The sequence below is a fragment of the Xanthomonas sp. BRIP62418 genome (assembly GCF_003993495.1).
Lineage (GTDB): Bacteria > Pseudomonadota > Gammaproteobacteria > Xanthomonadales > Xanthomonadaceae > Xanthomonas > Xanthomonas euroxanthea.
On the sequence record NZ_QEZG01000035.1, the window covers coordinates 57672 to 115167 of the forward strand.

Consider the following 57496-nt stretch of genomic DNA (forward strand, 5'->3'; position numbering starts at 1 on the left):
GGCAGCGCGCACCGGGCTGACCCTGCAACGCATGTTGCTGCCGATCGCCGCGGCCATCGTGATGGGCGGCGCGCTGACCATGGTGGGCAATTCGCCGCTGATCCTGCTCAACGACCTGCTGGTGTCGGCCAATAACAACCTGCCCTCGGGCATGGCCAGCATCGAGCCATTGACGATGTTCGCGCCATTGCCGATCGGCGTGGCCCTGCTGATCGCCGCATTGCTGTACTTCCGTTTCTACGGCGACCGCAAGCTGATCGAGGAAGAACGCCTGATCAACGAAGGCGTCACGCCCTCGCGCACCGAGAGCTATTTCGCCAAGACGTACGGCATCGACGGCGACGTGTTCGAGCTCACCGTCAGCGCCGAAAGCCCGCTGGTCGGCATGACCCTGGGCGAGGCCGAGGCGCTGCACGACGCGCCCTTGCTGCTCGCCTTGAAGACCGGCAACGACACCCGCCTGGCGCCGCCGGCGGACATGCGCATCTGGGTCGGCAGCGTGCTCGGGGCGATGGGGCCGCGCCAGGAAGTGACCGACTTTGCGCAGAACCAGTTCCTGCGCATGTCCTCGCGCCTGCGCAACCTGGGCGATCTGTTCAATCCCAGCCTGGCCGGCATTTCCGAAGCATTGATTCCGCCCAACTCGCGGCTGATCGGCAAGACCGCCGCCGAGTTGCGCCTGCGCAAGCAGAGCGGCATCAGCCTGCTGGCGATCAACCGCGACAAGCAGGTGATCCGCGAGGACGTGCGCAACGTGCCGCTGCGCGGCGGCGACATGCTGGTGTTCCACAGCATCTGGCAGGACCTGGCGCAGGCGGCGGAAAGCCGCGACTTCGTGCCGGTGACCGACTTCCCCAAGGGCGAACAGCGTCCGCACAAGTTCAAGATCGCCATGGCGATCTTCGCCTTCACCATCCTGATCGCGCTGACCTCGCGGCTGCCGGTGGCGCTGACCTTGATGACCGGCGTGGCCTGCATGCTGGTGAGCGGCGTGCTGCGCATGGACGAGGCCTACGCCTCGATCAACTGGAAGACCATCTTCATGATGGCCGGCCTGATTCCACTGGGCTGGGCAATGGACAGCAGCGGCACCGCGGCCTGGGTGGCCGGCCACACCATCGACCGCCTGCCCGAGGGCATTCCGGTGTGGGCGCTGGAAATCAGCCTGGCGCTGCTGACCACCGCGTTTTCGCTGGTGATCAGCCATGTCGGCGCCACCATCGTGATGGTGCCGATCGCGGTCAATCTGGCATTGGCGGCCAACGGCAATCCGACCGCGTTCGCACTGATCGTGGCGTTGTCGGCGTCCAACAATCTGATGACCGCCTCCAACCCGGTGATCTCGATGGTGGCCGGCCCGGCCAACTATCAGCCGCGCGAGCTGTGGCGCGTGGGCGCACCGCTGTCGCTGATCTACGTCGTGGTCATGGTCTCGATGATCAACCTGATGTTCTGGTGGGCAGCGCGCTGAATCGGCGTAGTGGCCGGCGACGGCGATCGCTGCAGATATGCGCGCAGATAGATCGATGATCGATGGTGCGCCGTTAGGCGCATTGCACGCCCGATCGCCAGACACGAGACATGGCGACGGCGCCACCTGCTGATTGAAGCTGGCCGACGACTGCTGGCGATGTCCTGCCAGCCGCGCTTTGCTCCGGACTCGGCACGCGGACGTTGTACTGGATCGGTGACGCGGCCTTAGAGCGGCAACCTAGCCAAGGACCACCTGCGTCCCCTCGATGCGTACCGGCACCGCCAGCAGCGATTGACCGCGGCACGGCCCGCTGATGCATTCGCCGCCACTGAGCTCGAACGCCGCGCCGTGTGCCGCGCAGACCAGGTGGCCTTCCTTGGTCTTGAGGAACTGGCCGGGTGCCCAATCCAGCCGCCTGCCGGCATGCGGACAGACGTTCAACCAGGCGCGCACCTGTGCACCATCGCGATACAGCACCAGCGACTCCGCGCCGCCGTCCCACACCGCTTCGACTTCCAGAAATCCGGCATCGGGAATCTGCGCCAGGTCGGCAAGCGTGGTGGGCGATGGCGAAGACATGCGGTCTGCTGTGGGAGAACGGACTGCGATTGTGGCACGCGCCTGCATCGCGCCGACGCCATGCGATGGGCACCACGCATGCGTCTACTGCGCTCACGAATGCGCGTTCCTGCCGACCGGACGCCCTGCTTCTAGCCCACTGGATGTGATGGACTTAACAAAACAGGCCATTGTTTAACGAAGTTTTCACTCAATGACATGAAACCGCAACGATACTGCGGGCCTGTTTCCTGCCCGGCAGCCCACCGCCATGCCTGCACGCCTCTTCCAATTCGGCAACCTCCACCACCTGTTTGCCCCGCGCAAGCCACGTCACCCGCTGGTGCGCGTTGCCGCCGGCCTGGCCGGTCTGGTCATCCTTGCCGTGCTGATCTTCTTCAGCGTGTTCGTGGGCGCGGCGATGATCCTGGGCGGCATCGCCTGGAAGCTGCTGAGCAAGTCGAACCGTCGCACGTCGCAACAGACACGCGTGGTCGAAGCCGAGTACCGCGTGGTGCGCAAGCCCGCGTTGCCGTTGTCGCACTGAAGCACCGCGCCACCGCCATCCGGCGCGGTGGGCATTGAATGCTGATATCACTGCGCGCATGAGCTGACCGGCATGCGCGCTTTCGCCTGCGCCGACGCAGACCGTGATCGCACGCACTGCCGGCCAGGCGGCGCGATGCACTCAACGCGCAGCACGGCGGTTCCGTCATGCACGGCCAAACGGCTAGACTCAGCTGCCCCGTTCCCCAAGGATGCGTGCATGACCCACGATGTGATTCCCGCCGCCGACGTCCCGCGCATTCCGGTGGTTGGTGGCGGCAACTTTCCGGTGCACCGTATCTACTGTGTCGGCCGCAACTTTGCCGATCACGCGCGCGAGATGGGCGCCGCAGCGCCTGCCTCCAGGGCCGAGCGTGGCCAGCCGACCTTTTTCATGAAGCCTGCCGATGCAATCGTGGTCGGCCATGGCGACCACATTCCGTACCCACCCGGCACCAAAGAACTGCACCACGAAGTGGAGCTGGTGGTGGCACTGGGCCGCGATGCGCCGGCCGGCGAGTTGCCGGTGGATCAGGCAGAGGCGCTGATCTATGGCTACGGCGTGGGCCTGGACCTGACCCGACGCGATCTGCAGGCCGCCGCCAAGGCCAAGGGCCTGCCGTGGGACATCGCCAAGGGCTTCGATCACTCCGCGCCGATCAGCGAGCTGGTGCATGCCGGCGAAGTGGGTGCGCTGGAGGCATTGAACCTGTCGCTGGAGGTCAACGGCCAGGTGCGTCAGCAGTCGTTGCTGGACCAGATGATCTGGAACGTGCCGGAAATCCTGCATGAGCTCTCCAAACTCTATGCGTTGCGCGCGGGCGATCTGATCTTCATGGGCACGCCGGCCGGTGTCGGCCCACTGCTGCCGGGCGATCAATTCAGTGCACGTCTGGAAAACGTCGCCGAGCGCCACGGCATCATCGCGGGCTGACACGCCGCCCGCTACGATCACGCCGCGGCAGTTGGTCCGCGACCGCATCTGGAGTGCGCTATGGGAATGGTCAGCGAATTCAAGCAATTCGCGATGCGTGGCAATGTCATCGACCTGGCGGTCGGTGTGGTTATCGGTGCAGCGTTCGGCAAGATCGTCACCGCGCTGGTGGAAAAGATCATCATGCCGCCGATCGGCTGGGCCATCGGCAATGTGGATTTCTCACGCCTGGCCTGGGTGCTCAAGCCTGCCGGCGTCGATGCCACCGGCAAGGAAATTCCGGCGGTGGCCATCGGCTACGGCGATTTCATCAACACCGTCGTGCAGTTCGTGATCATCGCCTTCGCGATCTTCATGGTGGTCAAGTTGATCAACCGCCTGACCCACCGCAAGCCGGACGCCCCCAAGGGCCCGAGCGAAGAAGTGCTGTTGCTGCGCGAGATTCGCGATTCGTTGAAGAACGACACGCTGAAGACACCAGGCGTGCCGTAAGCGGGCACATCCATTGCGCAACGTCGCGCAGGAGGATGACCTTTCGCACGCAGACGGGGGACCTCGCGCTGATAAGCTCGGGGTCCCCCTTGTCGTTGGAGCCGCCCTGCATGCGTCGCCTCGCTGTTGCCATCTCTGCCCTACTCGCTTGCGCACCCGCGCTCGCCGCACAGACCACCATCGCCGATAGCGCACTGCGCACCGCCGCGCAGCTGCGCGCGCAGGCCTTGGCCGACGACACCGGCTTTGCGGTGGTGGAATCGTTGACCACCGAAGTGGGCCCGCGCATCGCCGGTGGCGAGGCCGATCCGCGCGCGGTGGCCTGGGCCAAGGCCAAGTTCCAGTCACTGGGCTTCGACAAGGTGTGGACCGAGCCGGTGCGCTTTCCCAAGTGGCAGCGGCGCAGCGAACAGGCCGCGGTGATCGGTGCGCATGCGCAGCCCCTGCACATCACCGCCCTGGGCGGCAGCCCGGGTGGCACCGTCGAGGGCGAGGTGGTGCGCTTCGACAACCTGGCCGCACTGCAGGCCGCACCGGCCGGCTCGCTGGCCGGCAAGATCGCATTCGTCGATTACCAGATGACCAAGGCGCGCGACGGCAAGGATTACGGCAATGGCGGCGCGGTGCGCAGCAAGGGCCCGTCGGAAGCGATCCGCAAGGGCGCGATCGGCTTCGTGATGCGCTCGGCCGGCACCGACTCGCACCGCGTGCCGCATACCGGCATCACCCGTTTCGACGAAGGCCTGACGCCGGTGCCGGCAGCAGCGTTGTCGGTGCCCGATGCCAACCAGCTCGCGCGCCTGGCCGCGCTGGGCAGCACGCGTGTGCGGCTGGCACTGGATTGCGGCTGGGATGGCACGGCGACTTCGTACAACGTGATCGGCGAAATCACCGGACGCAGCAAGCCCAAGGAAGTGGTGGTGATCGGCGGGCACCTGGATTCCTGGGATCTGGGCACCGGCGCGATCGACGATGGCGCCGGCGTGGCGATCACCATGGCCGCGGGCCACCTGATCGGCCAGCTCAAGCAGGCGCCCAAGCGCACGATTCGCGTGGTGGCCTTCGCCAACGAGGAGCAGGGCCTGTACGGCGGCAAGGCGTATGCGGCCGCGCATGGCAAGGATGCCAAGGACATGGCGCTGCATCAGATCGGCGCAGAGAGCGACTTCGGGGCCGGGCGCATCTATGCGTTCAACACCGGCTCGGCCGCACCGGAAGACTCGCGCGCCGCGACCAGGCAGATCGCCGAGGTGCTCGCGCCGTTGGGCATCGCATATGCGCCGGACAAGGGCGGCCCCGGCCCGGATGTCGGGCCGATCTCCGCCAAGGGCGGCGCATGGGCATGGCTGGCGCAGGACGGCACCGACTACTTCGACCTGCACCACACCGCCGACGACACCCTGGACAAGATCGACCCCAAGGCGCTGGCGCAGAACGTGGCGGCCTACACGGTATTTGCATACCTGGCAGCCGAGGCCGATGGCGATTTCGGCAGTCGCGCGAAAAGCGTGCAACCGCCGAGCGAATAACTGCGACGGAAGGCGTCGCAGGCGCCCTTGTTGAGGGCGAGCGGCACGGATGACGCGCACGCGGCGCGTCGTCCGTGCCGATACCACCATCGACAGCGAATGCCAGCGGCCAGGCACGTCGCGGTACTGCAGGCCTCGAGCGTACCTGCTGCCCTTTTCGCCTCCACTCCAGGACGAGCACCCACAATGGCGGCCAAGCGCCAACGCAGTGCCAACAACGCAGCAACCTTGCTGGATGTCGCCAAGCACGCCGGCGTCTCGCCGATGACGGCCTCGCGCGTCATCAACCGTCACCCGCATGTCGGCGAGGACATGCGCGTGCGCGTGGAAGCCTCGGTGCAGGCATTGGGGTACCGGCCCAATCTGGCAGGCCGTTCGTTGCGCACCAGCGGCCTGTTGCGCATCGGCGTGCTGTACAGCAATCCCAGCGCGGCCTACCTCAATCAATTCATGCTCGGCCTGCTCGAGCAAAGCAGCCTCAATGGCAGCCAGGTGCTGGTGGAAAAATGCGGTGCCATCCGCAGCCAGCGTGCCGCCACCGAACGCTTGCTGGCAGCCGGCGTGGACGGCGTGATCCTGCCGCCCCCGTTATGCGATTCGCGCCAGACCATCGCCGAACTCGATGCACGCGGCATCCCGGTCGTGGCGGTGGCGAGCGGCGCACCGATGGCGCAGATCAGCTCGGTGCGCATCGACGATTACCAGGCCGCGCGCGCCATCGTCGACCACCTGATTGAACTGGGCCATCGCCGCATCGCATTGATCAAGGGCGACCCCAAGCACACGCCAAGCGCGTTGCGTGCCAATGGCTATCTCGACAGCCTGCAGGCCGCTGGCCTGCCCGTGGCCGAGGAATTGATGGCAGAGGGTCTGTTCACCTATCACTCCGGCCTGCTCGCCGCGCGCAGCCTGCTCGCACAGGCGCAACCGCCCACCGCCATCTTCTGCAGCAACGACGATATGGCGGCTGCGGCCGTTGCGGTCGCACACGGCCTGGGCTTGCGCGTACCCGAGGATGTCTCGGTCGCCGGCTTCGACGACACCCCGGTGGCCACCACCATCTGGCCCGAGCTCACCACCGTGCATCAACCGGTCACCGCGATGGGCCGCGCCGCGGTGTCGCTGCTGGCCGATGCGATCCGCCAGCGACGCAAGGGCGATCCCGCGCAGGGCGTGCACCAGGTGATGAAGTACACCGTGGTCAAGCGCGGCTCGACGGCCGGGCCGCCGGCGCGGTAAGCGCTGCATCGATCGGCATCGGGTAACGCCTGCGCCATCACACACAAAAAACGGCCACATCGCTTCCCGACGATGCGGCCGAATGGGAGGGTGCCTGACGTTGCCGTCAGGCGTACTGCAGCGCCGCAATCAACGGCGACGGGAAGAAAGCGCAATGACCGCCTGGAGAGTGACAACAGCGAAACATGTGCGACACGGCGCGGGGGTGCGCCATGTCGCACAACGCACAGCCGGATCAGAAGCGCAGACGCAGGCCGGCGTAGTAACGACGCTCGAAGATGTTCTGGTCGTAGTAGTGGTTGGTCCACTGCGCGTAGCGCCGCTCGCTTTCGCCGGTCAGGTTGGTTGCCTGGGCGTACAGGGTCAGGTGGTCGTTGACGTCGTAGCTGAAGGACGCATCGAGATAGCCAACGTCGTCGTTCCAGATCGCCAGCTCGTCGCCCCACGCACCGCTGTTGACCTGGCTGAAGCGCTTGCTGCGCCAGTTGTAGGCCACGCGTGCCTGCAACTTGTCCTTCTGGTACCACAGCACCGCGTTGGCCTGGTGCTTGGAATTGTCGCCGATCGGCAACGTATTGCCTTGGATATCGGTGTTGTCGGTGTCGGCATCGGAGAAGGTGTAGTTGATGTTGGTACCGAAGCCACTCAACCAGCCGGGCAGGAAGTCGAAGGCCTGTTGATAGCCGACTTCAAAGCCCTTGATCTTGCCGCCGCCGCCATTGACGATGCGCTCCACAGGGCCGCCCAGCCGCGCCACGCCATCGGCGTCGGGCAACAGTTCGATGTTGGTCACCGTGGTGGGGAACGACTTCACGTCGATCAGGAACGCACCCACGCTGACCAGCGACGCATCGGAGAAATACCATTCCCACGAGGCGTTGTAGTTGGTGGCGCGATACGGATCGAGATCCGGGTTACCGGAGCGGCCATTGAGGAACAGCACCGCGTCCGAGGGCAACGCAGGGTTGCGCGGCGGCGTGCCATTGACCGCGTAGAAGCTCACCAACCCGCGCCCGAGATCGGGCAGGTCCTGGCGCGCCACCGCCTTGTTGTAGGCAAAGCGCAGCTTCTGCGCGTCGGTGATGTCCAGCGACAGGTTGGCGGTGGGCAGCACGTCGGTGTACTGACGGTTCAGGCGATTGGTGCCGATCGCCGGGCTGACGCCATTCCATTCGACGTTGCCGATGAACACGTTGCCGCTGCTCAGGTACTGATCGATCGCCAGCTTGGTCTGCACGATGCGCGCGCCGATGTTGGCCGTCCACGGCACCGCGCTGCCGGTGCCGCCTTCCAGGTTCGCCAGGAAGTACGCCGCGGTGCTCTTTTCGGTGACCTTGTAGGAATCGGCGGCCTGCTGGTAGGCCACGTTGCCCGGGTACAGGCTGTTGAGGTAGCCCACCGGGTCCTTCATGACCTGCGGGTTGATCGCCGGCAGCCCCTGGCTGCCCAGGCCGGTGACCCTGAGCGGATCGAAGTCGTTGAAGTAGGCCCAGTAACCGGGGATCGAATTGAACGGCAGCAGGCGCGCCTCGGAGACACCGCTGCAGGTATCCACGATCAGCGGATCCTTGAAGTAGTACAGCGAGCGGTTCGGGTCGGTGCAGCTGGTGGACACCGGCGACAAGTAGCGATAGGTGTCCAGCTTGACCTCGCGCTCGCCATAGCGGATGCCGAACTGGAAGCCGCGCACCACGCCCTCATCAAACTCGAAGGTGCCGTCGGCGCGGAACGCGTCCATCGTCGCTTCGATCTTGTTGCCCTGCGCCCAGGTCGACATCAGCTGCCAGTTGTCCGGGTTGGACACGTCGGTACCGAGGTTGACTGCCGGATAGGTGCCGCGGAAATCCACCGAGGCATCCACCGTCGGCAGTCCGTTGGCATTGGCCCATTGCGTGACGCCGCCGGCGCGCGTGATCTGGTCGCCGCGTGTCACCACCGCATCGGCGCGCGCTTCGTCGTAGGTACGCTGCGCATCGCCATGCACCCAACGGAACGAGGCACGGAACGGACCGCCGTCGTCGAAGCGCAGCTCCAGGTTGGTGTTGAGCGAATCCGAATCGGCCACGCCGGCCATCGAATGCGCCTGGAAGCGGTTGTAGCGGAACTGGCCGTATTCCAGCACGCCATTGGAATCGACCACCGATCCGGGCTGCAACTGGTTGGTGGCCCAGCCGGTGTGCAGCTGTGCGGCCACCGAGGTGTCCTGGTCTTCGAGCTTGGTATAGGCCGCATCGGCCAGCACCGTCCACGAATCGTTGATGTTGAACTGGAACGAGCCGTTGACGCCGGTGCGCTGGCGGTCGGTGCTGCGGTTATCCAGCTCGGTGGCGACCCAGTTGTAGAAATAGTCGCGTGGCAGGTTGGACGGATCGGTATTGCTGCCGATGCGGCCATCGCCGTTGAAATCGAAGCCCACGTTCTGCTCGGTGGATTTCTGCGCGCCGTTGGAATACACGCTGGGGTGCTTGTTTTCCAGCGTGGCATCGGAGTACGACACCGCCAGCAACGCGCCCCAGCGCTCGGTGCGGAAACTGGCCAGGCCCGAGTACAGCTCGTTGAGTTCCTGCACGCGGTCGCCGTAGGAACCTTCGGCCTGGCCGCTGAAGGTCCAGCCTTCGGGCAGGTCGAACGGGCGCCGTGTCTTCAGCGACACCGTGCCGCTGATGCCGCCATCCAGGTCCGCGGCGGTCGGCGACTTGATCACGTCCACGCCGCTGAACAGCGTCGGCGGAATGTCGACGAAGTCCGGCTGCGCACGTCCGATGTTGGGTTGGCCGAACTGATCGCCGCCACCGGCGCTCAGGTACAACTCGCCATTCATCGTGGTCTGCACCTGCGGCATGCCGCGGATATTGAGCTGCGAGCCCTCGCCGGCCGAGCGCCGGATCTGCACGCCGGGCACGCGCTGCAGCGAATCGGTGATGGTGACGTCGGGCAGCTTGCCGATGTCTTCTGCAGAGATCGAGTCGATGATCTGCGCGGCGGTGCGCTTGTTCTCGATGGCCTCGGCCTGCGCGCCGCGCACGCCCTTGACCATGACCTTGTCCAGCTCGGTGACGCCGGCCGTACTGCCGGCTTCCTGCGCTGCGGCAGTTGCCGCGACCAGTGTGAGTGCAGCCGCCAGCGCGGCGGCCAGCGGGGTGTGACGCGTACTGCGATGCAACTTGTTCATGGTCCCCTCCCAGGGATGACGACAATCCACGACCGTTTCGAATGGCATTGCAGCAACGGCAATGCGGTATTGGCTGACGCGCAATCGGCGCGGCAGTGCGAACGCCGTGCAGGGGCACGGCGTGGCAACTCGTCGGCGCCGTTACGGAAGTCCGTTGGCAACGCCTGTTGATGGCTCGACATTCCAGCCGCGCACCTGCAGCGTGGCGTTGCGCAGGCTCGCCGCGGACGGGCCGCGGATCTCGACCTCGCGCTGCTCGCCCGGCACCAGGCTGAGATAGTTGTCGCTGTAGTAGGCCGGCAGGATGCGTTGGCCCTGCGCGTCCACCAGGGTCAGCTTGGTATTGAGCGCCACCTGCTGCGAGGCATTGCGCACGGTGGCGCGCAGCACCGGCTCGGCCCCCTCCTGCAGCTGCGTGCTGAGCTGCACCGGCACTGCCGCCAGCGCATCCAGGCCACGCATGGCCGCCGCATCGCGCGCCACCCAGTAGAAATTGCGCGAACGCACGACCGCATCGCGATCGAGCAATTGCAGCCGCACAAACCCCAGCCCGTTGGTGTCCTTGAGCAACGGCGCCAGTTGCAGCACCGGTGCCGAGACCGCAACGGGCGCGGCGTCCACGGCCTGTTCGCGCTGCTGCAGCAATGCGCCATTGCTGCTGTAGACCTCTGCACGCACACGCAGGCCACGTACCGGGTCGCTGGCATTGTTGACCACCACCACCTCGTGGCCGGGCAGGTTCATCTGCACATGCAGCATCTCCGCCGCATTGCGCACGCCGTAGTAGGCCGCGTGGGTGTCGTAGTCGTGGCTGTAGATCTGCCACATGTTGCTGGGCCAGGCCGGATGGCTCATCCACAGCAGGCGCCCGCTGTTCTTGGTCCACAGCTGCGCGTTGAAGCCTTCGAAGATGGCGCGATGGGTGTCGTAGTTGAGCAACTGCGCCTTGCGCTCAAAATCTTCCAGGCTGGTGGGCGCACCCAGCTTGTCGGTGAGCGAACGCATGAAGCTGGCGGTGTCGCCGTTACCGGACTGGTGCCAGTCGTGATAGGCCCAGGCATCGCTGATCGGCCACTGGTCCTGCGCCGCCGGGACGGAGGCCTTGAACGACTCCAGGGTGGAGAACGAGGGCGTGCCCACTTCCACCGAAAAGCCCTGTGCCAGGGCGTTGAAGTACCCCACCGGCTCGCGGTAGTTGTACGGGCCGCTGCCCTGCAGATTGACCTGGTTGGAACTGCCGGTGTACCAGCGCGTGCCATCGAGCTCGGCCACCAGCGCATCCAGCCCTTCGTTGAGGATGGGTGCGGGCACGCCCTCGTTGCGGCCGAACCACAGCACGATGGAGGGATGGTTGCGGAAGCGCTTGATCACCTCGGCGGCATTGTCCAGGAACAGCGCCGCATCGGCCGGTTCCATGTTGTAGTTCTGGGTGGACTGCCAGAAGTCGTTGAGCACCAGCATGCCGTATTCGTCGGCCAGCTCGAAGAAGCTGGCTTCGGTGTTCTGCCCCACCCAGTTACGCACCACGTTGAAATGCGCATCGCGCTGCAGGCGGAAGTACGGCTCCAGCCGCTCGCGCGAGACACGCTTGCGCCAGTCGTCCATGCCCCAGTTGCCGCCCTTGACGGCAATGCGCACGCCATTGATGCGGATGGCCAGGTACGGCGCCAGCGCGTCATCGCTCAGCGGCGTGACTGCCGGCGATGCCTGCGCGCCGGGATAGAACGATTGCGCATCGCCGCCGGGCACGGGGCGGATCGCACTGTGGCGGGCATCGACGATGCGTTCGCCACGCTGACGTGCCTTGTTGAAATCCACCAGCACGCGGCGCAGCGCACCGTCCTGGTCGAACAGCGACAGCTCGTAGCCGACCTCGCGAATGCCGAAGCGCAGCTGCTGCGTGTCCGATGGCGTACCGGCCACCTCGACGCTGGCCTGCAAGGTATATAACGCAGGCTCGCCATAACCGTTGGGCCACCACAGGCGCGGATTGGCGATCACCAGTTCCGGCGTATCGGCGGCGCTGAGCGTGAGCGTGGTACCACCGGCCGGCACGTTGACCTGCCGCTGGATGCGCACATCGCCGATGGCCAGTTGCAGGGTGCCCTGCACCCCCGCGGCACTGTCGTTGCGCAATGGCACGCTGATTTCAAGCTCGGCACGCCGGTGATCCGGGGCCAGCCGCGTCGTCACCACCCGGGTGTCGCCGAGCGCCAGCGGCCCGGTGGCGTGCAACTGCACGTCCTGCCACAGCCCGGCGTTGCGATCGCGCACCGCCGGAATCCAGTCCCAGCCTTCGCTGGCGATGAAGGTCGGCCCGTCCAGTGCCTGCACACCGCCGTTCTCGCCCACGCCCGCGGTCATCGACTGCTCATGCGCGATGCCCGGATGCGGCGGCGGCGAGACGCGCACGGCAATGATGTTGCGGCCAGCCTTGAGCTGCTTGCTGACATCGAAGCGGCCGCGTGCGAACGCACCGCGCGTACGCCCGACCTGGGTGCCGTTGACCCAGACCTCGCCCGCGTAGTTGATGCCGTTGAACAGCAGTTCCAGCCGCTTGCCCTGCGCTGCAGCGGGCAGATCGAAACGGCTGCGGTACCACCAGTCCTGCCGGCTCAGCGATTCGGGAATGGCCATGTTGTTGAGACCGATATCCGGGTCCGGATACACGCCCCGATCGACCAGCGTGGTGAGCACGGTGCCCGGTACGGTGGCCACGCGCCAGGCCGCAGCGCCGCCGCTGTCATCACCGCGCGACAGGCTGGCGCCGGTGGCCTGCCCAAGCTCCGGCGCCGCAGCCAGTTCCCACGCGCCGACCCGCCATGCCGCTGCATCCAGCGGCTGCAACGCGGGCGTCGGCTGTACCGGCTTGGCGACCGGCGCAGAGAAGGCCGCCGCGCTGCGCGGCAGCGTTGCGGGCGGCTGCGGTGCGACCTGGCCAGCCATCTGCCTGACCTGGACCTGCCAGGCCGGCGAGGCGTCTTCGAAACGCTGCAAGGCCGGGTCCGGCGCCTTGGCCGCAAGCTGCGCGATGGCCGGCGCATCCAGTGCAGCGGAGTGCGCAAGGAAACCGGCGATCTCGCCACCCAAGTGCTGCGTATAGACGGCGGGCTGCTCGCGTGGACCGAACATCAGCACGGGCGCGACCGCGCCCTGGCGGACCGCACCGCTGGCGACCTGGCGGCCATTGGCGTACAGCGCCAACCGCCCGCCCTGCGCCACCGCAGCCACCTGCGTCCAGGCCCCCGCAGGCAGCGCCTGCTTGCTGCGCAGCACAGTATCGGCACCCTGCACGAAGGCGAGCCGGCCGTTGTCGATCGCGAAATAACGCCCGGCCGACTTCGGATCGCCCATCCCGGCGATCAATGCCGGGCCGGCAGTCGCACGCGAGGGACGCACCCAGCCGGACATGCTCCAGTCTGCGTCGGCAGCCAGCCATGGCGCATCGGCGGCAAGCTTCTTTGCCAGCCCCATCCCGCCCGCCAGCACGCGGACATCGTATGGACCGGGCGACTGCACATCGGCGGGCGCAGCCTCCACTGCAGCCCAGGCCATGCAACCACACAACACCCACAGCGCTCCACGGCGGAACGCCTTGCGAACCAATAGCATTAGAGGCCTCTCCCAAGCTCTACTGCCAAGCAACGGTGCACACCGCGGCGACGCAACCGCCAAAGCAACCCATCGTCGCCTTGCCGTTTGCATCTCCCGTGATGCCGCCCGTGGCTGCCGCCCCTGTTTCAGCGGCCATGGTGCGAGGTAACGTTACCCCAAGGTGGATATCGACGACAACCGTTCTGCGTTAGGGTTGGCGCTCCCAGGAGGAGGGACTCATGCGAAACCTGATCCAGTCGGCATTACCGGCGGCGTGCGTACTGCTGTCTTCGATCGCGCTACCTGCAGCTGCGCAGCGTTTGCAGGTGCAATCGCCGGACGCACGTACGCAGGTGGAATTCACCCTGCGCGAGGGTGGCGTGCCAAGCTATCGCGTGCTGTATCGCAACAATGTCGTACTCGACGACGCGCCGCTCGGACTGGACCTGGGCCGCGCCAACATCCTCGGCAAGGCGATGACGCTGCAGGGCAGCACGACCGAAACGCATGATGGCCGGTTCGACTTGGCCGTGGGCAAGACGCGTCAGGCGCGCGATCACTACCGCCAGTTGCGCGTGCAGTTGTCAGACCCCAGACAGCGACGCCTGACGGTGGAATTGCGTGCCTACGACGACGGCGTTGCGCTGCGCTACGTGCTGCCCGACGCCGGTGAGGTGCGGATTCGCAATGAGCTCACCGGCTTCGCCTTTCCCAGCGATTACCCATGCTGGACCTTGAACCTGGGGCGCTTTGGAACCAGCCACGAGGGCGAATACGATGCGATCGCCGCATCCAGATTGCGCCCGCACCATCTGCTGGAACTGCCGCTGGTCTGCCAGACCGATGCCGGCGGCACCACGCTGGCGATTGCCGAGGCCAACCTGCGCGATTATGCCGGCCTGTATCTCACCGGCCGCGAGGATGGCAGCCTGGGCGTCGCGGCGAAATTATCGCCACGCCTGGACGACCCCACGCTGGCGGTCAGCGTCGATGCCAACGGCCAGGACTTCGCCACGCCCTGGCGGGTGATCATGCTGGGCGACAGCCCGGCCAGCCTGATCGAATCCAACCTGATTTCTGCGCTCAACCCGCCGCCCGCCTTCGATGCGAGCTGGGTGCGCGCGGGCAAATCGGCATGGGACTGGTGGTCGGGCAGTCTGGCCAGCGGGGTGGCCACTCCGGGCATGAATACCGCCACGATCGAGCGCTATATCGATCACGCGCAGCAATTGAAGCTGCAGTACATGTTGATCGACGACGGCTGGTATGTCGGCAGCACCGGCGATGGCCAGTACAACGTCGATGCCGATATCCGCCGGCCGGTGGAGCAGCTCGACCTGCCGGGCCTGGTGGCCTACGCACGGCAGCGTGATGTCGGGCTGTGGCTATGGGCGCATTGGCGCGCGCTCGATGCGCACATGGACGAAGCACTCGCCTGGTATCAGCAGCTCGGCATCAAGGGTATCAAGGTCGACTTCATGGACCGCGACGACCAGCAGATGGTGGACTTCTACCATCGCCTGCTAGGCAAGGCTGCCGAACACAAACTGCTGGTGGACCTGCATGGCGCCTATCACCCGACCGGCCTGACCCGCACCTACCCCAATTACCTCACGCAGGAAGGCGTGCTCGGCGCCGAATACAACAAGTGGACCACGCGCATCACCGCAACCCACAACCTCACGCTGCCATTCACGCGCATGTTGCTCGGCCCGATGGACTACACCCCGGGCGGCTTTCGCAATGTGCGCCCGGCCGAATTCACGATGCAGCACATCGCGCCGCAGGTGATGACCACCCGCGCGCAGCAACTGGCGATGTATGTGGTCTACGAAAGCCCATTCGCGGTGGTCGCCGACAGCCCGGAGCAGTACGAAAACGTGCCGGCCGCGCAGTTCCTGCGCGATGTGCCGGCAAGCTGGGATGAGACACGCGCACTCGACGGCGCCATCGGCGAGCACATCGCATTGGCGCGGCGCAGCGGCAAGGACTGGTACGTGGGCGCGATGACCAACGAGCAGGCGCGCACGCTGACGGTGCCGTTGGCGTTCCTGGGCAAGGGCCGCTGGACCGCCACCATCTACGCCGATGGCCAGGCCCCGACGGACGTACGCATCGACACGCGCCAGCTCACCTCTACCGACAGCCTGCAGCTGCCATTGGCTGCAAACGGCGGGGCTGCCGTGCGACTGCAGAAAAAGTAAGAACAGCCATGCTGATCGCCCAGGCAAGCGGATGCCACCCGGTCGCGGCGTCGGTGACGCATGGGTACTCCATCCCGTGCAGCGGCTGTCGTCGGTGAGCGTGGCGCAGCCGTGCTGCCATACGTTGGCGATGGCCGGTTACGGGTATCCGTATGCATTGACTCCGGCGTCACCTGCACCGGCCTGTCGGCGAAATTGCGCGACGGCGGTTTCTACTTCTGCGGGCCGGGCAGCGCACGTTGAGCTGAGTTGAGTTGGCTTGAGTCGATCGCGCGCACCGTTTCGGTGCGCGCGATCGATTACGGCAGGTCCACGCCTGCGCACACGTCCAGGCGCGCGTCCTTGAGCGGGTGCACGCCACTGGCGTCGAACTGCAACGCCGCATGCCCGGGTGCGAACGCAGGCCAGGCCGGCAAGCCCGTGGCATTCGGATTGCCACGCTGCACGAACGCGGCCCAATAGCGTTGCAGGCTCACCGGCGGCTGGCCGATCGGCAGGTCCTTGAACAGGAACGGCAGCTCGGCGCTGTGCGTCACCTGCCCGCCCGGTGCGGCGGTATCGAACACGTAATGCCACACCGGCACGCCGAGTGCAGCCTGATGCTGGGCGACGGTTACCGCCGGGCAGCGGAAGGTCAGGTCGGTGGACAGCTGCATCGCCGCATCGCCCTGACGCGCGGCACGCAGCGCGGCCTGCGTGCGCTGCGCCTGCAGCACCGCATCGGCCTGCGCCGGATAGTCGCGGCGCAACCGCGCCTGCGCGCCCTGTTTGCCGCCGTACTCCAGCTCCTGCACCACGTAGCCGATCAACAGCGGCACCTTGGCCTGTGCCCCTTCGGCCAGCAACGCGACCGGCGCACGTGGCAGCACGCGTCCATCGACGACCGCCTGCAGCCAGATGTAGCCATCGTCATCCAGTGCCGACACGTCGACGCCCTGCCCGGCCTTGATCACCTGCTCCACCGGCAACGCGCGCAACTGCTCCAGGCGTGTCGCAGCATCGTCGATGCCTGCGCGCCTGGCGATTTCCACACCCAGCGCGCGATTGTCCTCCAGCGAACGCGCCGGCAAACCGAAGCCGGCGGTGCCGCTCTGCTCGATCGCCGCCGAGAACAGCCCGCGTGCCAGCGGGCTGAGCATCAGCAAGCCCACGTCCTGGCCGCCGGCCGACTGCCCGGCGATGGTCACCCGCGCAGGATCGCCACCAAACTGCGCGATGTTGTCGCGCACCCACTGCAGTGCGGCGATCTGATCGAGCAAGGCGTAGTTGCCGGCGGCTTGGTTGTCGCCATCGCGCAGCTCCGGCAGCGACAGGAAGCCGAGCGCGCCGAGCCGGTACTGCAGCGTCACCACCAGCATGCCCTGCGCGGCCAGGTTGGTCGGCAGGTGGCCATCGGCGCCGCCGGCCACATTGGCGCCGCCATGAATCCACACGAACACCGGCAGCGGCTTGGCCGGCTGCAGCGCTGGCGTCTGCACCTCGACGTACAGACAGTCTTCGCTGCCGCGCCTGGCCATTGCATTGTTCCAGCCCAGCGCCGGTTGCACGCAGGGGGTGGCGGCCTGGGTGGCATCGCGCACCTCCGACCAGGCCGCAGCCGGTTGCGGCGGCTGCCAGCGCAACGCGCCCAGCGGCGGGGCGGCAAACGGAATCGCGCGAAACACCGCACTGCCGTCGTCCTGCCACTGCCCGCGCACCACACCGTGATCGGTGCGCACCTGAGGCGGTGCGGCAGGCGTGGACGCGGCTTCAGCATTCGCGCCAGCGCTCGCTGCGCAGGCAGCGGCAAGCAGCCAGGCAGACAGGCGCATCACGGCGTTCCGCCCAGTGCACGGGCACGCCAGGCGGCCTGGAACACCGCGGTGGCCGAGGCCACGTTGAGGCTTTCGACCTTGCCGCTGCCGCGGATCGACAACTGCAGGTCGCAATCGCGCGCGAACTGGCGGTCCATGCCCTCGCTCTCGGCGCCCATCACATACACCAGCCGCTGCGGTAGCGCAGCGGCGAACACGTCCTGGCCGCCTTCCACCAGCGTGGCGGCCACCGCAAAACCGGCCTGGCGCAGCTGCGCCATCGCCGTTGCCGTCTCGGGCAGCTGCACCAGCGGCACCGCTTCGGCGCCACCTTCGGCCACGCGCGCGGCTGCACCGGACAGCCCCAGCGTGGCGCCGGCAGGCAGCAGCAGGCCGGCCACCCCGAAGTGTGCGGACGAACGCAAAATCGCGCCGAAGTTGTGCGGGTTGCCCACCCCATCCAGCCACAGTGCCAGCACCGGCCCGGCCGGCAACGCGGCCAGCCAGTCCTGCAACGGCTGCGGGGCGACGCGCAGCACATCGGCCACCACGCCTTCGTGGTGCGTGCTGGCGGCGAGCTTGCTGAGATCGGCCTCCTCGACCACGCGGTAACCGATGCGCTGGGCCACGCACCAGGCCAGCAAGGCCTTGAACTGCGGGATGCGCGCCTGGCTCAGATACAACTTGCGCACCGCCTGCGGGCGCGCCTTGAAGACGGCCTGCACGGCATTGATGCCATACAGCCGCAGTTCGCGCGCATTGCCGCCGGACGACGAAGCCGCGGACTGCGGGGCAGTAAGTGGGTCAGCCGTTGGCGCCTGCTGTGCCGGCGGGCGCGCTGCCGGTGCGCGCGGCGCGGCCCGGCCCCAGGGATTGTGCGAGGCGCCGGAACTGCCGCCATCGCGCGGCGGGCGTGCGCCCCGTCCATCATGCTGTGTCATCGTCGTGTCCAAGGTTCGTGTTGCTTGCCGGGTCTGCAGGGACCGTCTCGCCCCTTTCCGCCACCAGCGGTGTTCGTCATCCTGCACGCCGGCATCGCCGGCGGTGCAGACGCATTGGCGACGATGGTAAGCCACTGGCGCAACGAGCCGTACACGAGACAGCCGACGCGCGTCCTTCGGGGCCCTGCAGCCCACAGGACTCAGTTTGACGTTGACGCCATGCGGGACACGCGGGATCGGCGCCGATGCCGGTGATGGATCTGCGTCAACCCGCAGCGCGCAGACGCGCCTGGCCAACGCGTTCGCCAACGCACATGGCCGGGATCAGTGCAGATCGGCCGGCAACTCCACCCGCGCGAACACGCGCAGATCGTGCAATCCATCCGGCTTCATGACCGCGCAGCGGCTGACGCCTTCTTCGACAAAGCCGTTGCGCAGCAGCACCCTGGCCGATGCCGGGTTGGTGTCGAGCACGGTGGCCTGGACGCGATAGAGGGGAAAGGTCTGCAGTGCCCAGTCCACATAAGTGGCCACGATGCGCGTCATCCAGCCACGGCCCCAGTACGCGCTGCCGATCCAGTAGCCCAGCTCGGCCGAAAAGCGTCGCTCGCCCTGCCCCGGACGCACCGCGATCGTGCCGCAGGCCTGGCCGTCGATCTCGATGGCCAGCACCGGGTGTTGCAGGTCGACCACGCGTCCGGCCAGGAAAGCCTCGCCGTCGGCGCGCGTATACGGATGCGGAAAGCGCTCACTCAACCCACGCGGCACCAGCGGGTCGTTGGCGTGCAGCAGCAAGGCACCCAGATCGTCCTGGCGCCAGCGGCGCAGCACGAAGCCATCTCCATGCAGCATCAATATTCGTCCATCGCTTCGTCCCTGCAGTGGCTGACAAAACGTAACGGGCAGTCGCCAGGTGGATACGGAAGGCGCGCCCGGAACCGGAGTGTACGCGTGGCACATGCCGATTCCAGGCACCGGCTGCGCGCCTGACGGTGAGCGCAGTCGTTTCGTTCGCCGCTCCGGATCGCGCAGCATCGACACCGTCGATACCGCGCACCCCGGCCGCAAGCCGGCGACTCAGCGCCTGGCGGTCTGCGCCTGCTTGAGCGCGGCGCACAGGCGGATGGTCTCGCCGGTCTGGGCCATGCCACGGTCGGCACCGCTGAGCGTGGCCAGGCGCGGTTTGAAGAACGCATCCAGGCGGTCGGCTTCTTCCACGCTGCAGCCACCGGACGCACCCAGCGCCGGCAACCCGCCGCCATCGAACGAGCCGCTGCGCTGCACGATGCGGTCGAAGTTGGCGGTAAACCACGGCCACATCGAATCGTGCGAGGTCTCGTAACTGTGGCCGCGCGTCAGCAGGCTCTTCATCTCGCCCACCTTGATCGCATCGGTCAGCGCGAAATCACGCACCTGGGTGAGCAGCGCCGGGTCCTGCACCGCGCCCAGGGCGGCGATCATGGCGTTGCGCTGCGCCGGGTCGGCGTGCGTGCGCAGCGCAGCGATCAAGGCCTGCACCGCCGGTGCGCCGCGCTCCTGCGCGGTCACTGCCAGCGCAGTGCCGAGCAGATCCGGATTGGCCTTGGAGAAGTCCAGTGCGCCGTTGCCGCCGGCCAGTACCGCATCGCCCTGCGCGAGCAGTGCCTTGCGCACCTCCGCGTTCTGCAGGCGCAGCGCGAACAGGCCGGCCAGCGCCGAACGCAAGCTGGTGTCGTCGATCGATTCGCCGCTACGCCGCGTGTAACCCAGCTGACGCAGACGCGGCAGATAGGCCTGTTCGGCCACCTTGCGCAATGCGCCGCGCTGGGCCTCGCTGGTGGCCTGGTAGCGCCAGATCCACACGAAGCGGTTCAGCAGCGCGGTGGACACATCGGCCGACGCGGACGGCGCCAATTGCCTGAGCGCTGCCAGCACCGCGTCGCTGTCGGCATCGCCATGGCGGTAGGCCGCATCGATCGCATCGGCATAGGCCAGCTGTTCGTTGTCGTCGAGCTGGCCGACCTGCTTGCCCAGTGCGGCCAGCTGCTTCTTCGGCAGGCTGAAGCGGTAATAGCCGGCGCCACGCGCATTCGGGAACACCCAGGTGTTCTTGCCGGCGCCGTCCAGCACGATGCTGCCGCTGGCGCCGTCGAGCATCTGGCAGGCGGTGCCGACCTGGTCCTTGCCCTTGCCGTACTTGACGCACACCGGCACGCCCCATTGCTGCGCGGCCGCGCCGGTGGAGCCCAGCGGCAGGTAGCGCTGCTGCTGCAGCCTGACCACGGTCTTGCCGCCTTCACTGGCGAGCTGGGTCTGCAGGTACGGCACGCCCGGCTGATTGAGGAAGCTGCGGAATGCGGCCTTGAACTCTTCGCCCTTGCCGGCGGCGGCGGCGATCGCATCGACCAGATCGTCGGCGGTGGCGTTGCCGAATTTATGCTTGGCGATGTAGGCGCGCATGCCCTCGCGGAACACATCTTCGCCGACGAAGGCTTCGAACATCGCCAGCACCGCCGCACCCTTCTGGTAGGTGATGCCGTCGAAGGCGGTTTCGATATCGCCGTTGCCGGTGATCGGCTGGCGGATCTTGCGTGCGCTGACCAGGCTGTCGTTGTCCATCGCATGCTGGGCACCGGCGATGCGGTCCAGATTGGCGCGGTACTCCGGGTGCAGCTGCATGGTGATCTTCTGCTGCATCCAGGTGGCAAACGCCTCGTTCAACCACAGGTCGTCCCACCATTCCATGGTGACGGCGTCGCCGGTCCACTGGTGGGCCAGCTCATGGGCATTGGTGTTGAAGGAGCGCTGCACGTTCTCTGCCGGCGAGTCCTTGTCCAGCAGCAGCAGCCAGTCGCGGAAGGTGACAAACCCGGGGTTTTCCATCGCGCCGGCGCTGAAGTCCGGGGCGGCGACCAGATCGAGCTTGTCGAACGGATAACCGAAGGCGTAATAGTCCTCCAGCGCGGCGATGATCGCCGGGGTCTGGTCCAGCGCCGGGGTGATGCGCGGGCCCTGGCCCTTGGCGGCAATGCCGCGCAACGGGGTCGGATTGGGGCGCTGCGTGGTGGCCGGCATGGCCGGCACGTCCACCACGTCCCAGGGGCCGGCGGCGTAGGCGACCAGGTAGGTCGGCAGCGGCACGGTCGGGGCGAAGCTCACCGTCTTCCAGCCTTTGCCGGCCGGCTTGGTCGAGGTGGCGATGGTGTTGGCCAGCGCCTGGTCGTCGGTGGGCACAGTCAGGCTGAGGTCGAACGGGGTCTTGAACGCCGGCTCGTCGAACCCGGGGAACGCATAGCGCGCGCTGATCGGCTCCATCTGCGTCATCGCATAGGCCTGGCCCTGGTACTTCACCTGATACAGGCCCTGCAGCTGCTGGTTGAGCGGCGCGCTGTAGACGATGTCCACGGTAAGCGTCTGCGGCTGCAGCGTGCGGCCGAAATCCAGGCGCACCACGCCGGTCTGCGCATCGGCTTGCACGTAGCGGGCGGTCAGCGCCTTGCCCTTGGCCGGCTGGACCGTGGCCTTGCTGACCTTCAACTCCTTGCCGTGCAGCCACAGATGGTCGGAGGCCCGCTTGAGCTGCACGCGGATGCTGCTGCGGCCGCTGAACTCGGCCTGGTCCGGGTCGATCTTGAACGCCAGGCTGTAGCGCTCGGGCACCGCCCAGGTCGGCAGGCGGCCATTGGGGACCGGCTCGCCGGAGGACTGCGCCAGCGCGGTGCCGCAGCACAGCGCAAGGAGAGAGGGAGCAAGCAGGCAGGCAAGACGACGCATTGGCGATTCCGGTCAGGATAACCGCAGGAGTCGACCATAGCCGGGCATGACTGTCATGTGACCTTAGTCATTGCGCAACTGATGCGGCGGCTGCGCAGACACCCACACGGCAGGCACGGGCATGGCACTGCGGCCCGTCAGCAGCCTGCCGTGCTCAGGCGTGCCCGCCTACCGACGGCGTCTGCGCCTCCAGGGTTTCCAGCTCGCGCGCCACCGCTTCGGGCGACTTGGTGAATGGCGCGATCAGGCTGTAGAACGCCGGCACCACGTACAGCGACAGCAGCGTGGACAGCGACACGCCGAAGATCACCACCACGCCGATCGTGGCGCGGCTGGCCGAGCCGGGCCCACCGGCCACCACCAGCGGAATCGCGCCGACCACGGTGGCGATCGAGGTCATCAGGATCGGACGCAGGCGCACCGATGCCGATTCCACGATCGCCGCGTGCACGCTGCGGCCTTCGTCGCGCAACTGATTGGCGAACTCCACGATCAGGATGCCGTTCTTGGCCGCCAGGCCCACCAGCATCACGATGCCGATCTGACTGAACAGGTTGAGCGTGCCGCCGGTGAGCCACAGGCCGACCAGCGCGCCGAGCACCGCCAGCGGCACGGTGAGCATGATCACCAGTGGATGGGCGAAGCTCTCGAACTGCGCGGCCAGCACCAGGTACACCACCAGCAGGGCCATGCCGAAGGTCAGCAATACCGCGCTGCCGGATTGCTGGTACTCGCGCGATTCGCCCTTCCAGTCCACCTGCGCATACTCGGGCAGTTCCTCGCGCGCGGCCTGCTGCGCCCAGGCAATGGCCTCGCCGAGCGGGTAGCCCGGCGCCAGGCCGGCACTGATGGTGATCGCACGCAGGCGGTTGAAGCGGTTCAGGGTACCGGCCTCGGCCACTTCGCTGAGCGTGACCAGGTTGGACAGCGGAATCAGCTCGCCACGCGTGGAGCGCACGCGGATGGCGGTGAGGTCTTCCGGCGCCATGCGGCCTTCGCGCCCGGCCTGCAGCATCACGTCGTACTCCTCGCCGTTGTCCACGAACGTGGTGACGCGGCGCGAGCCCATCATCGCTTCCAGCGCGCCCCCGATCGCGGTGACCGGCACGCCCAGGTCGGCCGCACGCAGGCGGTCGATGTTCACGCGCATCTGCGGGCGGGTTTCCTTGTAGTCCGAGTCCGGGCCGACCAGGCCGGGATTGGCTTCCATGCGCCGCAGGATGCGGTCGCGCCACTGCGCGATCTCCGCATAATCCGGCCCGCCCAGCACCAGCTGGAACGGCTGCCCGCGGCTGCGCACCAGGCCGCCGCTCACCTGCGTGCGTGCACGCACGCCGCTGAGCACGTTGAGTTTCTGCTGCAGTTCGTCGGCCACTTCGGTGGTCGGGCGCGTGCGTTGCTCCCAGTCCTGCAGGAACACGCTGACCCGGCCGGTATGCATCTCCTCGCTGCTGCCGAAGCCGCCGGGCACGCGCGGATTGGCGCGCACGATCGGCTTGTCCGGCCCCACGTAGGGGCCGAGGATCGTCTCGACCTGATGCATCTGCCCCACGGTGTAATCGAAGCCCGCGCCCTCGGGCCCGTCGATCATGATCTGGAAGTTGCCGCGGTCTTCGGCCGGGGCCAGCTCGGAGGGAATCCGGCCCATCAACCACGCGCTGGCGCCCAGCGCCAACAGCATCAGCAGCGCGAAGATCCAGGTGCGATGCACATGCCGCTCCAGCGAGCGTCCGTACGCGCCGGACACCGCCTGCATGCGGCCATCGAACCAGCGATGGAAGCGATTGGGTTTGGCCTGCCCATGCGCGCGCAACAGCTTGGACGACATCATCGGCGTCAGCGTCAGCGCCACGAAGGCCGAGATCGCCACCGCCGCTGCCAATGCCACCGCCAGCTCGCGGAACAGGCGCCCGGTATTGCCTTCCAGAAAGCCCACCGGCAGGAACACCGCCACCAGCACCGCGGTGGTGGCAATCACCGCGAAGGCAACCTGCCCGGTACCGCGCCTGGCGGCCACCAGCGGCGGCTCGCCCAGGTCAATGCGGCGCTGGATGTTTTCCACCACCACGATCGCATCGTCCACCACCAGGCCGATACACAGCACCAGCGCGAGCAAGGTCAGCAGGTTGATCGAAAAATCGAACGCGTACAGCGCGATGAATGCGGCGATCAGACACACCGGCACCGTCACCGCCGGAATCAGCGCCGCGCGTGCGCTGCCCAGGAACACCCAGATCACCACCAGCACCAGCACCACCGCTTCGATCAGCGTGTGGTACACGCGCTCCACCGCCGCATCGATAAACGTCGTGGTGTCGAAGGCGACGAAGATGTTGGTGCCCTGCGGCAGCGACTTCTGTACCTCTTCGGCCTGCGCGCGTGCCTCGCGTGCAACGTCCAGCGCGTTGGCGGTGGAGTTGCGCACGATGCCCAGGCCCACATTGGGCACGCCGTTGCTCTGGAAGTAGGCGCGGCGCTCGGCCGAGGTCAGCTCGACCCTGGCCACGTCGCCCAGGCGCACCACATAGCCGCCCTCGCCCTTGCTGAGCGGCAGCTTGGCAAAGTCCTCGGGCTTGAGATAGCTGCGCTCCACGCGCAGGGTGAAATCGCGCTGCGCCGATTCGATGCTGCCGGCCGGCAGCTCCACGTTCTCGTTCTGCAGCGCCGCTTCCACATCGGCCACGGTGAGTTCGCGCGCGGCCAGTTGATCGCGGTCCAGCCAGATGCGCATCGCATAGCGCTGGCGCCCGCCGATACGCACCTGCGCCACGCCGTCCAGGCTGGAGAAGCGGTCCACTACGTAGCGCTCGGCGTAGTCGGACAGCTGCAGCGTGTCCATCGTGCTGGAGCTCATGTTGAGCCACAGGATGGGGTCGGCGTCGGCCTCGACCTTGGAAATCTCCGGCGGGCGCGCCTGGTCGGGCATGCGGTCGGAGACACGGCTGACCGCATCGCGCACGTCGTTGGCGGCCGCTTCCACATCGCGCGACTGCACGAATTCGATACTGATGTCGGACGAGCCATTGCGGCTGCGCGCCTCGATGGTCTCGATGCCTTCGATGCCGGCCAGTGCGTCTTCCAATACCTGGGTGATGCGGCTTTCCACCACCGCCGCCGACGCGCCGGTGTATTCCACATCCACCGACACGATCGGCGGGTCGATCGCCGGCAACTCGCGCAAGGTCAGCCGGGTGAACGACATCACCCCCAGCACGATCAGCAGCAGGCTCATCACCACCGCCATCACCGGGCGGGTAATGGACAGGTCGGAGAGTTTCATCGGGCTGCCTGCGGGCGCGCCGCTGCCGGCGCAGGTGCGGCCTGATCGACCACCTTCAGCCCCGGACGCAGCTTGCCGGTGCCGTCCACCACGATGCGCTCACCGGCCTTGACGCCGTCTAGAATTTCCACCTTGCCGTCGCGGCGCTCGCCCAGGCGCACGTCGGCGCGCTCCACGCTGCTGTCGGGCTTGACCCGGAACACGTAGGACTCGCGCCCCACCTGCACCACCGCGATCTCCGGGATCACGACCGCCTGCCGCGCCGGCTGGAACAGCCGCACATCCAGCAACATGCCCGGGCGCAGCCGGCGATCGCCGTTGGGGAAATCCGCCCGCACCGTCACCGAGCGGGTGGTCTCGTCGATACGCGAATCGATCGCCGCCACCACGCCCTCGAACTGCTGGCCCGGGTACGCCGCCGCTGTGCCGTTGACGGTATTGCCGAGCTGCACCAGCCCGAACTGCGATTCCGGCACCTGGAAGTCCACGTACATGCGCGCCACATCGTCCAGCGTGGCGATCACCGTGCTGGAAGTGATCAACGAGCCCGGGCTGATCTGGCGGATGCCGAGCACGCCGGAGAACGGCGCACGCACCTCGCGGTCGGTGATCTCCGCGCGCATCTGCTGCACGCGCGCCTGCGCCGCGTCGCGCAGCGCGCGTTGCGTATCGACGGTGGACTTGGCCACCAGTTGCTGGCCAACCAGGCTCAACTGGCGCCGGTACAGCTGGTCGGTTTCCTCGAAGGTGGCCTGGGCCGCGGTCAGCGCCGCCTGCTGCGAGTTGCCGCGCAGCCGCAGCAGCAGCTGCCCGGCCTTGACCTCGTCGCCACTGTCGAAGTTGACCTGCTCCACCACATCGCTCACTGCCGCGGTCAGCGCCACGGATTCGCGCGCGCGCACGGTGGCGATCGACTGCACGGTCGAGTTCCAGGGCTGGGTGGTCACCGCCTGCACAGAGACCGGGATGGGTTTGGCGGCGGCCGGCGCGGCGGCCTGACGGCTGCAACCGGCCAGCGTGACGGCCAACAAGAGCGCTGCGCCGAAACGCGCGCTGGGTCGAACAAGCATCAGAACATCCTGGCGGGGTACGTCGAAAGTTTAACGACCTAGCCGCCATGGAGTTGACAGAAAGGGCGTGCTTTGCACCATGACCAAAGACCCTTGCTGTCGTCGGCGCGATGCGCTGGTCAGCACAGCCACGGACACGGCGGCGAGGCTGTCGGAAGGGCGCGGCCGCCGCGCGGCCTCTGCATGTACGCATTCATGCATTGCGGCTTCGCGTTGCCCCCCACCCACCTGCCGCCTGCCGCTATGTCCTGTCAGCCAAGCTCAGCGTTCCAGCCCGAGAAACTCGAGCACATGACGCGCCAGCGCCTCTACGTTCTCACCATCGGCGTGAAGATGGACCTCCGGCGCTTCCGGCGCCTCGTAGGGCGAATCGATACCGGTGAAGTTGGGGATCTGCCCGGCCCGCGCCTTGCGGTACAGCCCCTTCACATCGCGCGCCTCGGCGACCGCCAGCGGCACGTCCACGAATACTTCGACAAATTCCCCGTCGTCGAAGCGCTCGCGCGCCAGTTGCCGTTCGGCACGGAACGGCGAGATGAAGCTCACCAGCACGATCAGGCCGGCATCGGCCATCAGCCGCGCCACCTCGGCCACGCGGCGGATGTTTTCCACCCGGTCTTCGTCGGTGAAACCCAGATCGCGGTTGAGCCCGTGGCGCACGTTGTCGCCGTCCAGGATGAAGGTGTGATAGCCCAGCGCATGCAGGCGCTTGTCGACCAGGTTGGCGACCGTGGATTTGCCCGCGCCCGAGAGGCCGGTGAACCACAGCACGCGCGGGCTCTGGCCCTTGATGCGCGCACGCGCGGCGCGATCCACATCCAGATGCTGCCAGTGCACGTTGCCGGCGCGGCGTAGCGCGAACTCCAGCGTGCCGGCGGCCACCGTGGCATTGCTCTGCCGGTCGATCAGGATGAAACCGCCCAGCACGCGATTGCGCGCATACGGCGAGAACGCGATCGGCTCGTCCAACGCCAGATTGCAGTAGCCCACCTCATTGAGCTCCAGCCGCTTGGCGGCCAGGCGCTCCTGCGTGTTCACATCGACCTTGTGCTTGATCTCGCTGATGCTCACGGTGACCGTGCGGGTACCGATCTTGAGCCAGTACGGGCGCCCCGGCAGCAAGGCGGCATCGTCCATCCACAGCAGATGCGCGGCGAACTGGTCGGCCACTTCCGGCGGGTCGTCGACGGCGGCGATGATGTCGCCACGGCTGATATCGATTTCCTCGCGCAAGGTCAGCGTGACCGCCTGGCCGGCGCGTGCGCTGTCGACCTCGCCGTTGGCATCCAGCACCGATGCCACCTGCGTACGGCGCCCGGACGGCACCACCACCACCGCATCGCCAACACGCACCTGCCCGGCCGCGATGGTGCCGGCGTAGCCACGGAAGTGCTGATGCGGGCGATTGACCCACTGCACCGGCAGCCGGAAGCCGCTGCCGGCTTCCGGCGTCTCCACTTGCACGGTTTCAAGATGCTGCAACAGATGCGGGCCGCCATACCACGGCATCCGCATCGAGGCGCTGGACAGATTTTCGCCCTCCAGTGCCGATAGCGGAATGCACTGCACATCGGCAATACCCAACTGCGCGGCCAGCGCGCGATAGCCCTCGGCGATGTCGGCGAACACCTGCGCGTCGTAGTCCACCAGGTCCATCTTGTTGACCGCCAGCACCACGTGGCCGATGCCCAGCAACGACACGATGTAACTGTGCCGGCGCGTCTGCGCCAACAGTCCCTTGCGCGCATCCACCAGCACCACCGCAACATCGGCGGTGGATGCGCCGGTGGCCATGTTGCGCGTGTACTGCTCGTGCCCGGGGCAATCGGCGACGATGAACTTGCGCTGGTCGGTATCGAAATAGCGGTACGCCACATCGATGGTGATGCCCTGCTCGCGCTCGGCGGCCAGCCCATCCATCAACAACGCATAGTCGATGCCCTCGCCCTGCGTGCCATGCCGGCGGCTATCGCTCTGCAGCGCGGCAAGCTGGTCGTCGAACAGGCGCTTGCTGTCGTACAGCAAGCGCCCGATCAAGGTGCTCTTGCCATCGTCCACGCTGCCGCAGGTGATGAAGCGCAGCAGCGGCTTGGCTTCGTGCTGGTGCAGGTAGGCGCCGATGGCGCCGGGAATCGGGAATCGGGAATCGGGAATCGCAAAGGCAGCCTCCTCCCTCATCTGGTTCGCGGCGAACTGCTGTTCCGATTCCCCATTCCCGATTCCCAATTCCCGGCCCATCAGAAATACCCCTCGAGCTTCTTCTGCTCCATCGACGCACCCGGCGCATGATCGATCATGCGGCCCTGGCGCTCGGAGCTGGTGCTGACCAGCATTTCGGCGATCACCGCCTCCAGCGTGTCTGCCGTCGATTCAATCGCGCCGGTCAGCGGATAGCAGCCCAGCGTACGGAAACGCACCGAGCGCAGCTGCGGCGTCTCGCCGTCGTGCAGCGGCAGGCGGTCGTCGTCGACCATGATCCAGGCGCCGTCGCGCTCCACCACCGGGCGCGGCGCGGCAAAGTAAAGCGGTACCACCGGTATCCGTTCGCGGTAGATGTACAGCCAGATATCCAGCTCGGTCCAGTTGGAGAGCGGAAACACGCGCACGCTTTCGCCGGGCTTGGTGCGCGCGTTGTAGAGATTCCACAGCTCCGGGCGCTGATTCTTGGGATCCCAGCGATGACGCGCATTGCGGAACGAGAACACGCGCTCCTTGGCACGCGATTTCTCCTCGTCGCGGCGCGCCCCGCCGATCGCCGCATCGAAACCGCCCTGCTCCAGCGCCTGCTTCAGGCCCTGGGTCTTCATGATGTCGGTATGCACCGCCGCACCGTGGCTGATCGGGCCGACGTCCTGGGCGATGCCGTCGGGGTTGATGTGCACGCGCAGGTCCACGCCGGTCTCGGCCGCACGGCGGTCGCGGAAGGCGATCATCTCGCCGAACTTCCAGCGCGTGTCCACATGCAGCAACGGAATCGGTGGCGGCGACGGTGCGAAGGCCTTGAGCAGCAGGTGCAGCAGCACCGAGCTGTCCTTGCCCACCGAATACAGCATCACCGGGGCCCGGAATTCGGCGGCGACCTCGCGCAGGATGTGGATGCTTTCGGCCTCGAGCCGATCCAGGTGTGACAGGGGCAACAGGGTCATCGGGGTGTCGTGGGCGTCGGCGGGGCAGACCAGCCGATGGTAGGGCAAGGCGTCGCAGTGTGTAGCGCAGGCCGCCCGCACCCAAATAAGCGGCCGGCATAACGCGATAACGGCTCATCCTTTCTGGCCGCGGCAACGCATCCCTAACATCGCCGGTCTCATCAACCGCCCTGGATCCGAATGACCGCCGCCAGTTCCGCGCTACCGCCCAGCCCCTTGCCCGACGAGCGCAAGGCGCTGCTGGACCGGTTGGTCGACGGCCTGGATGCCGCGTCGCTGTGGTGGCTGTCCGGCTACACCGCCGGCCTGGCCCAGGGCCAGCCACCGCGCTCGCTGGCGGTGCTGCCGGGCGGCCAGCCGCACGCGCCGGCGCAGGAGAGCCAGCGCCTGACCGTGCTGTACGGCAGCCAGACCGGCAATGCCCGCCGCGAAGCCGAGCAGCTGGCGAGCGAGGCCGAGGCCGCCGGCCTGAGCGTGCGCCTGCTGCGCGCCGACCAGTACCCCACCCGTGAGCTGGCCAGCGAACGGCTGCTCTACGTGGTCATCAGCACCCAGGGCGAAGGCGACCCGCCGGACGATGCGATCGGGCTGGTGGAGTTCCTGGCCAGCCGCCGCGCGCCCAAGCTGCCCGAGCTCAAGTACGCAGTGCTGGGCCTGGGCGATTCCAGTTACGCGGAATTCTGCGGCATCGCCCGCCGTATCGACGACCGCCTGGCCGAACTCGGCGGCAGCCGCGTGCAGCCGCGCGGCGAAGCCGACCTGGATATCGACAGCGTCGCTGCGCCGTGGCGCGCGCAAGCGCTCAGGCACGCGCGCGAACAGCTCAAGAGCGGCCCGCCCTCGGCCACCATCACGCCGTTGCGCAGCGGTGCGGCCGCGCCGGTGTGGTCGCATCAGCACCCCTTCGCTGCCGAAGTACTGGCCAACCAGGTCGTCAGCGGGCGCGACTTCAAGGGCCCGCAGTTCCGCGTGTACGCCTTGCCGAGCAAGCGCGTGCGCCATCTGGAATTGTCGCTGGAAGGCAGCGGGCTGGCCTACGAGCCCGGCGATGCGCTGGGCGTCCGTCATCGCAATCCGCCCGCGCTGGTGGATGCGGTGCTGCAGACGCTGCGCCTGGACAGTCATGCCACGGTCACCGTCGGCGAAGAGACCCTGGCCCTGCACGAGTGGCTGGCCACCCGGCGCGAACTGACCAAGTTGTCGCGGCCGCTGCTGGCCGCACATGCCGAGCGTGCGGGCGCCGACGAGCTGCAGGCGCTGCTCACCCCGACCCAGACCGCCGGCCTGGCGTCGTTGCTTGCCGATCACCAGCTGATCGACGTGCTGCGACGCTGGCCGGCGGATTGGGACCATGCCGGCCTGCTGGCCGCCCTGCGTCCGCTCACCCCGCGCCTGTACTCGATCGCCTCCAGCCGCAAGCGCGTGGGCGAGGAAGTGCACCTGGTGGTGGACGAGCTCACCTACCAGGCACACGGGCATGCGCACCTGGGCTCGGCCAGCGGCTTTCTCGCCGCGCTGCGCGAAGGCGACACCGCCCCGGTCTACATCGAGCCAAACGCGCGCTTCCGGGTGCCGGCCGATACCGATCGCGACATCCTGATGATCGGCCCGGGCACCGGCGTGGCGCCGTTCCGCGGCTTCGTGCAGGAGCGCGCCGAAACCGGCGCCAAGGGCCGCAACTGGCTGTTCTTCGGCGCCCAGCATTTCAATACCGATTTCCTCTATCAGGCCGAATGGCAGCAGGCCTTGCAACGCGGCGAACTGCACGCGCTGGACCTGGCGTTCTCGCGCGACCAGTCCGAAAAGATCTACGTGCAGCATCGCCTGCGCGCGCGCGGCGCCGAGGTCTATGCCTGGCTGCAGGACGGCGCGCACCTGTACGTCTGCGGTGCCATCGGCATGGGCAAGGACGTGCACGCCGCCCTGCTCGACATCGTCGCCACCCACGGCGCCCTGGATGCGGAAGCCGCCGCGGCATATCTCACCCAGCTGCAGGTGGAGGGGCGGTATGCGCGCGATGTCTACTAGCGCCGGGAATCGGGAGTGGGGATTGGGGATTCGTAACGGCGGGCTCCGTGGGTCTGAGTGTTGTCGTAGTGCTGCTTGTTGTGTGTTTTTGCCAATCCCCAATCACGAATGCCGAATCCCGTCATGACTCACTCCGTCGAAGACATCAAATCCGAAAGTCGCCGTCTGCGCGGGTCGCTGGAACAGAGCCTGGCCGATGCGGTGACCGGGGCGTTGCGTGAGGACGATCAGACCCTGATCAAGTACCACGGCAGCTACCAGCAGGACGATCGCGATATCCGCGATGAACGGCGTCGGCAGAAGCTCGAACCGGCGTATCAGTTCATGATCCGCACGCGTACGCCGGGCGGGGTGATCTCGCCCACGCAATGGCTGGCGCTGGATGACATCGCCACGCGGTACGCCAATCATTCGCTGCGCATCACCACGCGCCAGGCGTTCCAGTTCCATGGCGTGATCAAGCGCGAACTCAAGGCGACCATGCAGGCGATCAATGCCACCTTGATCGACACGCTGGCCGCCTGCGGCGATGTCAATCGCAACGTGCAGGTCGCCGCCAATCCACTGCTGTCGCAGGCGCATGCCACGCTGTATGCCGATGCCGCGCGGGTGTCCGAGCATCTGTTGCCCAATACCCGGGCGTATTACGAGATCTGGCTGGACGAAGAGCGCGTGTCCGGCTCCGGCAGCGAAGAAGAGCCGATCTACGGCGACCGTTATCTGCCGCGCAAGTTCAAGATCGGTTTCGCCGCGCCGCCGCTCAACGATGTGGACGTGTTCGCCAACGATCTGGGCTTCATCGCGATCCTGCGCGAGGGCGAGTTGCTCGGCTACAACGTCAGCATCGGCGGCGGCATGGGCGCCAGCCACGGCGATGCGGAAACCTGGCCGCGCGTGGCCAATGTCATCGGGTTTGTCACCCGCGACCAGTTGCTGGAGGTGGCCACCGCCGTGGTCACCACCCAGCGCGACTTCGGCAACCGTGCGGTGCGCAAGCGCGCTCGCTTCAAGTACACCATCGACGATCATGGCCTGGACATCATCGTGGCCGAGATCGAACGCCGTGCCGGCGTTGCGCTGCAACCTGCCAGGCCGTTCGCGTTCGAGCACAACGGTGACCGCTACGGCTGGGTCGAAGGCGATGATGGCCTGTCGCATCTGACCCTGGCCCTGCCGGCCGGGCGCATCGCCGATACCGACACCGCCGCGCATCTGAGCGGCCTGCGGGCGATTGCGCAATTGAACGTCGGCCAGTTCCGCATGACGCCCAACCAGAACCTGGTCATCGCCGGGGTGCTGGCCAGCGAGCGCGCACGCATCGATGCCCTGGTCGCCCAGTACGGCCTGGATGCCGGCAATCGCGCGCCCACCGCGCTGGCACGTGGCGCAATGGCCTGCGTGGCGCTGCCGACCTGCGGCCTGGCGATGGCCGAGGCCGAACGCTACCTGCCCGACTTCAGCGCGGCGTTGCAGCCGGTGCTGGAACAGCACGGACTGGCCGACACCCCGATCGTGCTGCGCCTGTCCGGCTGCCCGAATGGCTGCTCGCGCCCGTATCTGGCCGAGATCGCGCTGGTGGGCAAGGCACCGGGCCGCTACAACCTGATGCTGGGCGGCGATCGCCGCGGCCAGCGCCTGAACACGCTGTACCGCGAAAACATCACCGAAGCGGACATCCTCGCCGCGCTCGAGCCGCTGCTGGCGCGTTATGCGGCCGAACGCGACCAGGCCGGCGACGAAGGCTTCGGCGACTTCCTGCACCGCAGCGGCCTGATCGCGCTGCCGCCCTACCCCACACACCGTCACCTCGACCTGGAACTGCTCGCATGACCGCGCTGCCCGCTGCATCGATCACTGCATCCGCGCTGGACGACCTGGACGCGCTCAACGCGCAGCTGGAGGGCCTGCACGCCGACGAGCGCGTGGCCTGGGCACTGCAGCACGGCCCCCAGGAGGCGGCGCTGTCGTCCAGTTTTGGCGCCCAGTCGGCGGTCACCTTGCACCTGCTCACCCGGCAGCGCCCGGACATTCCGGTGATCCTGGTCGATACCGGCTACCTGTTCCCGGAAACCTACCGGTTTGCCGACGCGCTGGCCGACCGGCTCAACCTCAACCTCAAGGTCTATCGCCCGCTGGTCAGCCGTGCCTGGATGGAGGCGCGCCACGGCCGCCTGTGGGAACAGGGCATGGTCGGCATCGACCAGTACAACAACCTGCGCAAGGTCGAGCCGATGCGCCGCGCCTTGGACGAGCTCAACGTGGGCACCTGGTTCACCGGCCTGCGCCGCAGCCAGTCCGGCGGACGTGCACAGACGCCGATCGTGCAAAAGCGCGGCGAGCGCTACAAGGTCAGCCCGATTGCCGACTGGACCGACCGCGACGTGTGGCAGTACCTGCAGGCGCACGACCTGCCGTATCACCCGCTGTGGGAACAAGGCTACGTGTCCATCGGCGACTTCCACACCACGCGCCGCTGGGAACCGGGCATGCGCGAAGAAGAGACGCGCTTCTTCGGGCTGAAGCGCGAGTGCGGCATCCACGAGGACATCTGAGCACCACGCATCGCGCGCTCGTTACGAAGCTTGCATGCACCACCATGCGTCGAGTTTGCCGATGCACCCACCGCCGAGCGCGTCCCTGCCTCGGCGAGTCCACAGCGCATCGAGGTGACGCACACGTGCTCATGGCACGGGAACACGCGCCTGGTTGCGCTGCATCCAGTAGCGATCCAGCAACCACATCAGCACCAACGACACCCCGACCAGCGGGAAGATCAGCCCGCAGATCGCCAGCAGCACCAGCAGACCGCGCAGCGTGCGCGGATCTGCCGGCAACGGCGGCACGCCCAGGCCGCCGACCGGGCGACGTTTCCACCACATCACCGCCGCGCTCACGCACAGCAGCACGATCGCCGCGCACGCCAGCAACAGGATCAGCTGATTGGCCGTGCCGTATTGCTGGCCCAGATGCACGTTGATGCCCCATTCCAGCGCGCGTCCGACCGGCCCGTAATCGCGATAGCGCATGTCCAGCAGCACCGCGCCGCTGTACTGATCCAGATGGATCACGCGCTGGTGCTGCAGGTCAGCCGGATACACCGAAGCGGTGTACACGCCGGTGGCACCATGCGGCGGCGAGACGCTGTAGCCCGGCACGATGCCGAGTGCGTCGAAGCGCGCCATCGCCGCATCCAGCCCGATTGCACCGTGCCCCGGCGCTGCGACATGGCCGGTGCCACCGTGGGCGGCATGTTCCGACTGCACCGCGTGTTCTGACGGGCTTGGCTGTTCCGAGTGTTCCGAGTGTTCCGCATCCGCCAGCGTCACACCCGCCCGCCCGTCATGCAACCCCTCATCCACCCCCACGGCTCCACGCCCAGGCACCACAGATTCCGGCACGCGCGCCTGCCGCAACGACCACGCCGGATCGGTCGTCTCGGACAAGCGCTGTTGCGACATCGGCTGCTGCACCCGCAGACCGGCCGGGTAGCCGAAGTCCTGCCCGTTGACCCAGCGATTGACCTGCGCGCCCCACAGCCACGACCACGGCATCCCGGTCAGTGCCAGGAACAGCAACACCGCACCGACGCCCGCGCCGGTGACCGCATGCAGATCGCGCCAGAACAGCCGTTGCGCGGGCTTGCCGCGTACGCTGACCACCCCACCGCGGCGCCCGCGCGGCCACCACAGATACACGCCGGTGAGCACCAGCACGATCGCCCAGCCGGCTGCCATTTCGATCAACCCGCGCGCGAACGGCCCGACCAGGGCGAGACTGTGCAGCCGGCGAATCGTCCAGGCCAGGGTGCCATGCTCGGGCAGCGTGCCAAGCACGCGCGCGCGGTAGGGGTCGACATACACCACCTGCCGCGCACCGTGCGTATCGACCAGTCCGATCTCGGCGCTGGCATCGGCGCGGCTGGGCGTCGTGTAACGAAACAGGATGCCGCCATACCTGCGCTGCGCCGCATCGACTAGGCGTTGCGCAGGCGCCCGCACCTCGCCTACCGGCACGACCTTCAAGCCGTGGTGCACGCTGCGGTCGATCGCATCCTGGTACAGAAACGCCGCACCGGTCAGCGCCAGCCAGACGATGAAGGGCAACACCAGCAAGCCGGCATAGAAATGCCAGCGCCACACCGCGCGATAGAAGCGCCAGCGGCCATCCCGGCGCGGTTCGGTGACGCTGTCATCGACCATGATCGCGCGCATCAGAAGCTCCAGTCCCACGACAGCGACAGCGCACGTCCATCACCAGGCGAATAGCCGGAACTGCCAGTGTCGTACCACGCGTAGACGTAGGCGCGATCGGTGACATTGCGCAGCTGCAGGCTGAGCGCATTGCGCGCATCCACATTCCAGCGCGCGCCCAGATTGAGCAGGGCGTAACCACCGGTGCGGCCCAGCGTATTGCTGCGCTCCAGATAATAATCGCCTTGCGCAGTGCCCCAGGCGCTCAGCTGCACGGCCGCAGTGAGTTGCCACTCCAGCCCGGCGGTGGCCAGCCAGTGCGGCACGTTCTCGATCTCCTTGCCGCGCGTGGCCGGCGCACTCGGGTCGGGCGTGGCGATGCTGGCCTTTTGCCGCGCATACGACATCCAGGCCCGCCAGTGTTCGGCCGGCTGCAGGTTCAGTTGCGCATCCCAGCCGCGGCGCAGCGTGCGCCCGACATTGGCCACATCGCCGGCACCGGCCACGCCATTGACACCCAGAATGGTGGCCACTTCGCCGGAGGCGCGTTGCTCCCAATACGCCAGGCGGCCGTCCATCACCGCCGATGGCGCGAACTTGAAGCCGGCTTCCCAACCGTCGTTGATCGACGGGCCCAGATTGCCGGGCTGACGCCGGTACGCACCATCGCCGCTGCCGATCTGGAACGTCCGCCCCCAGTTGGCGTACGCACTGCTCTGCCCGGCCAACCGGTAGCTGGCACTGAACTTGGGCTGCTTGATGGTGCCGTAGTCGTAAGTCGGTGCGTAAATACCGGCACGCACGTCGTGCAGCTGCCCATCGACGCGGTCGATGCGATAGCCGGGCACCAGCTGCAGCCGCTCGATCGGCGTCAGCACCGCCTGCACATAGGCGCCGCGCGTGCGCAGGGTGTACTCCCAGTCACGCAGTTGCGCACCCCGCACCCGTGCCACGGTGCGGTAACGCTGCGACTGATTGTCCTGCCATTGCGCGTCCACGCCGGCTTCGAGATTGGCCGCCAGCGCGCCCCAATCCGGCTGCCAGTTGCCGCGCAACAGCAGGCCGCGGTGGGTTTCGTCGGTATCGCGTTCCTGCTGGAGGCCGGCGGCGGAAAAGCGCACCCAACGCCGATTGCGGTAGTCGTTCTGGTAGGCCTTGGCGCTCCACTGCGCAGCGGCACCCAGTGTGCCGTCCGCATGCAACGCGGTCTGCCGCAGCTGGCGTTCGCTGCGGTCGTCCTGCGCATAGCCCGGCGAACTGCGTGGCGCCGCACGCGCAGTGGCTGCATCCAGATAACCCGCCTCCAGCGCATGATTGTCGTAGTACCGCGTGGTGAGCCCGGCACGGAATGCGCCACCGGGGTCGGTGTAGAACCACTTGCCGGCCACGCTGCGTTTGCGCGCGTCGGCATGCTCGCGATAGCCATCGGAGTCGCGCCAGGCCAGCACATAGTTCTGGCTCCACGCGCCCTGTTCGAAACCCTTGCCCAGCTGCACCTCGCGCGCACCGAAACTGCCGGCCGTCACGCTCAGCCGGCCATCGTTGCCGCCGGTACGGGTCAGCACATCCACACTGCCGGCGATCGCATGCAGACCGTAGCGCGCATCGTTGGTACCGCGCACGATCTCGATCGCGCTGATGTCCTGCGGAAATACGGCATCCAGATACGGCATGCCGCCGGCGTTGTCGTTGCTGGGGATGCCGTCGATCAGCAACTTCACCGCATTGATCCGCCCCTCGCCATTGAAGCCGCGGAACGAGAACCGCCCCGCGTCGGTGCCCATGCGGAACTGGGTGACCTGCACGCCGGGCGCGCGCATCAGCAGCTCCCAGCTGTAGTCGACGTGTTGATCATGCAGCAGCTCGCCTCCGATCACATCCACCGAACTCAGCACGCGTGCCGCGCTCGGGCTGCGCTGCGGCTGCGCGTTCACCTGCACCTTGCCCAGGGTCAATGCCGCATCCTGCGCCTGCGCATCGCAGGCAGACCCACACACCAGCGCCAGCGATGGCGCGCACCACAGCGTTTTCAATAATCGCAACCACATGACCACCCCTTTGCCGTGCCGGCACGGCAACACCGCCGTGCGCCGCGGCATGACAGCGGGCACAGGCATCACTTCAGGAAGACGGGGCGTCCGTGCAACTGCGTGCAGGCGTGCCAGACGATCGGGCACGCAATCGCCACACCGCAGCGGACGCCCGCAATGGGGCCAGACTCACGCGTGCAGCGGCGGCCCACGTGCCCCGAGTGCGGCCCAACGCACCATCGCTACTGCGCGCGCGGGCCGGTGCACCGGCGCCGGCGCCGGCAGCCGGTGCAGCAGGCACAACACCAACAGCGCCAGCCACGGCAGCAGGCGCGCGGCCAGCACGCAGTAATCGCAGGCTTCGCCGTGGGTGGTGGCGTGTTCGCCGGTGTGCGACTTGTCTGGCGATGCAGCGAGGTGATGCTGATGCGCGGCTGCCTGTGCCGGCAGGGCGTGATGATCCGCATGCAGCGAACCGCCCGCGTCCAGCACCGGCCCGCTCATGCACATCGGCTCGACCGACGGCGCCTGGCTCCAGCGGCTGATCAGCGGCGCCACCAGCATCAGCAGCACTGCCAGACAGGCAAGCAGATGCAGGCAGGGGTGGCGACGGAGCGAGGGCATTGCGCGAGTGTAAGCCGCCACATGCCGCGGGGGCGATGGTGGCGGCCGGTGCGCGACCGCATGTCGCACCCGTCGGCACCGCTCACCCTGCCCACCACAAGGGCCGGTGGCGGAGTCCACACCCGCCCCCGAACCGCGCCGACACACAGGGGCAACCGTGGAAGGCCATGCACGGCGGTTGTCGAGGCCGGTAGTCACAGTTCCGGCAGTGGACATGACAGCGCCTACGTGGCCGGCCCTGGCATGCCCTATGCTTGTACATCACTCCAGTCATCCTGCGCGCGCATGAGCACCGTCCTGTCCGATCAAGCGGCCGAGCCCCTTCCCTGCGCTGCCAAGCCGCCGAGCGAGGCATTGCGCCTGCAGGCGCTGCGCAGCTACGGCATTCTCGACACGCCGCGCGAGGCCGCGTTCGAAGACATCACCAGGCTGGCCTCGATCATCTGCCAGACCCCGATCGCGCTGATCAGCCTGGTGGATGCCGACCGGCAGTGGTTCAAGAGCGAAATCGGCATGGGTGAGCGCGAAACGCCGCTGTTCAAGTCGATGTGCGCGCATGCGTTGCTCGACAGCGACGTGCTGGTGGTCCCAGACACACGCCAGGATGTGCGCTTCGCACGCAATCCGCTGGTGACCGGCGAGGCACCGCTGCATTTCTATGCCGGTGCGGTGCTCAAGACCAGCGAAGGCCTCCCGCTGGGCACGGTCTGCGTGCTCGACCGGCAGCCGCGCCAACTCAGCGACGAACAGGTCGATGCGCTGCGCGCACTGGCGCGCCAGACCATGGCGCAGCTGGAGCTGCGCCGCGCGCTGCAGGTGGCCGAAGAGTCTGACCGCTACCGCAGTCGCCTGATGGCCATCGCCGGGCACGACCTGAAGACCCCATTGCGTACCGCCGCCTATGCCATCGACAAGATGCGCCGGCATGCCAACGTCGATTCCATCCCGACCCTGGTCACCGCGCGCGATGCGATCAATCTGGTGGCACGCAACCTCGACGAGCTGGCCACCCTGGCCGCCGCCAGCGAGACCGCCTCACCGGATCTGCAGCCGCTGGCACTGGAAGATGTACTGCATGCGGTGCTGGGCGTGTGGCGGCAACCCGCAATCGACAAGTGCCTGGCCTTGCGCCATGTACCCACCTCGCTACGCGTGCGCAGCCATCCCACGCTGTTGACCACCTTGCTCGGCAACCTGATCGGCAATGCGGTCAAGTACACCGAACGCGGGCGCGTGTTGGTCGGCGTCCGGCGGCGCCCCGGCCATGCGGTGGTGGAAATCATCGACAGCGGCATCGGCCTGAACCTGGACCACCCCGAACAGGTGTTCCAGGCCTTCCGCCAGGCCGACCCGCGCAGCGACGGGCTGGGCATCGGCCTGTGGATCGTGCACCGCACCGCCGAAACCCTGGGCTGCGAAGTGGATGTGCGCCCCCGCCCAAGCGGCGGCACCTGCTTTTCGGTACGCATCCCGCTGGCCTGACAACGGCGCTCGGCAGCGCCGCGCCAGACCGCCGCCACCGCGCAGCAGATGGCGCTGGCTTGCTGGCGCTGCGCAGACCGGCACGCTCCGGTCGATAGCGCAAAAAAAAGGCGGACCCGGGCTCCCGACCCGACTCCGCCGCCAAGCACGCCAGGTCTCTCCCCAGGGACCCGGGTGCGCCGGTCGTTCCCGTGCGCAGCCTCGCGCAACGGTGCTGCGACAGCGCTGGCAACCGCTTGACGACACCGACAAACAGACCGGCCATGCGATGTACCGCATCGCCGGTCCCGCGCCGTCCACCCCTGGACGTTCGAGAGTGTCGCGTCATGGTTGCTACAAGGATTTACGACAGCGCAGCGCCCAACTTGATGCGGCCAGACCACACCGCCGCGGCCACCCTGACACCTGTAGGGAGAATCACTGACAGCATGCATTCCAGTCAGCGCAGGTGATTGGCCAGGCCATTGATAACACGATGGTTTTTCCGGAAAGCGGGCGCTGCGGCGCAGCATTGCGATGGCTTTCGCCGATTACCGTCAACCGTCTCAATCCTCCGAATCGGCCGCATCCTGGCGTGCGAACCAGTCCGCCGAATGCACCTCGTCTGCCGCAACCTCCAGCAACTGGCGCAACACCGCCAGCGGAATCTGCACCTGGGTGCCATCGGCCTGCACTGCCACCCAGAGCGACTCGTCCCGGGCATCAGCCAATACCGTCAGTACCGCATGCTCGCGTCCCTCGATGCTTGCCGACAGCTGCAACGCCATGCCGCCATCCTGATCGGGTAACCACAGCCGGCTCAGTGGTGGACGCAGGGGCTCGGTCATCGGGTTCAGCGCCTCACAGTGGCGAACGGGGAGCGCGTGCAGTCAACCGGGTCGGCACACCCTGCACGCAGACCGCAGTGTACGAACTGTCGCCATCGATTCCGAACACCGACAGCCAGCATGATGCAGTTGCATCGCTGCTAGGTGGACGTACTTGCTGTGTGACTTATGCCGGTACGCGCGCAGGCGCCCGCAGCCAACACCGGCAGCCATCGCCTGCGGGGGCGATCGATGCGCGGTGGCGCAACCGGACGCGGCACCACGCCTCAACTCGTCACCGCAGCTGACTGGCAGGCAATGCCCCTGCTTTACCTGCAGCCACCGACAACACCCGGTGGTGCTTGCGCGCGTGCCGGCGTGGGACCTTATGCGGCATGGATGCCGCATAAGAGCCTACATGGACGTACTTGCGACGTGTCCCACGCCGGTATGCGCGCAAGCGCCTTTCAGTGACCGAAGTATTCGTACAAGACCGTGCATAGGTGGGTGCGGGAATAGCCTGTGCGCGGCACCTTCACTCCTCATGTCCGCTGATAGGCAAGCAATGCTTTCGCTTCTCCTGCAGCCATCGACACCAATCGGTGGTGCTTGCGCGCATACCGGCGTGGGACCTTGAGCGGCATGGATGCTGCACCAGAGCCTACATGGACGTACTTGCGGCGTGTCCCATGCCGGTATGCGCGCAAGCGCCCCCCAGTGACGAAGCCCTCTCGCAAACCCCGCAGACGTCGTGAGCAAGCGTGGTCGATGCGCGCTGCAATCTTCGACAGGCGTTTCAGCTGGTAATGGTCTGGGTCAGGGATTCCCAGGTTGGCGGCAATGGCCAGGCCGGGGCCTGGTTGCCGTCCAGCACGCGGCGCAGGTCGCGCTTGTCGATCTGCGGCGCCAGCACATGCACCAGGTCCAACGCGTAGTCGCGCAGCACACGGTCGCGCGGCAGCACCGCCCAGGCGATGCACTCGGCGATCGGCGCCGGTGCCGGCCAGGCGCGTAGGTCCTCGTCGCTGGCGCTGACCGCCATCTCCGCCACCAGGCCAACGCCGAGGCCGGCGCGCACATAGGTCTTGATCAGGTCCGCATCCAGCGCGGTCAGCGCGATGCTCGGCTCCAGCCCGACCTGCGCGAACGCGCGCTGCAGCGAGGAGCCCGGCCGCGTGGAGGATTCGTAGCTGATCAACGGATGTTGCGCCAGGGCCTGCATGTCCGGCGCGGCACGTGCCTGGTCCAGCGGATGGCCGCGCGGCACGATCACCAGCCGACGCCAGCGATACAGCGGCACCGCGATGCCGGCGCTCGGTTCGCCACCGGCGGTGCTGACCACCGCAATATCCGCATCGCCCTGGCTGAGCAGGTCCAGCGCCGCGCTTTCGGCGGCCTGCTGCAGATGCACGCTGACCTGCGGATAGGCGTGCTTGATCTGCGCCACCGCCGGCGGCAGCACGAAGCGCGCCTGGGTATGGGTGGTGGTCAGGGTCAGCTGGCCCTGGCTCTCGCGGCGCTGGTTGGCCGCATAGGTGCGGATGTTGTTGGCTTCCGACAGCACAGAGCGCGCGCGCTCGATCACTTCCACGCCGGCCGGTGTCACCGCATCCAGGCTGCGCCCCTTGCGCACGAACAGCAGAAAGCCCAGCTCGTCCTCCAGCTGCTTGAGCTGCTTGGACAGACCGGGCTGGGTCGCATGCACGCGCGCGGCCGCGAGCGTGATGTTGAGCTCGGCATCGGCGATGGCGACCAGATAACGAAGTTGGGTCAGCGTCATGGGCTTATATCCAAAAAAGCGCGAGGCGCCACGAGGAACTCGACTGTAGAGGAGTTCTGCAGGCCAGCTTATAACCGAACGCTATTTTCAGGGTGTATGAAGTCATTTCCGACGGCTATATGCCGGCGTTACGGTCTGGCCCTCCCCTCTCGATGCGCTGTCCGTGCCCTCTGTGTTCCCGCTTCTTGCCGACCTGCGTGGCCGTGCCGTCCTGGTGATCGGCGGCGGCGCCGAGGCCGAGCACGCCACCGCCGCGTTGCTGCAGGCCGGCGCACTGCCGCTGGTGGGCGCACCGGAACTCAGCCCGCAGCTGCGCGCCTGGGCGCAGGCCGGGCGGCTGCGCTGGCTGGTGGGACGGTTCGAGCCGGCCTGGCTGGACCTGCCCGATCAACCGGTCTGGCTCACCATCGCCGCCAGCACTGCGCCCGACCTCAACGACGCGCTGCGCGCCGCGGCCAGCGCGCGGCGCCTGCTCACCCACGACGCCGCACCCGCCGCTTCGGACGCCCAACCTGCGCGGTCGCCGGCGCCCCGCACCAGGGTCGGCCAGCTTTCCCCCGGCAGCGTGACCCTGGTCGGTGCCGGCCCCGGCGACCCCGGCCTGCTCACCCGGCATGCCCTGCGTGCGCTGCGCCAGGCCGATGTGCTGCTCTACGATCGCCTGGTCAGCCCACAGATCCTGCAACTGGCCCGGCGCGACGCCCTGCGCGTGGAAGTCGGCAAGGCCGCCCAGGGCCACAGCACGCGCCAGGAACAGATCCATGCACTGATGCGCGAGCACGCGCGCGCCGGGCGCCGCGTGGTGCGGCTGAAGGGCGGGGACCCGTTCGTGTTCGGCCGCGGCGGCGAAGAGCTGGAATTCCTGCGCGCGCACGGCATCGGCTTCCAGGTCATCCCCGGCATCACCGCCGCGGTCGCCTGCGCCGCCTACGCCGGCATTCCGCTCACCCATCGCGACCATGCCCAATCGCTGCGGCTGATCACCGCGCACTGCAAGGATTCGCTCGACACACTGGACTGGCAGGCGCTTGGCCAGGAACGCCAGACCCTGGCCTTCTACATGGGCGTGGCCGGCCTGGAGGGCATCCAGCAGCGCCTGCTGCAGGCAGGTCGCGCGCCGACCACTCCGTTCGCGCTGGTGGAAAACGGCTCGCGCCCGCAGCAACGCGTGATCACCGGCACGCTCGCCGGCCTGGCCGCCACCGCGCAGCAGCACGCGGTGCGTGCGCCAGCCCTGCTGATCCTGGGCGAGGTCGCCGGGCTGGCCGCCAGCCTGCACTGGTTCGGCGCCGCGCCGTTGAGCGCGCCCCCGCCCCCGCACTCACCCATCGCAACGCCCGACGCGCCCACACTCGCCCACGCAGCCTGATTCCGACGGAGACCCCATGGCCCTGTACGACAACATCCTCGACACCATCGGCCGTACCCCGGTGGTCAAACTCCATCGCCTCGCTCCGGACCACGTGACCTTGTACGTCAAGGTCGAGTCGTTCAATCCGGGCGGCTCGGTCAAGGACCGCCTGGCGCTGGCGATCATCCTCGATGCCGAACAGCGCGGCCTGCTCAAGCCCGGCGACACCATCGTCGAGGCCACCTCCGGCAATACCGGCGTGGCGCTGGCGATGGTGGCCGCCGCGCGCGGCTACAAGTTCGTCGCCACGATGGTGGAAACCTTCTCCATCGAACGCCGCAAGCTGATGCGCGCCTATGGCGCCAAGGTGATCCTGACCCCGGCGGCCGAGCGCGGCAGCGGCATGGTGCGCAAGGCCAAAGAGCTGGCCGAGCAGCATGGCTGGTTCCTGGCCAGCCAGTTCGCCAATCCGGCCAATCCGGCCTACCACCGCAACACCACCGCCGCGGAAATCCTGCGCGACTTCGCCGGGCTCCGGCTGGACCATTTCGTCACCGGCTGGGGCACCGGTGGCACGCTCACCGGCGTGGGCGAAGTGCTGCGCGTGGCCCGCCCGGAAGTGCGCATCACCGCCACCGAGCCGGCTGGCGCTGCGCTGTTGCAGGGCCAGGACTGGAAGCCGCACAAGATCCAGGGCTGGACCCCGGACTTCGTGCCGGAAGTGCTCAACCGCGAGGTCGCCCACGACGTGCTGAGCGTGGAAGACACCGACGCGATCACCGTGGCGCGCCGCCTGGCCGCCGAAGAAGGCATCTTCACCGGCATCTCCGGCGGCGCCACTGTCGCCACCGCATTGCGCGTGGCCGAAGGCGCGGCGCCCGGCGCAGTGGTGCTGGCGATGCTGCCCGACACCGGCGAGCGCTATTTCTCCACGCCGCTGTTTGCCGACATCAACGAAGGTTCCGACGACGATTGGCTGGCCGGTCTGCCCTGATCGATCACGTCGTTGGCTTGCACGCACAGGCCGCGCCCATAGCGCGGCCTGCTTGCTTGTGGGTCCACCCAGGCACCGCCCCTGGCCTTCTGCGGTATGCGATTCTGTTGAAGAAGCGCGTCTGGGCAATGAATCCGGCCGCCACTACAGCGCCTGTTGCGCGCGCGTGTGGCGCCGGCCGTAAGTGCTCGACCGTCGGTGATACGGCCGGTCGGCGATTGAGCCGATCGATCGCATCGGCGTGTTCTCAAGCCTCCCTTAGGGCAACCGCCACAGCCGTTTCCGGCAATCGCAGCAGGTGAGATGAATGGGCGATAGCGTGCCCGTTCCGCGACGCGCGCCCCATCACGCGTTCCTCATGCAAATCCCATAATTATCGCGCTATGAAGATCGAAGTCTGGCAAGGCGACATCACCGAACTCGACGTTGACGTCATCGTCAACGCCGCCAACGAATCACTGCTGGGCGGTGGCGGCGTGGATGGCGCCATCCATCGCGCAGCCGGCCCGCGCCTGCTGCAGGCCTGCGAAGCATTGCCGCAGGTGCGTCCGGGCGTGCGCTGCCCCACCGGCGAAATCCGCATCACCGACGGGTTCGACCTCAAGGCGCGGCATGTCTTTCATACCGTCGGCCCGGTCTGGCGCGATGGCAAGCACAACGAGCCGGAACAACTGGCCAACTGCTACTGGCAATCGTTGAAACTGGCCGAGCAGATGATGCTGCACTCGATCGCGTTCCCGGCCATCAGCTGCGGGATCTACGGCTATCCGCTGTACCAGGCCGCACGCATCGCCGTGACCGAAACCCGCGACTGGCAGCGCTCGCACAAGGTGCCCAAGCACATCGTGCTGGTGGCCTATAACGAAGCGACGTTCAAGGCCTACCAGCAAGCCCTGGCCGCGCAGGAAACCGCTGCCGCCTGACGCTTGCGATGCAGCAGGTGCGGGGATGACGAGCGCCGCGAGGCGCTCGTTGCATTTGGGCAGGTACGCAGGCGCAGCGCGGTCCACGCAAACGAAAACGCCGGCAGCGATGCCGGCGTTCTTGCTACGTTCGATCCGGCCGCAAGGCGGCCGACACGGCGATCAACCCTTCCACTTGCCCAGTGCGGCCAGGCCGTTTTCCTTGGCGCGCTCATAGATGATCTGCTGCGCCTTGGCGACGTTGCCGGTCATGTCCTTGGCCCACAGCTTCAGCGCAGCCTGCTGCATCGCACGGCCATACGAGAAGCTCAGCGGCCACGGCAGGTTGCCGAGCTGATGCATCTCGTTGAGGTGGGCGGTGGACTGCTCGTCGGTCTGGCCGCCGGACAGGAACACGATGCCCGGCAGGATCGCCGGTACGGTCGACTTCAGGCACATCACGGTGGACTCGGCCACTTCCTCCACGCTGGCCTGCTCTTCGCAGCCCTTGCCGGAGATGACCATCGAGGCCTTCAGGATGGTGCCTTCGAGCACGACATTCTGCTCATACAGCGCGCCGAACAGCGAACGCAGCGTGGCTTCGGTGACTTCGTAGCAGGTCTCGATGTCGTGGTTGCCGTCCATGATCACTTCCGGCTCGACCATCGGCACCAGGCCCTGCTCCTGGCACAGCGCGGCGTAACGCGCCAGCGCATGCGAGTTGGCCTCGATGCAGGTGCCGGAGGGGATGTCTTCGCCGATGTTGATGACCGCACGCCACTTGGCGAAGCGTGCGCCCAGCGTGTAGTACTCCTCCAGACGCGCGCGCAGGCCGTCCAGGCCTTCGGTGACCAGCTCGCCCGGCATGCCGGCCAGCGGCTGCGCACCCTTGTCGACCTTGATGCCCGGGATGATGCCGTGGGCGGTCATGTACTCGGCGAACGGCACGCCGTCCTTGGTCTTCTGACGGATGGTCTCGTCGAACAGGATGGCGCCGGAGATGTAGTCGCTCAGCTTGGGCGTGGTCAGCAGCAGTTCGCGATAGGCGCGACGGTTTTCTTCGATGTTCTCGATGCCGACGCTGGCAAAACGCTTGGCGATCGTGCTGGTCGATTCGTCGATGGCGATGATGCCCTTGCCCGGGGCGACCATGGCCTGGGCGGTTTCGGCAAGCTGTTCGATGCTCATGTAGTTCCTGTGGCAGCTGCGGGGGAGAAGGAAAGTATAGCGACGAAAGTCGTACACATTCCTTCACGGAATGTCTGCAACCGATTACACATGTGCGGCATGACAGGATGTGTGGCGCTGCTCGCAGCGTGATGCGCGTGCCTCGCGCTATGCGCGCCTGCAGGCGCATCACGCACCGCAGACCATGTCCCGCACAGCACAACGGCGACCCGCAGGCCGCCGCTGTATTTGCAGGCAACGATGGTGGGCCAGCGCGTGCATCGACCTGCGACGCACGCGCGGCTCAGGCCAGGCGTTACAGCTCGCCCAGGCCGCTGGCGCGGCCGTCCTCGCCCACTTCCAGCAGGCGCAGCGTGTTGGTGGCGCCATGGGTTTCCATGTGCTCGCCGCTGGTGAACACCACGCGGTCGCCCGGTCCCATGCGCTCGTTCTCCACCAGCAGGCGGATCGCCGCACGTGCGGCTTCGCGCGGGGTCAGGCCGCGGCTGTCGAAGCTGATCGGGAACACGCCACGCATCATCGCCATGTGGCGGCGTGCGCCATCGTGACGGGTGAAGGCGTAGATCGGCATGTTGGAACGGAAGCGCGACAGGTAACGCGGCGTGCCGCCGGACTCGGTCAACGCAACCACGCCGGCCAGACCGATGTGTTCGGACAGGAACATGGTCGCCATTGCGATCGCCTGGTCGGCGCGCTGCAGATTACGTTGCGCCGCTTCGAAGTCGGTGTCGAACTCGAACTGGCGCTCGGCACCCAGACAGATGCGTGCCATCGCTTCCACCGCACGCACCGGGTAGGCGCCGGCCGCGGTTTCAGCCGAGAGCATCACCGCGTCGGTGCCGTCGATCACCGCATTGGCCACGTCGAGCACTTCGGCGCGGGTCGGGATCGGGCTTTCCACCATCGACTGCAGCATCTGCGTGGCGGTGATCACCACTTTGTTCTGCGCCAGCGATTCGCGGATGATCTTCTTCTGCAGGCCCGGCAATTCGGCATCGCCGATTTCCACGCCCAGATCGCCACGCGCCACCATCACCACGTCGGAGGCTTCGACGATCTCGACCAGGTTCTCGATCGCTTCGGTGCGCTCGATCTTGGACACCAGCGCGGCATCGCAGCCATGCTGACGCGCGATACGGCGCGCATCGTTCATGTCCTCGGCGTTGCGGCAGAACGACACCGCGATGAAGTCCACGCCGATCTTGGCGACGATGCCGATCAGCTCCTTGTCGCGCTCGGTCAGCGCGCCCAGCGACAGGCCGCCGCCCTGCTTGTTCAGGCCCTTGCGATCGGACAGCACGCCATCGTTGAGCACGGTGGTGACGATGCGCTGACCCTGCACCTCGGTCACCTGCAGCTGCACCAGGCCATCGTCCAGCAGCAGCACGTCGCCGGCGGCCACGTCCTGCGGCAGGCCGAGGTAGCTGACGCCAACCTGGTGCTGGTCGCCCGCGGGCGCATTGGGGTCGGCCACCAGGTCGAAACGCTCGCCGGTGGTCAGCTTGATCTTGCCTTCGGCAAAGCGTTCGACGCGGATCTTCGGACCCGGCAGGTCGGCCAGGATGCCGACTTCGGCACCGACGCGGACGGCCGCGGCGCGCACTTCGGCAGCGCGCTTGGCCTGGCCGGACGGGTCGCCGTGGCTGAAGTTGAGGCGCACCACGTTGACGCCGGCCTTGAACAAGGCCTCCAGCACACCGGGCGGATCCGTCGCCGGTCCGAGCGTGGCAAGGATCTTGGTGCGGCGTTGACGTTCTTTCATGATGGCCTCCCTGTAAAAGCCGCGAAACTTAACACACGCGTCACCTACCGAGGATGGCATTGCGGCATAGCCACCCTCGCATTCCGGCATGTCCTGTAGACAGTGCGGGACAGTACGTACGCTTTCCGCAGCGCGCTGGGCGCGCGGCGGGTTGTTGCTGTGGGCTGCCACCCTAACGCGGCAGCGGTGAAGGTCCCACGGTTCGCAGCGGTCAGCAGACGACAGCGAGCGGACGCCGGGGCGCCGACGCTGCGCGCCCCTCGCCGCCTGCGCATGCGGCCACGCCCAGGCGAGCGCCGGCCGCGCTCGCCTGGCAATGTGCACGGCTGCGTGGTCCGTCAGCCCTGTCCATCGATCAGGGCGCGCAACTCGGCAGGGGTGTGTGCGATCGCGCCCGCACCTGCGCCCCGCAGCTCGGCTTCGTCGCCGAAGCCCCACAACACGCCGATGCTATGGATGCCGTGATGGTTGGCGCCATCGATATCCATCCGGCGGTCGCCGATCATCACGCAGCCGGTCTTGGCAATGTCCAGGCGTCGCAAGGCTTCGGCAATCAGGTCCGGCTTGAAACGGCGCTCGCCGTCTTCGCTGGCCCCGATCACGTTCTCGAAGCACGCACCGAACGGCAGATGCTCGACGATGCGGCGCGCGTAACGCTCGTTCTTCGAGGTCACCACCGCCAGGCGATGACCGGCGCGCTGCAGGTCCATGACGACCGCACCGATACCGTCGAACACGCTCAGTTCGGTCCAGCCCACCGCGTCGTAACGCTGGCGATACGCCGCCAGTGTGCGCTGCACCAGCGCCGGGTCATCGGGAAAACAGTCGGTGAAGCTGTCGCGCAGCGGCGGGCCGATCCACGCGCGCAGGGTTTGCGGCGAGGGTCGCGGCTGGCCCACCGCGTCGAAGGCATGCACGATGCTGGCGACGATGCCCGGCTCCGAATCGACCAGGGTGCCGTCCAGATCGAAGAACAGCGTGGCTGCACTCACTTGCCGCGCGCCTCGAGTGCCGCCACCGCCGGCAGGGTCTTGCCTTCCAGGAATTCCAGGAACGCGCCGCCGCCGGTGGAGATGTAGGTGACGTCCTTGGCGATGTCGTACTTGTCCACCGCAGCCAGGGTGTCGCCGCCACCGGCGATCGAGAACGCCTTGGAGCTGGCGATCGCACGCGCCAGGGTTTCGGTGCCGTGGCTGAAGGGTTCGAACTCGAACACGCCGACCGGCCCGTTCCACACCACGGTGCCGGCACTGGCGATCAGCTCGGCGTAGCGCGTGGCGGTCTGCGGGCCGATGTCCAGGATCAGATCGTCGGCCTCCACCGCATCGAGCGACTTCACCGTCGCCTCGGCATCGGGCAGGAACTGCTTGGCGACGACCACGTCGGTGGGCAACGGAATCTCCGCGCCGCGCAGCTTGGCATCGGCGACGATCTGGTTGGCGGTGGGAATCAGGTCCGGCTCGCTCAGGGACTTGCCCACCGCATGCCCGGCCGCGGCGATGAAGGTGTTGGCGATGCCGCCGCCGACGATCAGCTGGTCGACCTTGTTGACCAGGTTGGACAGCAGCTCCAGCTTGGTGGACACCTTGCTGCCGGCCACGATCGCCAGCAGCGGCTTGGCCGGGTTGTCCAGTGCCTTGGCCAGCGCATCGAGTTCGGCCATCAACAGCGGGCCGCCGGCAGCCACCGGCGCGAAGCGGATCACGCCATGGGTGGAGGCCTGCGCGCGATGCGCGGTGCCGAAGGCATCCATGACGAACACATCGCACAGCGCGGCGTACTTGCGCGCCAGGGTTTCGTCGTCCTTGCCCTCGCCGACGTTCATGCGGCAGTTTTCCAGCAGCACCACCTGACCCGGCGCCACCTCCACGCCATCGACCCAGTCGCGCACCAGCGGCACGTCCACGCCCAGCAGCGCGGTCAGGCGCGCGGCCACCGGCGCCAGCGAATCTTCCTCGGTCCAGCTGCCTTCCTTGGGGCGGCCCAGGTGCGAGGTGACCATCACCGCGGCGCCCTTTTCCAGCGCCAGTTGGATGGTGGGCACCGACGCGGTGATGCGCTGCTCGGAGGTGATCTGGCCGTTGTCGATCGGCACGTTGAGATCCTGGCGGATCAGCACGCGCTTGCCGGAGAGATCGAGGTCGGTCATGCGGACGATGGACATGGGGTCAGCTCGCTAGGTCTGGGGAATGGGGATTCGGGAATCGGGATTGGGGAATCGAAAAAGCAGCCGGTACACGTGGCGCCGATGTCTGGGCGCTGCGCAGATGGATGGCGTGGGGCAGCCGTTGCACGCTGGCGTTGCGCCCGCGTGCAGGTCGCGGAGATTGCAGCTTGCCTGCCGCGCATATCGCCGCCCATACGGCTGACGATGCGGGGGATGGTCGGTCGAGGACGACGGGCAATGCGGCTGCCTTGGCGACGGGGGATGCCCATTGTCGGACCTTCGCGCCGCAGCGGCAAACCGCCGTGCGGCGCGCGGGTCGTCAGGGGCTGCGATTGGCCGCCGGGCTGCGCAGCAGACTCACGGCGAAACCACCGACCAGCACGGCGCCGCCGATCAGCAGCCCCCATAGCAACCAACGCTTCCAGTCGCGCGGCGTGGCGGCCGGCTGCAGTGCGGCATCGCCGGCCAGCGGCTGCGCCTGCGCGGCGATGCTGGCAGGCGCCGGTTGCCACTGCGCGCCGCGTTCGCGGCGCAGCGCCTGCAGCATCGAGGCCAGTGGCGCGTCTCCGCGTTGCACGCGCGCGCTGCCCGCGACCACGGCATACGGCGGCTGCCCCTGGGCGAGGAACATCATCCGCTCCGGCTGGTAGCCCACGCGTAGCGTCGGCCTCGCGGTGCTGCGGCCTTGTGCGGCGAGCAAGCGCCATTGGCGATCACGCACCGGGGCCGACAGCTGTTGCGGCGGGGACGCGGCGGCGTTGCCGGCACCGAGTCGATACGCCAACCACGGCCCGGCGCGGCGCAGCCACGGCGCGTCATCGGCATCACGGCTTTCCGCGATCCATTCGACCGCCTCGGCCTGACCGCCGCTGACATCGACCTGGGTGACCGGAAAGCGCCCGGGCAAGGCATACAGCACCGCCTTGTCCTGTGCGGTGCCCGGCAACTCCAGCCACTGCGATTGCAGCGGCGCAGCGACGCCGTCCAGCTCCGCATCGACCGCGCGCAAGGCCGGCAGCGCGCCCGACACCGGCACGATGCGCAGATAGCGCGCACCCTCGTCCAGGGCGATACGGCGTTGCTGCAGACGTTGCGCCTGGTTGTCCAGCGCCATCACGGTGGCATCGGCGGCCAGCACGCGCCAGTCGCGCAGATCGTCGCTGCCTTCCACACGCAGCCGCGCCTGCACCGGCGTGTTGCCGTCCCAGTCCAGCCACAGCGCACGCGGACGATCACCCAATGCGCTGGCATCGATCAACCAGCTGCCACCGGCACCTGCAGCGGCGCCGGTGGCAAAACGGCCTTCCAGCCGCCGCACGGCGCCACTGGCATCGCGTTCGGCGATCAGCTGCAGGTCGCCGTTGGCAGGCGCCGCACCGGCCGGCAGCGCAAACACGGGCAGGCGTTGCCGACGCGGCGCGGCAGCCGGCGCGGCATCCACCGGCAAGAGCGCGGCCGGCATCTCCTCGCCACGCGCATCGATCACCGCGACATCGCGCAGCCCTGCGTCCTGTGCGCTGCGATAGATCGCTGCGTTCAAGCGCAGCTGATACAGGCCGGCGTCCGAGCCGGCCACCTGCAGCGGCCACTGTTGCCGATAGTCCTGGCGCACATCGGCCGCCTGCGCCATCAGCGGCACCAGCAGCAGCCATCCCCATTGCCTCGATTTCATGCCTGTTCCTTGTCGACGCCATCGTCTCCGACGGCCTGCGCATCGGCCACCGGCTGGCGCGGCGGCGCCGGTGCCAGGTAGCCCACCACGGTGCACAACAGGCCATAGGCCATGAACGAGCCGATGCCAAGCAGATTGCCCAGATGCTGGCGGTCGACCAGCACCAGCTTGGCCAGCACCAGGCCCATCAGCAACGCACCGCCCAGCCACAGCCCACGCTGACCGCGCCGCGAGCCGATCACCCAGCCCAGCACGCCTAGCACGCTCCACACGATGGTCAGGCTGGTCTGCGACAGGGTCGCGCCGATCAAGCCGGCGTCCCATGCCACGCCACCCCAGTGATGCACGCTGTGCAGGGTGCTGCCGGTGACCAGGGCCCAGCCCAGGACACCCAGCGCAGTCACCCGCCACCGCCGCACGACCAAGGGCGCGTGCGCGGACCACGCCCACCGCGCCAGCAGGGCCAGCACCGCCAGTTGCGCCAGCTCGGCCGGATTGAGCAAGGGCAGCCACGGCAATGGCGCGGCGCTCACCGGGTCCAGCAGCACGATCAGCCAACCGCTGCCCAGCACCGCGAACACACAGCCCAGCAACGCGTTGCGTGCCCGATCGAAGCCGGCGCCTTGCGGCCACGCCAGCCACGGCCAGCGCAACAGGCCCACTGCCGCCACGCCCAACCAGGGCGCGGCCAGCAAGGCGCAACGCCAGCCATGTGCGAGCATGAAGGTGTCGGCCAGCCAGGCCACGCCCAGCGACACCACCAACGGCCACAGCAGCCACCAGATGAACTGCGCGGCCACGGCGCCTGCGCCGTGCTGCCTGCGCAGGCACCACAGCGCGCGCGTGCCTGCCACGGCAAACGCCAGCCAGGCCAGCGCCCCCCAATGGGCGAACGGTTGCGTATGCGCATGGCATTGCCACAGCGCCAACGGCGCAGCCAGCGCCAGCCCGGCCATCGCCGTCCACACCAGCGCCGTTGCCGGGCGACGCCGATGCACCTCGGCGGCCAGCCACACGGTGAGCGCGACAAACCCCAGCAGCAGATCCGGCTCGCTGCGCAGATCGCCGGCAAAGCGCAGGATCTCGTGCACGCCGCACAGCGTCCACCAGCCCAGCCCCCACAGATACGCCACCAGCGCGCGGCGCGGCTGCCCTGCATCGCGCAGGAACCAGGCACTGGCCCAGCCAGCCAGTGCAAGCAGCAGGGTGCTCATGCAGGTGGCGTTTGCCACCGCCACCGCGTCGTAACGCCAGGCATCCACACCGAAGGCGACACCCACCGCCGCCAGCAACTGCAATGCCACCCCGCTGAACTGCGAGATCCGACGCCGTTGCCGCAGCCCCAGCCACAGCAGACCGGCACCCTCCAGCGCAAAGACGCTGGCGGTGGCACGCGCCGACAGTGCCAGCGGCACGGCAAGGGTGGCAAAGCCGACCGCCAGCATCGCGTGCGCCTGGCCCAGCAGACGCGTGGAGGCACGCCGCAGCAACCAGCGGGCCAGACCCGCGTACAGCGCAGCCACCGCCAACGCGCACAGCGCCAACGGCAAGCGTTCACCATCCAGCAGGCGCGCCTGCAACGCGAAGGCCACCAGCGGGGTGCCGAACAACAGGCTGCCGTCGATGCGCTTGCCCGCACTGCCATCGCCACGGCGCGCGTGCAGGACCGGGATTGCCACATACATGGCGAAGAACAGCAGCAGGAACGGCTCGGTGGTGGCAAATTTCGCCGGGGTGTATTGCAGCGCGCCCCACAGCGTGCCGATGCCGAAGGTGAAGGCGAATCCGAGCAGGTTCAGCACCCGCCACGGGCGCGTCCAGGCGATCGCCACGATGCCGGCGTTGAGCACCGCGTAATACGCAAACAGCGCGACATGATTGCCGCTGCCGGTGGACAGCCAGATCGGCGCAAGGAAGCCGGCCAGCACCCCCAGCACCGCCAGCGTGCGCGAATCCTGCACCACCGCCAGCACGCACATGCCCGCAATCAGCACCACGCTGATGCCCATCGCCAGGCCTGCGCCGAGCAGCCCGTACAACTTGAACGCGGCAAACACCGTCAGCAGCAAGCCGCCGATGGCCCCGCCCTGCAACGCCAACGCAAAGCCGGGCCGCTGCAGCCGCTGCTTCCAGCCCAGCACCAGGCCGGCGAGCGCCAGCACACTGATGCCGGCCAGCCGCAGCTCGATCGGCATGCGCATCCAGCCCTGGTCGGTGGCGTACTTCAACAGCGACGCCACGCCGGCCAGCAACACCAGCATGCCGACCTTGACCGGCACGTTGCCTTCGGTGAACCAGCGCTTCACCGCGCTGGCCGCGCGCGCCAGCGGGCCTGGTCCGGACGGAACGTCGTACGCTTGCTGCTCGAATTTCGCAGGTGCAGCGGCCAGGGGCGGTGCTTGGACTGCACTGCGTGCCGTAGCAGATGCGGGCACCTGTGCGGGCAATGATGGCGGCATCGGTCTCGGCATCGGCGCGACCGGCGACGGCGCAGCGTGCACATCTGCGGCGGCAGGCCGCTCAGGGGCGCCAGACCCAGACAGGCCGAGGTCGGACGCCTCCCGCGCGCCCCATGTACCGACTGGCGACTGCATTGGGCTGTGCACCGCCGCCGCGTCCGCGCCGCCTGCGCCGCTGGCCTGCCATTGCGCAAGCCGCTGTTCCAGCGCATCCACGCGCCGCCGCAGGCCGGCGATCCACACCAGGGCGATCACCAACCCTACCGGCACCGCAAGCAGCAACAGCACCACCGACACGATCATCGTTTCCAACGCGTAACCCCTGAGTCGGCATCCGGCCGAATGCGCGAACCATACAGGCTCAGGACGCGTCTGGGCAGCCAATCCCTGGCTGAAGCGCAGCGACGCGCTGCCGCCAGGGGCACCGGCACGCAATGGCTACATGCATCGACATGCCCCCAAGAAAAACGCCCGGTAGAACCGGGCGTTTGAACATCATTCGCGGTAGCCGCTGTCGTTCTTGTTATGGATGATCCAGATCAGGTTGCCGCCGGTGTCCATCGACTTGCCAGCGAACACCAGGCGCCCCTGGCCCTTGTAGGCCATCTCATACCGGTAGCGGTCGCCGCCGAAGAAGAACGGGATGAACGCCTTGCCGGTCACGTAGGAGCCCTGATCGTTCGGCTGACCAATCAGGTCGGTGACCTGCTTCATCGGCATGCCGATCTTCAGCTGGGTGAACTTGCTGTCAGGCGCCGGCTTGCCGGTGATCTCGCCTTCGTAATCGTTGATGCCCTTGACCGTTTCGCCATAGCCCGCCTCGACATCGGCCGACTTGATCACCTCGCCATCGGCATTCATCCAGGCCGGCGTACCGGTCTGCTTTTTCGCGGCCCAAGTGGTCGACGGAGCCGACACCGCAATCACCACACCGAGCGCCAATACGCCCGCCAGAAATTTACTCATGAGTTTTGTTCTCTCGATCCATGGAGTTCCCCGATCCTTCGTACACGACACGGGAACGACCGCCGTGCCCGCAAATTAGCGCACGTGGGCCTCGCAAAGTCCACTTCCCGTACTGCCGACGACGCGGTGACGGCATCAGCACACGTCACGTTCCGGCACATACAAAACGAAAGGCCCCGGCATGCCGGGGCCTTCACTCGTCGCCTAGGCGCGAGGTTTACTTCGCGACAACCCGCACCATTTCCAGGCACTTGTTGGAATAGCCCCACTCGTTGTCGTACCAGGACACCAGCTTGACGAAGGTCGAATCCAGCGCGATGCCGGCGTCGGCGTCGAACACCGAGGTGCAGGTTTCGCCGCGGAAGTCGGTGGCCACGACCTTGTCTTCGGTGTAACCCAGCACGCCCTTCAAGGCGCCTTCGCTCTGCGCCTTCACTTCGGCACAGATCTCGGCATAGGTGGCCGGCTTTTCCAGCTCGACGGTGAGGTCGACCACCGACACGTCCGAGGTCGGCACGCGGAAGCTCATGCCGGTCAGCTTCTTGTTGAGCTCGGGAATCACCACGCCCACGGCCTTGGCGGCACCGGTGGAGGACGGAATGATGTTCTCCAGGATGCCGCGCCCGCCGCGCCAATCCTTGTTCGACGGGCCGTCCACGGTCTTCTGCGTCGCGGTGGCCGCGTGCACGGTGGTCATCAGGCCGCGCTTGATGCCCCACTTGTCGTTGATCACCTTGGCCAGCGGCGCCAGGCAGTTGGTGGTGCACGAGGCGTTGGAGACGATCGCTTCGCCGTTGTAGGTCTTGTCGTTGACGCCGAACACGAACATCGGCGTGTCGTCCTTGGACGGTGCCGACAAGATCACCTTCTTGGCGCCGGCGTCGATGTGCTTCTGCGCGGTTTCCTTGGTCAGGAACAGGCCGGTGGACTCGATCACCACGTCGGCACCGACCGCATCCCACTTGAGGTTGGCCGGGTCGCGCTCCTGCGTCAGGCGGATCTTGTTGCCGTTGACGATCAGCGTGTTGCCATCGACCGACACATCGGCCTTGAAGCGGCCATGCACCGAGTCGTACTGCAGCATGTAGGCGAGGTAATCGGGCTCGAGCAGGTCATTGATGGCCACGATCTCGATGTCATTGGCGAAGTTCTGCACCGCAGAGCGCAGCACGTTGCGGCCGATGCGACCGAATCCGTTGATGCCAACCTTGATTGCCATGTTCACTAGCTCCTGCGGCCGCGATGGCGCGGCGGATGGAAAGGGACCGCCATTCTAGCAGCGTCGCACTCCCGCAGCCGTGCTGCAGCCAGCGCTGCGGCATGTGGCGCCAGGGCGTTGTGCCGTGGTGCATGCGGGGCGGGGATTGGGG

The 57496-nt window shown here is 67.4% G+C and carries 38 protein-coding genes and 1 other RNA gene (1 of these 39 running past the window's edge); 14 read left to right on the forward strand and 25 right to left on the reverse strand.

The annotated features are described in order from the left end of the window. Positions 1 to 1471: the 3' portion of an SLC13 family permease gene (locus tag EO174_RS10090; RefSeq protein WP_104648908.1), read on the forward strand. The gene continues 392 nt to the left of window position 1, outside the view; 1471 of the gene's 1863 nt are visible here — the last part of the coding sequence; its start codon lies beyond the left edge, outside the window; it ends in the stop codon at positions 1469 to 1471. 240 nt (positions 1472 to 1711) lie between these two features. On the opposite strand, the gene EO174_RS10095 is transcribed toward EO174_RS10090, so the two are convergent. Then, positions 1712 to 2053, reverse strand: a complete 342-nt coding sequence (locus EO174_RS10095; protein WP_104583667.1) for a Rieske (2Fe-2S) protein — start codon at positions 2051 to 2053, stop codon at positions 1712 to 1714. Between the two features lie 250 nt (positions 2054 to 2303). Between EO174_RS10095 and EO174_RS10100 the strand changes: the two genes are divergently transcribed. The 5 genes from EO174_RS10100 to EO174_RS10120 all read left to right on the forward strand — a co-directional run bounded on the left by EO174_RS10100 (position 2304) and on the right by EO174_RS10120 (position 6772). Continuing rightward, positions 2304 to 2579, forward strand: coding sequence for a hypothetical protein (locus EO174_RS10100; protein ID WP_126944225.1), 276 nt, complete (start codon positions 2304 to 2306; stop codon positions 2577 to 2579). Positions 2580 to 2798: 219 nt separating this feature from the next. Beyond that, the gene (locus tag EO174_RS10105) at positions 2799 to 3512 is read left to right on the forward strand and encodes a fumarylacetoacetate hydrolase family protein (RefSeq protein ID WP_126944228.1); all 714 of its coding nucleotides are present in this window, start codon (positions 2799 to 2801) and stop codon (positions 3510 to 3512) included. Between the two features lie 60 nt (positions 3513 to 3572). Next, positions 3573 to 4004: a large-conductance mechanosensitive channel protein MscL gene (mscL, locus tag EO174_RS10110; protein ID WP_024940317.1), complete on the forward strand. Its 432-nt coding sequence runs from the start codon at positions 3573 to 3575 to the stop codon at positions 4002 to 4004. A gap of 110 nt (positions 4005 to 4114) precedes the next feature. Further along, entirely contained in the window at positions 4115 to 5533 is a 1419-nt protein-coding gene (locus EO174_RS10115) for a M28 family peptidase (RefSeq protein WP_126944231.1), read from the forward strand. 186 nt (positions 5534 to 5719) lie between these two features. Next, a complete protein-coding gene (locus tag EO174_RS10120) occupies positions 5720 to 6772 on the forward strand; it encodes a LacI family DNA-binding transcriptional regulator (RefSeq protein WP_126944234.1) in 1053 nt (350 codons plus the stop codon). A 235-nt stretch (positions 6773 to 7007) separates the two neighbouring features. On the opposite strand, the gene EO174_RS10125 is transcribed toward EO174_RS10120, so the two are convergent. Together EO174_RS10125 and EO174_RS10130 are read right to left on the reverse strand one after the other, a co-directional pair. After that, positions 7008 to 9944 carry a TonB-dependent receptor gene (locus EO174_RS10125; RefSeq protein WP_126944236.1) on the reverse strand — a complete coding sequence of 979 codons (2937 nt, stop codon included), beginning with the start codon at positions 9942 to 9944 and terminating at the stop codon, positions 7008 to 7010. 141 nt (positions 9945 to 10085) lie between these two features. Further along, positions 10086 to 13556, reverse strand: coding sequence for a LamG-like jellyroll fold domain-containing protein (locus EO174_RS10130; protein ID WP_126944239.1), 3471 nt, complete (start codon positions 13554 to 13556; stop codon positions 10086 to 10088). A 221-nt stretch (positions 13557 to 13777) separates the two neighbouring features. On the opposite strand from EO174_RS10130, the gene EO174_RS10135 reads away from it, so the two are divergent. Further along, positions 13778 to 15742 (forward strand): glycoside hydrolase family 97 protein, encoded by a 1965-nt coding sequence (locus EO174_RS10135; protein ID WP_126944242.1) that lies wholly within the window; start codon positions 13778 to 13780, stop codon positions 15740 to 15742. A gap of 299 nt (positions 15743 to 16041) precedes the next feature. Here the strand turns inward: EO174_RS10135 and EO174_RS10145 are convergent, their stop codons facing one another. From EO174_RS10145 to cysD, 9 genes are all read right to left on the reverse strand, one after another. Next, complete coding sequence (locus EO174_RS10145; protein WP_126944245.1) at positions 16042 to 17553, reverse strand: carboxylesterase family protein; 1512 nt, start codon at positions 17551 to 17553, stop codon at positions 16042 to 16044. After that, the gene (locus EO174_RS10150; RefSeq protein ID WP_126944248.1) at positions 17553 to 18476 is read right to left on the reverse strand and encodes a TrmH family RNA methyltransferase; all 924 of its coding nucleotides are present in this window, start codon (positions 18474 to 18476) and stop codon (positions 17553 to 17555) included. The genes EO174_RS10145 and EO174_RS10150 overlap by 1 nt, the downstream gene beginning before the upstream one ends. Before the next feature lie 324 nt (positions 18477 to 18800). Next, positions 18801 to 19328: a GNAT family N-acetyltransferase gene (locus tag EO174_RS10155; RefSeq protein ID WP_126944251.1), complete on the reverse strand. Its 528-nt coding sequence runs from the start codon at positions 19326 to 19328 to the stop codon at positions 18801 to 18803. 31 nt (positions 19329 to 19359) lie between these two features. Next, a non-coding RNA gene (locus EO174_RS10160) (sX9 sRNA) lies at positions 19360 to 19436 on the reverse strand. A gap of 117 nt (positions 19437 to 19553) precedes the next feature. Continuing rightward, complete coding sequence (locus EO174_RS10165) at positions 19554 to 22229, reverse strand: M1 family metallopeptidase (protein WP_126944254.1); 2676 nt, start codon at positions 22227 to 22229, stop codon at positions 19554 to 19556. 154 nt (positions 22230 to 22383) lie between these two features. Continuing rightward, entirely contained in the window at positions 22384 to 25509 is a 3126-nt protein-coding gene (locus tag EO174_RS10170; RefSeq protein ID WP_126944257.1) for an efflux RND transporter permease subunit, read from the reverse strand. After that, on the reverse strand, positions 25506 to 26579 hold the full coding sequence (locus EO174_RS10175) for an efflux RND transporter periplasmic adaptor subunit (protein WP_126944260.1): 1074 nt from the start codon (positions 26577 to 26579) through the stop codon (positions 25506 to 25508). The genes EO174_RS10170 and EO174_RS10175 overlap by 4 nt, the downstream gene beginning before the upstream one ends. Before the next feature lie 261 nt (positions 26580 to 26840). Continuing rightward, complete coding sequence (gene cysN / locus EO174_RS10180; RefSeq protein WP_241240001.1) at positions 26841 to 28757, reverse strand: sulfate adenylyltransferase subunit CysN; 1917 nt, start codon at positions 28755 to 28757, stop codon at positions 26841 to 26843. A gap of 59 nt (positions 28758 to 28816) precedes the next feature. Beyond that, complete coding sequence (gene cysD, locus EO174_RS10185; protein WP_047127128.1) at positions 28817 to 29725, reverse strand: sulfate adenylyltransferase subunit CysD; 909 nt, start codon at positions 29723 to 29725, stop codon at positions 28817 to 28819. A gap of 180 nt (positions 29726 to 29905) precedes the next feature. Here cysD and EO174_RS10190 point away from each other — a divergent pair, with 180 nt between their 5' ends. The 3 genes from EO174_RS10190 (at position 29906) to EO174_RS10200 (ending at position 34305) form a co-directional block, all read left to right on the forward strand. Continuing rightward, positions 29906 to 31753 (forward strand): assimilatory sulfite reductase (NADPH) flavoprotein subunit, encoded by a 1848-nt coding sequence (locus EO174_RS10190; protein WP_126944266.1) that lies wholly within the window; start codon positions 29906 to 29908, stop codon positions 31751 to 31753. Positions 31754 to 31861: 108 nt separating this feature from the next. Next, a complete protein-coding gene (cysI, locus tag EO174_RS10195; protein WP_126944269.1) occupies positions 31862 to 33583 on the forward strand; it encodes an assimilatory sulfite reductase (NADPH) hemoprotein subunit in 1722 nt (573 codons plus the stop codon). After that, positions 33580 to 34305, forward strand: a complete 726-nt coding sequence (locus EO174_RS10200) for a phosphoadenylyl-sulfate reductase (protein ID WP_126944272.1) — start codon at positions 33580 to 33582, stop codon at positions 34303 to 34305. Before cysI ends, EO174_RS10200 begins: the two co-directional genes overlap by 4 nt. 129 nt (positions 34306 to 34434) lie before the next feature. Here the strand turns inward: EO174_RS10200 and EO174_RS10205 are convergent, their stop codons facing one another. From EO174_RS10205 to EO174_RS10215, 3 genes are all read right to left on the reverse strand, one after another. Next, positions 34435 to 35964, reverse strand: a complete 1530-nt coding sequence (locus EO174_RS10205) for a PepSY domain-containing protein (protein ID WP_126944275.1) — start codon at positions 35962 to 35964, stop codon at positions 34435 to 34437. Further along, complete coding sequence (locus EO174_RS10210) at positions 35964 to 37967, reverse strand: TonB-dependent receptor (RefSeq protein WP_164740165.1); 2004 nt, start codon at positions 37965 to 37967, stop codon at positions 35964 to 35966. The genes EO174_RS10205 and EO174_RS10210 overlap by 1 nt, the downstream gene beginning before the upstream one ends. A 195-nt stretch (positions 37968 to 38162) precedes the next feature. Further along, entirely contained in the window at positions 38163 to 38597 is a 435-nt protein-coding gene (locus tag EO174_RS10215; protein WP_126944281.1) for a DUF2946 family protein, read from the reverse strand. A 285-nt stretch (positions 38598 to 38882) separates the two neighbouring features. Here EO174_RS10215 and EO174_RS10220 point away from each other — a divergent pair, with 285 nt between their 5' ends. Continuing rightward, positions 38883 to 40079, forward strand: a complete 1197-nt coding sequence (locus EO174_RS10220) for a GAF domain-containing sensor histidine kinase (RefSeq protein WP_104583689.1) — start codon at positions 38883 to 38885, stop codon at positions 40077 to 40079. A gap of 545 nt (positions 40080 to 40624) precedes the next feature. On the opposite strand, the gene EO174_RS10225 is transcribed toward EO174_RS10220, so the two are convergent. Next, a complete protein-coding gene (locus tag EO174_RS10225; RefSeq protein ID WP_104648890.1) occupies positions 40625 to 40906 on the reverse strand; it encodes a hypothetical protein in 282 nt (93 codons plus the stop codon). Between the two features lie 775 nt (positions 40907 to 41681). Next, positions 41682 to 42665 (reverse strand): LysR family transcriptional regulator, encoded by a 984-nt coding sequence (locus EO174_RS10240; protein WP_104648889.1) that lies wholly within the window; start codon positions 42663 to 42665, stop codon positions 41682 to 41684. 163 nt (positions 42666 to 42828) lie between these two features. Between EO174_RS10240 and cobA the strand changes: the two genes are divergently transcribed. The 3 genes from cobA (at position 42829) to EO174_RS10255 (ending at position 45933) form a co-directional block, all read left to right on the forward strand. Continuing rightward, complete coding sequence (gene cobA / locus EO174_RS10245; protein ID WP_126944289.1) at positions 42829 to 44034, forward strand: uroporphyrinogen-III C-methyltransferase; 1206 nt, start codon at positions 42829 to 42831, stop codon at positions 44032 to 44034. A gap of 16 nt (positions 44035 to 44050) precedes the next feature. Beyond that, positions 44051 to 45010, forward strand: a complete 960-nt coding sequence (gene cysK, locus EO174_RS10250) for a cysteine synthase A (protein WP_126944292.1) — start codon at positions 44051 to 44053, stop codon at positions 45008 to 45010. Between the two features lie 383 nt (positions 45011 to 45393). After that, complete coding sequence (locus EO174_RS10255) at positions 45394 to 45933, forward strand: O-acetyl-ADP-ribose deacetylase (RefSeq protein WP_024938170.1); 540 nt, start codon at positions 45394 to 45396, stop codon at positions 45931 to 45933. 162 nt (positions 45934 to 46095) lie between these two features. On the opposite strand, the gene EO174_RS10260 is transcribed toward EO174_RS10255, so the two are convergent. From EO174_RS10260 to gap, 8 genes are all read right to left on the reverse strand, one after another. After that, entirely contained in the window at positions 46096 to 47100 is a 1005-nt protein-coding gene (locus tag EO174_RS10260; RefSeq protein ID WP_104583694.1) for a class I fructose-bisphosphate aldolase, read from the reverse strand. 295 nt (positions 47101 to 47395) lie between these two features. Next, entirely contained in the window at positions 47396 to 48862 is a 1467-nt protein-coding gene (gene pyk / locus EO174_RS10270) for a pyruvate kinase (RefSeq protein WP_104583696.1), read from the reverse strand. 338 nt (positions 48863 to 49200) lie between these two features. Further along, positions 49201 to 49854: an HAD family hydrolase gene (locus tag EO174_RS10275; protein WP_126944295.1), complete on the reverse strand. Its 654-nt coding sequence runs from the start codon at positions 49852 to 49854 to the stop codon at positions 49201 to 49203. Further along, positions 49851 to 51026 (reverse strand): phosphoglycerate kinase, encoded by a 1176-nt coding sequence (locus tag EO174_RS10280; RefSeq protein ID WP_104583698.1) that lies wholly within the window; start codon positions 51024 to 51026, stop codon positions 49851 to 49853. The genes EO174_RS10275 and EO174_RS10280 overlap by 4 nt, the downstream gene beginning before the upstream one ends. A 322-nt stretch (positions 51027 to 51348) precedes the next feature. Next, entirely contained in the window at positions 51349 to 52701 is a 1353-nt protein-coding gene (locus EO174_RS10285) for a DUF3999 domain-containing protein (protein WP_126944298.1), read from the reverse strand. Continuing rightward, positions 52698 to 55472, reverse strand: coding sequence for a DUF2339 domain-containing protein (locus EO174_RS10290; protein ID WP_126944301.1), 2775 nt, complete (start codon positions 55470 to 55472; stop codon positions 52698 to 52700). The genes EO174_RS10285 and EO174_RS10290 overlap by 4 nt, the downstream gene beginning before the upstream one ends. A gap of 183 nt (positions 55473 to 55655) precedes the next feature. Beyond that, complete coding sequence (locus EO174_RS10295) at positions 55656 to 56126, reverse strand: hypothetical protein (protein WP_115677300.1); 471 nt, start codon at positions 56124 to 56126, stop codon at positions 55656 to 55658. 217 nt (positions 56127 to 56343) lie between these two features. Next, the gene (gene gap, locus EO174_RS10300; RefSeq protein ID WP_104648883.1) at positions 56344 to 57345 is read right to left on the reverse strand and encodes a type I glyceraldehyde-3-phosphate dehydrogenase; all 1002 of its coding nucleotides are present in this window, start codon (positions 57343 to 57345) and stop codon (positions 56344 to 56346) included. Between the last annotated feature and the right edge of the window lie 151 nt (positions 57346 to 57496).

What these genes read in the sequence shown, in the direction of transcription:
- EO174_RS10095 (WP_104583667.1), bottom strand. Translation starts at nt 2,053, where the DNA reads ATGTCTTCGCCATCGCCCACCACGCTTGCCGACCTGGCGCAGATTCCC.
- EO174_RS10100 (WP_126944225.1), top strand. Translation starts at nt 2,304, where the DNA reads ATGCCTGCACGCCTCTTCCAATTCGGCAACCTCCACCACCTGTTTGCC.
- EO174_RS10105 (WP_126944228.1), top strand. Translation starts at nt 2,799, where the DNA reads ATGACCCACGATGTGATTCCCGCCGCCGACGTCCCGCGCATTCCGGTG.
- mscL (WP_024940317.1), top strand. Translation starts at nt 3,573, where the DNA reads ATGGGAATGGTCAGCGAATTCAAGCAATTCGCGATGCGTGGCAATGTC.
- EO174_RS10115 (WP_126944231.1), top strand. Translation starts at nt 4,115, where the DNA reads ATGCGTCGCCTCGCTGTTGCCATCTCTGCCCTACTCGCTTGCGCACCC.
- EO174_RS10120 (WP_126944234.1), top strand. Translation starts at nt 5,720, where the DNA reads ATGGCGGCCAAGCGCCAACGCAGTGCCAACAACGCAGCAACCTTGCTG.
- EO174_RS10125 (WP_126944236.1), bottom strand. Translation starts at nt 9,944, where the DNA reads ATGAACAAGTTGCATCGCAGTACGCGTCACACCCCGCTGGCCGCCGCG.
- EO174_RS10130 (WP_126944239.1), bottom strand. Translation starts at nt 13,556, where the DNA reads ATGCTATTGGTTCGCAAGGCGTTCCGCCGTGGAGCGCTGTGGGTGTTG.
- EO174_RS10135 (WP_126944242.1), top strand. Translation starts at nt 13,778, where the DNA reads ATGCGAAACCTGATCCAGTCGGCATTACCGGCGGCGTGCGTACTGCTG.
- EO174_RS10145 (WP_126944245.1), bottom strand. Translation starts at nt 17,553, where the DNA reads ATGCGCCTGTCTGCCTGGCTGCTTGCCGCTGCCTGCGCAGCGAGCGCT.
- EO174_RS10150 (WP_126944248.1), bottom strand. Translation starts at nt 18,476, where the DNA reads ATGACACAGCATGATGGACGGGGCGCACGCCCGCCGCGCGATGGCGGC.
- EO174_RS10155 (WP_126944251.1), bottom strand. Translation starts at nt 19,328, where the DNA reads ATGCTGCATGGAGATGGCTTCGTGCTGCGCCGCTGGCGCCAGGACGAT.
- EO174_RS10165 (WP_126944254.1), bottom strand. Translation starts at nt 22,229, where the DNA reads ATGCGTCGTCTTGCCTGCCTGCTTGCTCCCTCTCTCCTTGCGCTGTGC.
- EO174_RS10170 (WP_126944257.1), bottom strand. Translation starts at nt 25,509, where the DNA reads ATGAAACTCTCCGACCTGTCCATTACCCGCCCGGTGATGGCGGTGGTG.
- EO174_RS10175 (WP_126944260.1), bottom strand. Translation starts at nt 26,579, where the DNA reads ATGCTTGTTCGACCCAGCGCGCGTTTCGGCGCAGCGCTCTTGTTGGCC.
- cysN (WP_241240001.1), bottom strand. Translation starts at nt 28,757, where the DNA reads ATGAGGGAGGAGGCTGCCTTTGCGATTCCCGATTCCCGATTCCCGATT.
- cysD (WP_047127128.1), bottom strand. Translation starts at nt 29,725, where the DNA reads ATGACCCTGTTGCCCCTGTCACACCTGGATCGGCTCGAGGCCGAAAGC.
- EO174_RS10190 (WP_126944266.1), top strand. Translation starts at nt 29,906, where the DNA reads ATGACCGCCGCCAGTTCCGCGCTACCGCCCAGCCCCTTGCCCGACGAG.
- cysI (WP_126944269.1), top strand. Translation starts at nt 31,862, where the DNA reads ATGCCGAATCCCGTCATGACTCACTCCGTCGAAGACATCAAATCCGAA.
- EO174_RS10200 (WP_126944272.1), top strand. Translation starts at nt 33,580, where the DNA reads ATGACCGCGCTGCCCGCTGCATCGATCACTGCATCCGCGCTGGACGAC.
- EO174_RS10205 (WP_126944275.1), bottom strand. Translation starts at nt 35,964, where the DNA reads ATGCGCGCGATCATGGTCGATGACAGCGTCACCGAACCGCGCCGGGAT.
- EO174_RS10215 (WP_126944281.1), bottom strand. Translation starts at nt 38,597, where the DNA reads ATGCCCTCGCTCCGTCGCCACCCCTGCCTGCATCTGCTTGCCTGTCTG.
- EO174_RS10220 (WP_104583689.1), top strand. Translation starts at nt 38,883, where the DNA reads ATGAGCACCGTCCTGTCCGATCAAGCGGCCGAGCCCCTTCCCTGCGCT.
- EO174_RS10225 (WP_104648890.1), bottom strand. Translation starts at nt 40,906, where the DNA reads ATGACCGAGCCCCTGCGTCCACCACTGAGCCGGCTGTGGTTACCCGAT.
- EO174_RS10240 (WP_104648889.1), bottom strand. Translation starts at nt 42,665, where the DNA reads ATGACGCTGACCCAACTTCGTTATCTGGTCGCCATCGCCGATGCCGAG.
- cysK (WP_126944292.1), top strand. Translation starts at nt 44,051, where the DNA reads ATGGCCCTGTACGACAACATCCTCGACACCATCGGCCGTACCCCGGTG.
- EO174_RS10255 (WP_024938170.1), top strand. Translation starts at nt 45,394, where the DNA reads ATGAAGATCGAAGTCTGGCAAGGCGACATCACCGAACTCGACGTTGAC.
- EO174_RS10260 (WP_104583694.1), bottom strand. Translation starts at nt 47,100, where the DNA reads ATGAGCATCGAACAGCTTGCCGAAACCGCCCAGGCCATGGTCGCCCCG.
- pyk (WP_104583696.1), bottom strand. Translation starts at nt 48,862, where the DNA reads ATGAAAGAACGTCAACGCCGCACCAAGATCCTTGCCACGCTCGGACCG.
- EO174_RS10280 (WP_104583698.1), bottom strand. Translation starts at nt 51,026, where the DNA reads ATGTCCATCGTCCGCATGACCGACCTCGATCTCTCCGGCAAGCGCGTG.
- EO174_RS10285 (WP_126944298.1), bottom strand. Translation starts at nt 52,701, where the DNA reads ATGAAATCGAGGCAATGGGGATGGCTGCTGCTGGTGCCGCTGATGGCG.
- EO174_RS10295 (WP_115677300.1), bottom strand. Translation starts at nt 56,126, where the DNA reads ATGAGTAAATTTCTGGCGGGCGTATTGGCGCTCGGTGTGGTGATTGCG.
- gap (WP_104648883.1), bottom strand. Translation starts at nt 57,345, where the DNA reads ATGGCAATCAAGGTTGGCATCAACGGATTCGGTCGCATCGGCCGCAAC.